Annotated in this window: 56 protein-coding genes; 24 read left to right on the forward strand and 32 right to left on the reverse strand. The window is 68.5% G+C overall.

Annotated elements, in window-relative coordinates; genetic code table 11:
* Positions 1–1,986 (reverse strand): ATP-binding protein (locus tag VFW69_RS01905; protein ID WP_526497602.1); only part of this gene is annotated, 1,986 nt, incomplete at its 3' end.
* A gap of 188 nt (positions 1,987–2,174) precedes the next feature.
* Here VFW69_RS01905 and VFW69_RS01910 point away from each other — a divergent pair.
* Positions 2,175–3,410, forward strand: a complete 1,236-nt coding sequence (locus VFW69_RS01910) for a cytochrome P450 (protein ID WP_526497604.1) — start codon at positions 2,175–2,177, stop codon at positions 3,408–3,410.
* A 15-nt stretch (positions 3,411–3,425) separates the two neighbouring features.
* On the opposite strand, the gene VFW69_RS01915 is transcribed toward VFW69_RS01910, so the two are convergent.
* Genes VFW69_RS01915 through VFW69_RS01940 form a run of 6 tightly spaced genes read right to left on the reverse strand, consistent with a single transcriptional unit; the run spans position 3,426 to position 10,258 of the window.
* Positions 3,426–4,580, reverse strand: a complete 1,155-nt coding sequence (locus VFW69_RS01915; RefSeq protein WP_526497606.1) for a glycosyltransferase family 4 protein — start codon at positions 4,578–4,580, stop codon at positions 3,426–3,428.
* Between the two features lie 51 nt (positions 4,581–4,631).
* On the reverse strand, positions 4,632–5,186 hold the full coding sequence (locus tag VFW69_RS01920; protein ID WP_526497712.1) for a DUF3592 domain-containing protein: 555 nt from the start codon (positions 5,184–5,186) through the stop codon (positions 4,632–4,634).
* 14 nt (positions 5,187–5,200) lie between these two features.
* On the reverse strand, positions 5,201–6,847 hold the full coding sequence (gene menD / locus VFW69_RS01925; protein WP_526497608.1) for a 2-succinyl-5-enolpyruvyl-6-hydroxy-3-cyclohexene-1-carboxylic-acid synthase: 1,647 nt from the start codon (positions 6,845–6,847) through the stop codon (positions 5,201–5,203).
* A gap of 44 nt (positions 6,848–6,891) precedes the next feature.
* A complete protein-coding gene (locus tag VFW69_RS01930; RefSeq protein WP_526497610.1) occupies positions 6,892–7,680 on the reverse strand; it encodes an alpha/beta fold hydrolase in 789 nt (262 codons plus the stop codon).
* Entirely contained in the window at positions 7,677–8,657 is a 981-nt protein-coding gene (locus tag VFW69_RS01935) for an o-succinylbenzoate synthase (protein WP_526497612.1), read from the reverse strand. Before VFW69_RS01935 ends, VFW69_RS01930 begins: the two co-directional genes overlap by 4 nt.
* Positions 8,654–10,258 carry an amidohydrolase gene (locus VFW69_RS01940; protein WP_526497614.1) on the reverse strand — a complete coding sequence of 535 codons (1,605 nt, stop codon included), beginning with the start codon at positions 10,256–10,258 and terminating at the stop codon, positions 8,654–8,656. The genes VFW69_RS01935 and VFW69_RS01940 overlap by 4 nt, the downstream gene beginning before the upstream one ends.
* Positions 10,259–10,335: 77 nt before the next feature.
* On the opposite strand from VFW69_RS01940, the gene fadD8 reads away from it, so the two are divergent.
* The 11 genes from fadD8 (at position 10,336) to VFW69_RS01995 (ending at position 19,991) form a co-directional block, all read left to right on the forward strand.
* Positions 10,336–11,946, forward strand: a complete 1,611-nt coding sequence (fadD8, locus tag VFW69_RS01945) for a fatty-acid--CoA ligase FadD8 (protein WP_526497616.1) — start codon at positions 10,336–10,338, stop codon at positions 11,944–11,946.
* A gap of 108 nt (positions 11,947–12,054) precedes the next feature.
* Positions 12,055–12,510 (forward strand): nitroreductase family deazaflavin-dependent oxidoreductase, encoded by a 456-nt coding sequence (locus VFW69_RS01950; RefSeq protein WP_526497618.1) that lies wholly within the window; start codon positions 12,055–12,057, stop codon positions 12,508–12,510.
* A gap of 13 nt (positions 12,511–12,523) precedes the next feature.
* Entirely contained in the window at positions 12,524–13,426 is a 903-nt protein-coding gene (locus tag VFW69_RS01955) for a 1,4-dihydroxy-2-naphthoyl-CoA synthase (RefSeq protein ID WP_526497620.1), read from the forward strand.
* 39 nt (positions 13,427–13,465) lie between these two features.
* On the forward strand, positions 13,466–14,356 hold the full coding sequence (locus tag VFW69_RS01960) for an SDR family oxidoreductase (protein ID WP_526497622.1): 891 nt from the start codon (positions 13,466–13,468) through the stop codon (positions 14,354–14,356).
* A gap of 31 nt (positions 14,357–14,387) precedes the next feature.
* The gene (locus VFW69_RS01965) at positions 14,388–15,020 is read left to right on the forward strand and encodes a maleylpyruvate isomerase family mycothiol-dependent enzyme (RefSeq protein ID WP_526497624.1); all 633 of its coding nucleotides are present in this window, start codon (positions 14,388–14,390) and stop codon (positions 15,018–15,020) included.
* A 21-nt stretch (positions 15,021–15,041) separates the two neighbouring features.
* Positions 15,042–15,449: a VOC family protein gene (locus tag VFW69_RS01970; protein ID WP_526497626.1), complete on the forward strand. Its 408-nt coding sequence runs from the start codon at positions 15,042–15,044 to the stop codon at positions 15,447–15,449.
* Between the two features lie 97 nt (positions 15,450–15,546).
* Entirely contained in the window at positions 15,547–16,788 is a 1,242-nt protein-coding gene (locus tag VFW69_RS01975; protein WP_526497628.1) for an inorganic phosphate transporter, read from the forward strand.
* On the forward strand, positions 16,788–17,087 hold the full coding sequence (locus VFW69_RS01980; protein ID WP_526497630.1) for a hypothetical protein: 300 nt from the start codon (positions 16,788–16,790) through the stop codon (positions 17,085–17,087). Before VFW69_RS01975 ends, VFW69_RS01980 begins: the two co-directional genes overlap by 1 nt.
* Before the next feature lie 53 nt (positions 17,088–17,140).
* Entirely contained in the window at positions 17,141–17,434 is a 294-nt protein-coding gene (locus VFW69_RS01985; RefSeq protein ID WP_526497632.1) for a DUF3349 domain-containing protein, read from the forward strand.
* A 68-nt stretch (positions 17,435–17,502) separates the two neighbouring features.
* Positions 17,503–18,594, forward strand: a complete 1,092-nt coding sequence (menE, locus tag VFW69_RS01990; RefSeq protein ID WP_526497714.1) for an o-succinylbenzoate--CoA ligase — start codon at positions 17,503–17,505, stop codon at positions 18,592–18,594.
* A gap of 11 nt (positions 18,595–18,605) precedes the next feature.
* The gene (locus VFW69_RS01995) at positions 18,606–19,991 is read left to right on the forward strand and encodes a hypothetical protein (protein ID WP_526497634.1); all 1,386 of its coding nucleotides are present in this window, start codon (positions 18,606–18,608) and stop codon (positions 19,989–19,991) included.
* Between the two features lie 12 nt (positions 19,992–20,003).
* On the opposite strand, the gene VFW69_RS02000 is transcribed toward VFW69_RS01995, so the two are convergent.
* Genes VFW69_RS02000 through VFW69_RS02010 form a run of 3 tightly spaced genes read right to left on the reverse strand, consistent with a single transcriptional unit; the run spans position 20,004 to position 23,016 of the window.
* Positions 20,004–20,666: a TIGR04282 family arsenosugar biosynthesis glycosyltransferase gene (locus tag VFW69_RS02000; protein WP_526497636.1), complete on the reverse strand. Its 663-nt coding sequence runs from the start codon at positions 20,664–20,666 to the stop codon at positions 20,004–20,006.
* Positions 20,663–21,325 (reverse strand): glycosyltransferase family 2 protein, encoded by a 663-nt coding sequence (locus VFW69_RS02005; protein ID WP_526497638.1) that lies wholly within the window; start codon positions 21,323–21,325, stop codon positions 20,663–20,665. Before VFW69_RS02005 ends, VFW69_RS02000 begins: the two co-directional genes overlap by 4 nt.
* Positions 21,326–21,327: 2 nt before the next feature.
* On the reverse strand, positions 21,328–23,016 hold the full coding sequence (locus VFW69_RS02010; protein WP_526497640.1) for a DUF7159 family protein: 1,689 nt from the start codon (positions 23,014–23,016) through the stop codon (positions 21,328–21,330).
* 307 nt (positions 23,017–23,323) lie between these two features.
* Here VFW69_RS02010 and VFW69_RS02015 point away from each other — a divergent pair, with 307 nt between their 5' ends.
* A complete protein-coding gene (locus tag VFW69_RS02015; protein WP_526497642.1) occupies positions 23,324–25,045 on the forward strand; it encodes a DUF7937 domain-containing protein in 1,722 nt (573 codons plus the stop codon).
* Between the two features lie 3 nt (positions 25,046–25,048).
* On the opposite strand, the gene VFW69_RS02020 is transcribed toward VFW69_RS02015, so the two are convergent.
* The gene (locus VFW69_RS02020) at positions 25,049–26,077 is read right to left on the reverse strand and encodes an NAD-dependent epimerase/dehydratase family protein (RefSeq protein ID WP_526497644.1); all 1,029 of its coding nucleotides are present in this window, start codon (positions 26,075–26,077) and stop codon (positions 25,049–25,051) included.
* Positions 26,074–26,850, reverse strand: a complete 777-nt coding sequence (locus tag VFW69_RS02025) for an S-methyl-5'-thioadenosine phosphorylase (RefSeq protein ID WP_526497646.1) — start codon at positions 26,848–26,850, stop codon at positions 26,074–26,076. The genes VFW69_RS02020 and VFW69_RS02025 overlap by 4 nt, the downstream gene beginning before the upstream one ends.
* Positions 26,851–26,935: 85 nt before the next feature.
* Here VFW69_RS02025 and VFW69_RS02030 point away from each other — a divergent pair, with 85 nt between their 5' ends.
* Together VFW69_RS02030 and fabH are read left to right on the forward strand one after the other, a co-directional pair.
* Positions 26,936–27,808: a 1,4-dihydroxy-2-naphthoate polyprenyltransferase gene (locus tag VFW69_RS02030; RefSeq protein ID WP_526497648.1), complete on the forward strand. Its 873-nt coding sequence runs from the start codon at positions 26,936–26,938 to the stop codon at positions 27,806–27,808.
* 96 nt (positions 27,809–27,904) lie between these two features.
* On the forward strand, positions 27,905–28,912 hold the full coding sequence (gene fabH / locus VFW69_RS02035; RefSeq protein ID WP_526497650.1) for a beta-ketoacyl-ACP synthase III: 1,008 nt from the start codon (positions 27,905–27,907) through the stop codon (positions 28,910–28,912).
* On the opposite strand, the gene VFW69_RS02040 is transcribed toward fabH, so the two are convergent.
* Positions 28,909–29,304 carry a DUF4229 domain-containing protein gene (locus VFW69_RS02040; RefSeq protein WP_526497652.1) on the reverse strand — a complete coding sequence of 132 codons (396 nt, stop codon included), beginning with the start codon at positions 29,302–29,304 and terminating at the stop codon, positions 28,909–28,911. The genes fabH and VFW69_RS02040 overlap by 4 nt on opposite strands.
* 46 nt (positions 29,305–29,350) lie before the next feature.
* On the opposite strand from VFW69_RS02040, the gene VFW69_RS02045 reads away from it, so the two are divergent.
* Positions 29,351–29,512: a hypothetical protein gene (locus VFW69_RS02045; protein ID WP_526497654.1), complete on the forward strand. Its 162-nt coding sequence runs from the start codon at positions 29,351–29,353 to the stop codon at positions 29,510–29,512.
* Positions 29,513–29,517: 5 nt separating this feature from the next.
* Here VFW69_RS02045 and VFW69_RS02050 read toward each other — a convergent pair whose 3' ends face one another.
* The 7 genes from VFW69_RS02050 to hemL form a co-directional block, all read right to left on the reverse strand.
* Complete coding sequence (locus VFW69_RS02050) at positions 29,518–30,834, reverse strand: MinD/ParA family ATP-binding protein (protein ID WP_526497656.1); 1,317 nt, start codon at positions 30,832–30,834, stop codon at positions 29,518–29,520.
* A gap of 63 nt (positions 30,835–30,897) precedes the next feature.
* On the reverse strand, positions 30,898–31,881 hold the full coding sequence (ccsB, locus tag VFW69_RS02055; protein ID WP_526497658.1) for a c-type cytochrome biogenesis protein CcsB: 984 nt from the start codon (positions 31,879–31,881) through the stop codon (positions 30,898–30,900).
* On the reverse strand, positions 31,878–33,509 hold the full coding sequence (gene resB, locus VFW69_RS02060) for a cytochrome c biogenesis protein ResB (protein ID WP_526497716.1): 1,632 nt from the start codon (positions 33,507–33,509) through the stop codon (positions 31,878–31,880). The genes ccsB and resB overlap by 4 nt, the downstream gene beginning before the upstream one ends.
* Positions 33,510–33,568: 59 nt before the next feature.
* On the reverse strand, positions 33,569–34,360 hold the full coding sequence (locus tag VFW69_RS02065; protein WP_526497660.1) for a cytochrome c biogenesis CcdA family protein: 792 nt from the start codon (positions 34,358–34,360) through the stop codon (positions 33,569–33,571).
* 16 nt (positions 34,361–34,376) lie between these two features.
* Positions 34,377–34,994, reverse strand: a complete 618-nt coding sequence (locus VFW69_RS02070; RefSeq protein ID WP_526497662.1) for a TlpA disulfide reductase family protein — start codon at positions 34,992–34,994, stop codon at positions 34,377–34,379.
* A 20-nt stretch (positions 34,995–35,014) separates the two neighbouring features.
* Entirely contained in the window at positions 35,015–35,623 is a 609-nt protein-coding gene (locus tag VFW69_RS02075; protein ID WP_526497664.1) for a histidine phosphatase family protein, read from the reverse strand.
* The gene (gene hemL / locus VFW69_RS02080; protein ID WP_526497666.1) at positions 35,623–36,972 is read right to left on the reverse strand and encodes a glutamate-1-semialdehyde 2,1-aminomutase; all 1,350 of its coding nucleotides are present in this window, start codon (positions 36,970–36,972) and stop codon (positions 35,623–35,625) included. The genes VFW69_RS02075 and hemL overlap by 1 nt, the downstream gene beginning before the upstream one ends.
* Positions 36,973–37,194: 222 nt before the next feature.
* On the opposite strand from hemL, the gene VFW69_RS02085 reads away from it, so the two are divergent.
* Genes VFW69_RS02085 through VFW69_RS02095 form a run of 3 tightly spaced genes read left to right on the forward strand, consistent with a single transcriptional unit; the run spans position 37,195 to position 39,702 of the window.
* Entirely contained in the window at positions 37,195–37,590 is a 396-nt protein-coding gene (locus tag VFW69_RS02085) for a nitroreductase family deazaflavin-dependent oxidoreductase (RefSeq protein WP_526497668.1), read from the forward strand.
* Positions 37,591–37,600: 10 nt separating this feature from the next.
* Positions 37,601–38,788 carry an enolase C-terminal domain-like protein gene (locus tag VFW69_RS02090; RefSeq protein ID WP_526497670.1) on the forward strand — a complete coding sequence of 396 codons (1,188 nt, stop codon included), beginning with the start codon at positions 37,601–37,603 and terminating at the stop codon, positions 38,786–38,788.
* A complete protein-coding gene (locus VFW69_RS02095; RefSeq protein ID WP_526497672.1) occupies positions 38,785–39,702 on the forward strand; it encodes a ketopantoate reductase family protein in 918 nt (305 codons plus the stop codon). Before VFW69_RS02090 ends, VFW69_RS02095 begins: the two co-directional genes overlap by 4 nt.
* A 129-nt stretch (positions 39,703–39,831) precedes the next feature.
* On the opposite strand, the gene VFW69_RS02100 is transcribed toward VFW69_RS02095, so the two are convergent.
* Genes VFW69_RS02100 through VFW69_RS02110 form a run of 3 tightly spaced genes read right to left on the reverse strand, consistent with a single transcriptional unit; the run spans position 39,832 to position 43,823 of the window.
* Positions 39,832–41,262 carry an amino acid permease gene (locus tag VFW69_RS02100; RefSeq protein WP_526497674.1) on the reverse strand — a complete coding sequence of 477 codons (1,431 nt, stop codon included), beginning with the start codon at positions 41,260–41,262 and terminating at the stop codon, positions 39,832–39,834.
* A 42-nt stretch (positions 41,263–41,304) separates the two neighbouring features.
* On the reverse strand, positions 41,305–42,663 hold the full coding sequence (locus VFW69_RS02105) for an MFS transporter (RefSeq protein ID WP_526497676.1): 1,359 nt from the start codon (positions 42,661–42,663) through the stop codon (positions 41,305–41,307).
* A 5-nt stretch (positions 42,664–42,668) separates the two neighbouring features.
* Complete coding sequence (locus VFW69_RS02110) at positions 42,669–43,823, reverse strand: LLM class flavin-dependent oxidoreductase (protein WP_526497678.1); 1,155 nt, start codon at positions 43,821–43,823, stop codon at positions 42,669–42,671.
* 437 nt (positions 43,824–44,260) lie between these two features.
* Here VFW69_RS02110 and VFW69_RS02115 point away from each other — a divergent pair, with 437 nt between their 5' ends.
* Positions 44,261–45,124: an alpha/beta hydrolase gene (locus VFW69_RS02115; RefSeq protein ID WP_526497680.1), complete on the forward strand. Its 864-nt coding sequence runs from the start codon at positions 44,261–44,263 to the stop codon at positions 45,122–45,124.
* 9 nt (positions 45,125–45,133) lie between these two features.
* Complete coding sequence (locus tag VFW69_RS02120) at positions 45,134–47,299, forward strand: SGNH hydrolase domain-containing protein (protein ID WP_526497682.1); 2,166 nt, start codon at positions 45,134–45,136, stop codon at positions 47,297–47,299.
* 255 nt (positions 47,300–47,554) lie between these two features.
* On the opposite strand, the gene VFW69_RS02125 is transcribed toward VFW69_RS02120, so the two are convergent.
* Entirely contained in the window at positions 47,555–48,241 is a 687-nt protein-coding gene (locus VFW69_RS02125) for an Rv0518 family GDSL lipase (protein WP_526497684.1), read from the reverse strand.
* Between the two features lie 90 nt (positions 48,242–48,331).
* Complete coding sequence (locus VFW69_RS02130) at positions 48,332–49,567, reverse strand: acyltransferase family protein (protein WP_526497686.1); 1,236 nt, start codon at positions 49,565–49,567, stop codon at positions 48,332–48,334.
* 364 nt (positions 49,568–49,931) lie between these two features.
* On the opposite strand from VFW69_RS02130, the gene VFW69_RS02135 reads away from it, so the two are divergent.
* A complete protein-coding gene (locus tag VFW69_RS02135) occupies positions 49,932–50,369 on the forward strand; it encodes an STAS domain-containing protein (protein WP_526497688.1) in 438 nt (145 codons plus the stop codon).
* On the opposite strand, the gene VFW69_RS02140 is transcribed toward VFW69_RS02135, so the two are convergent.
* From VFW69_RS02140 to VFW69_RS02170, 7 genes are all read right to left on the reverse strand, one after another.
* On the reverse strand, positions 50,353–50,613 hold the full coding sequence (locus VFW69_RS02140; protein WP_526497690.1) for a hypothetical protein: 261 nt from the start codon (positions 50,611–50,613) through the stop codon (positions 50,353–50,355). The genes VFW69_RS02135 and VFW69_RS02140 overlap by 17 nt on opposite strands.
* Complete coding sequence (gene mce1N, locus VFW69_RS02145) at positions 50,610–51,161, reverse strand: transport-regulating membrane protein Mce1N (RefSeq protein ID WP_526497692.1); 552 nt, start codon at positions 51,159–51,161, stop codon at positions 50,610–50,612. Before mce1N ends, VFW69_RS02140 begins: the two co-directional genes overlap by 4 nt.
* Positions 51,162–51,174: 13 nt before the next feature.
* Entirely contained in the window at positions 51,175–52,155 is a 981-nt protein-coding gene (gene hemB, locus VFW69_RS02150; protein ID WP_526497694.1) for a porphobilinogen synthase, read from the reverse strand.
* A gap of 2 nt (positions 52,156–52,157) precedes the next feature.
* Entirely contained in the window at positions 52,158–53,816 is a 1,659-nt protein-coding gene (locus VFW69_RS02155; protein ID WP_526497696.1) for a bifunctional uroporphyrinogen-III C-methyltransferase/uroporphyrinogen-III synthase, read from the reverse strand.
* Between the two features lie 23 nt (positions 53,817–53,839).
* The gene (hemC, locus tag VFW69_RS02160; protein ID WP_526497718.1) at positions 53,840–54,787 is read right to left on the reverse strand and encodes a hydroxymethylbilane synthase; all 948 of its coding nucleotides are present in this window, start codon (positions 54,785–54,787) and stop codon (positions 53,840–53,842) included.
* A gap of 13 nt (positions 54,788–54,800) precedes the next feature.
* On the reverse strand, positions 54,801–56,171 hold the full coding sequence (locus VFW69_RS02165; protein WP_526497698.1) for a glutamyl-tRNA reductase: 1,371 nt from the start codon (positions 56,169–56,171) through the stop codon (positions 54,801–54,803).
* A gap of 125 nt (positions 56,172–56,296) precedes the next feature.
* Positions 56,297–56,566, reverse strand: a complete 270-nt coding sequence (locus tag VFW69_RS02170; RefSeq protein ID WP_526497700.1) for a glutaredoxin family protein — start codon at positions 56,564–56,566, stop codon at positions 56,297–56,299.
* Between the two features lie 59 nt (positions 56,567–56,625).
* Here VFW69_RS02170 and VFW69_RS02175 point away from each other — a divergent pair, with 59 nt between their 5' ends.
* Together VFW69_RS02175 and VFW69_RS02180 are read left to right on the forward strand one after the other, a co-directional pair.
* On the forward strand, positions 56,626–56,934 hold the full coding sequence (locus VFW69_RS02175) for a WXG100 family type VII secretion target (protein ID WP_526497702.1): 309 nt from the start codon (positions 56,626–56,628) through the stop codon (positions 56,932–56,934).
* A complete protein-coding gene (locus VFW69_RS02180) occupies positions 56,927–57,217 on the forward strand; it encodes a WXG100 family type VII secretion target (protein ID WP_526497704.1) in 291 nt (96 codons plus the stop codon). Before VFW69_RS02175 ends, VFW69_RS02180 begins: the two co-directional genes overlap by 8 nt.
* Positions 57,218–57,269 lie beyond the last annotated feature (52 nt).

Here is a 57,269-nt window from a genome sequence, read left to right on the forward strand (position 1 = left end):
GGCGATCGTTCGGGCATGTTCCCAGCTCAGCCACGCCGCGGCGATGTCACGGTTGGTTGCCCATGCTGCGGCTCGCATGTGCCAGCCGTAAGCGCCGTGCTCATCGCCGGCGGCCTCCAAATGTCCGGCGATCAAGGCGGCGTCTTCATCGGCCGCCGCCGGGGCACGTGATTCGATCACAGCCGCAATGCGCCGGTGCAGTTCGGCGCGATCCGATCTGAGCTGCGATTCGTAGGCCACCGTCCGAATCAGCGGATGGTAGAACACATACTCGGGTTTCCGGCTGGGCCCGACCTGATTGATGAGCTGGGCTGACACCAGTTCCTCGAGCAGGGGCTCGATGCCCAACGATTCCAGGAGATCCCGGTCGAAGTTCGAGCCGATGACCGCCGCCGCGCTCAGGGTGCGTTTCGCCTTCGCGCCCAGCCGGTCGATGCGCGCTGCGATAGTGGCTTGCAGCGTGGCAGGCACGCGCACCGCAGCACCTGCTGTCGTCGAGATGTACGCTCCCGAATTGCCTTGCAGTACACCGCGATCAGCAAGATCCCGCACTATTTCTTCGGCGAAGAACGGGTTTCCGGCGGCCCGCTCGGTGATCATGGTGGCCAACTCACCGACTGACGGGTGTGCCCCGAGCAGCTGCGAGACCAGTCCTGCGGTCTCCGGATCACTCAGTGGCGAAAGGGTAATGGTTCCTGCACCGGCAACCCGGCTCAACGCACCTTGATATTCGGGGCGATAGGTGACCAGTGCCAGCGCGCGTGTCTTCGGGATTACGGTGATGAAATCGGCCAGCAGCGACTCGCTGACCTCATCGACCCAGTGGGCGTCTTCTATGACATAAAGCGCCGGGGTTTCGCGGGCGAGCGACGCGGCGTTGACCAGCGCCGTCAACCGCCGCCTGCGCGCTTCGGGATCGATCTTGGGTAGCTCCACATCGGGATCGGCGATGCCCAGCAGGTCGTTCAAGAGCAACAAGTCCTCCGGCTCCGCGTCGCGAGCCTGGGCCCGTATCCGTGCCCGGGCGTCGGGCGGGTCAAGGCCCTTGATGCCTGTGACCGCGCGTAGCAGCCGCCCCACGCCGTGAAACGGGATCTGGCTGGTGTGTGATTCGCAGGAGGCGGCGAACACGTCGATGCCCCGAACGGCAGCCATGGCAGAGACGTCGCGCACCAGACGGCTCTTGCCGATGCCCATTGGCCCCACCACGCCGACAATCACGCCGTGGCCATCGAGTGCGCGCTCCAGCGCGCCCTCGACTGCCGACATCTCGCCGCCCCTGCCGATCAGCTTCGACTCGGCATGCCAGGCACCGCGCTGTTCGTCGCCCATGCCCAGCAGCCGACGGGCCGGAACCGGCGCGTTTGAACCCTTGATCTGAACCAACTCGGATTCACCGAGATTCGCCGCGCCTTCGACGAGTCGCGCTGTCGACGCGCTGAGCATCACCCCGCCGGGCGGAGCCGCCGATTCCATCCGCTGAGCCATGCCGACTTGCTCACCTATGGCGGTGTAACCGAAAGGTCCCGAGCCGATTTCGCCCGCGATCACCTGACCGGAGTTGAGTCCCACCCGCAACTGCAGATCTACACCGTCGCGGGCGTCGACGTCGACGGCAAGCCGCTTCGTCTCCTCCTGAACCCCCAACGCCGCCAAGCAGGCGCGAACGGCGTGGTTCTCCAACGCAATCGGCGCGCCGAACACTGCCATGATGCCGTCGCCGGTGAACTTGTCCACGGTGCCGCCATACCGCTGCACCACCGCCGCGCAGACATCGGCGACGTCCGCCATGATCTCTCGGAGCCGTTCCGCACCCACCGACGCCGCGATGTCCATCGAGTGCACTACATCGGCGAACAGAACGGTGACCTGCTTGTATTCCGCGCGGGTATCGGGTTTTTTGACTGGTGAGCCGCAGCCGTGGCAAAACCGGGCGTTCTCCAGAGGCTCGGTGCCACAGGTTTGGCACGCCGCTATGGCCGTCATTCGACCCTCCGCCGATCGGGCCCCAAAGTTTGCAGAGTCCTCAAAGGATAGGCGGTGGGTCACCTGGTCGCGCACCGGGCGGCAAGTACTCGTGGGGCAAGACAGGTAGTCGTCTACGCATGTGCTGGGTGGCCAAGACCTCAAGGCTGGGGCATGAAGGTACTTCACCGCCGACTTCGGGGGCCACCATGACCATTACGACTGACGCGCCGATCCGCCCGAGCGTCTTTGATGCCGGACTTCCGACGATTGATTATGAGCATTGCCAGAGCCTGGAAGAGGCACACACGATCATTCGCCAGGCGCGACAACAGGCGCCTATTGCCATCGGCCCCCATGGGCCGGAGTTTTTGACCTATGAATTGGTTCGAACCGTCCTGCGTGACCCGCGATTTCGCGTGCCACAGGGCATGTTCCTGGCTTCACAAGGCATCACCAGTGGCCCGCTGTGGGAGCGGGTCGCGACGAACCTGATCAGCCTTGACGGCCCGGCGCACCAGCGGCTGCGCCGCCTCGTGTCCAAGGCCTTCACACCGCGAGCCACCGCGCGGCTGAGCACCACGATCGTCGAGGTGATCAACGAACTCGTGGACCATCACACCACCACCGGGCGCTGCGACGTCGTCAGCGACATTGCCCGTCAATATCCAATCCCGATCATCTGTGCGCTTCTGGGCGCCCCGGCGCAGGATTGGAAGCTGTTCTCGGAGTGGACAGACGACATCTTCAAGGCCTTCAGCTGGGAGGTCGCCGCCCACCAGCGGACCATCTTGGCGGCATGGGATGAGCTCGACGCCTACATCGACGACATGGTCGCCCAGCGGCGGCTCACGCTGACCGACGACCTGCTCTCGGATCTGATCCGCGCCGAGGACGACGGCGATCGCCTCAACGCCGAAGAGCTGCGGATGCTGGTGGCGGGGCTGTTGATGGCCGGCACGGACACGACGCGCAACCAGTTGGCCGCCTCAGTACACGTGCTGTGCGATCACCCCGACCAGTGGGCGCTGCTGGCCGAGCATCCCGAGCTCGCGGCAAACGCGGTCGAAGAGACGATGCGGCATTCACCGATCGCAGGCGCCACCCTCCGCGTTGCCCTCGAGGACGTCGAGGTCGCCGGGTTCATGATCCCGGCCGGCACACTGGTGATCGCCAACACTGCCGCAGCAAACCGCGACCCCGCCGTCTACGACGACCCCGACCGACTCGACATCACCCGCGTGGGAGCTGCGGCGATGCAGACTTTCGGCGCCGGCATGCACTATTGCCTGGGGGCCAACCTGGCCCGACTGGAGCTCGCCGAAGCCCTGACGGTCATGGCACGGCGCATGCCCAACGCCCATCGCACCGGCCCCGCCCCATGGAAACCCCTCACCGCTATCAGCGGACCGGCCACGCTGCCAATAGAATTCGACCCGTCATAGGGACTGACCGCTCGCTCACTCGCCCTGCGCGTACCGCTTGGCGAACAGCCGCCGGCGGGCAAACGGCGACAGGACCGCCTCGTAGTGGCCGAGCAGCTCGTCACAGATGACCGGCCAACTCCGGCCGAGCACGCTGCGCCGGGCGGCCAGCGCGTAGCGGTGGCGTTCGTCGATCAAATGGGTGACGGCCGCGGGCAGCCTCGCCTCGAACTCGTCGACGCCCAGCAACAAACCGGTACGCCACGGCGTGACGAGGTCACGTGGGCCGCCGGCGTCGGGGGCGATCACCGGCAACCCCGACGCCAGCGCTTCTTGCACGACCTGACAAAACGTCTCGTGCTCGCCGGGATGCACGAACACGTCCATGCTGGCGTACGCCGCGGCGAGCTCTTCGCCGTACAGCGCGCCGGTGAAAACCGCTGTCGGCATTGCCGATTGCAGCTTGATGCGGTCGACACCGTCACCCACGATGACGAGCTGAACCGCGTCGTTGGCGGCCAGCCCGATGAGACGCTCGACGTGTTTCTCGGGCGCGAGGCGACCCACGAACCCGACGATGGGCCTGCCCCGCGGCGACCACTGGCGTCGCAGCACCTCGTTGCGCGCGGACGGCGCGAACCGCAGCACGTCGACACCGCGTGCCCACCGGTGTACCCGCGGAAACCGATGAGCGACAAGCGATTCCATGGTCACACTGGATGGCGCCAGGGTGCGGTCGGCAAGGCCGTGCAGATGACGGAACCACGCCCAGGCGGCCCGCGCGGTCATCGGAATGCCGTAGCTGGCCGCGAAGCCCGGAACGTCGGTTTGATACACCGCGACCGTCGGCACCCCCAGCCAGCGGGCCGCCCGCACCCCGCCGTAGCCCAGGAGCGCCGGCGAAGCCAAATGCACCACGTGGGGATCGAATCCGCGCAACACCTTCACCAGCCGGGGCGTGGGCACACCGAGCGGCAGGGTGGTCACCTTGGGGAACATCCGCGACGGCACCCGGTGAACGCGGATCCCGTCGTAAATGCGATCTGCCCGGGGCTGGCCAGGAGGTGTGTCAGGGGCGATGACGAGGGCTTCGTGACCCGTCCGGCGCAGATGCTCGAGCACCCGGATCACCGAGTTGCTGACACCGTTGACTTCGGGGAGGAAGGATTCCGCGACGATGGCAACGCGCACCTCACTACCGTGTCAGCGTCGGCTGTCGATAAGGTTGCCTGCGGGCATACGTCATGCGAAATTTGCAGGTCCGGCGCTTTTGGCGGTCGGGTTCTCGGTTGCGTCCGGGGGGACGTCGCGCCGGTCGAGCCACTTGTCCAGCAGCGCCAGCGCGATCAGGATCGCCCCCGCGCCCAGCCAGCCGACCACCGCGATGGACCCGGCCGGGATGATCGCCAGCCCGGCATTGCGATGCTGCACGCGCACCAGGTTGGGATCGTTCTTGTTGTACTCGACGTAGATCCGCATCCCGGTGGCCAAATGGGACGGGTAGAGCACACCGAGCTCGGGACGATAGGTGACTCGCTCGGGGGTGACGAATTCGATGGTGGAACGGTGCGGTCCGGCACTGAGCACCTCCGCCTGCGCGACACCCATGTTGTGGGTGATCGCGAGGTCGTCGCGCCAGGCGCCGGCCACCAGCAGCATGGACTGCAACGTGACCAGGCCGGCGACGATCAGCACCGCAATTCTGGCCCACCGCAACGCAATCCTGGCACGCGTTTTCGGCGGTTCGTCACTACGTCCATGAATCAGTAAGCGCAGCAGAGTTTTTGGAGATGTCACCATCTATGTGCGCCTCATAGCGCGGCCTTGATCGCGGCGTGCAGCTGCCGCAGCGACGACCGGTCGGCCTTGACCTCCAGCACCCGCATTCCGGGTCCGGATTCGTCGAGCGCCGTGGGCAATTCGCCCACCTCGATCTGCCGGCTCTCGACGTGGTAGGCGCGGCACAGCGCGCCCACGTCGACGTCGTGCGGTGTGCCGAAAACCCGTGACGAGACGTCGGAGAACCGCGGGTCACCCTGTTCGAGCAATTCGAAGATGCCGCCGCCGTTGTCGTTGGAGACGACGATCGTCAGCCGGCGCGGGATGGGCTCGGTGGGGCCGATGAGCAACCCGGAACTGTCGTGTACGAACGTCAGGTCGCCGATCAGCGCGACGGTGCGCGCCGGGCTGTCCGGGCCGCCCTCGCGTTCGTGGGCGAGAGCCGCCCCGATGGCAGTGGAGACCGTCCCGTCGATCCCGGCGACGCCGCGGTTGGACCGCACCAGGATGTCACGGGTGTCCAGGCCGACCAGCGCCGCGTCGCGGACCGGGTTGGAGGCCCCGAGTACCAGCTGATCGCCGGGCGCAAGCGCGTCCGCCACGGCCGCCGCGACGTGCAGGCCGGTGGTCAGCGGGTGCGCGTCGAGTTGGCTGCGGACGGCGGCCAGCGCGTGCCGGTTGGACTCCGCACAGCGGTGCAGCCAAGCCGGGTTCGGCGCCCCGACGGTGACCGCCCGGGTCCCGGTGGCCTGGGAATTGCCCGAAACGTCCGGCCAGCGCGGCCCGGTGGTCAGCGCGAATACCGGCACCTGCGGGTCGGCGAGCAACGCCGACACCGGCCGGTGCAGCGTGGGGCGACCGAGCATGATCACCTGCTTGGGCCGCAGCAGGGGCAGCGCCAGCGGGTGCAGCGGGTTGGCCGGGGCGGGCGCCGTCGGCTCGGCGACGGTCGGCAGCTGCGCCAGGTTGGGCTGCACACCCGCGCCGTGCCCGGCGATGACGACCGTGTCGGGTGACAGGTCGATGTCCAGCGGCTGGTCGAAGCTGACCGGCGGGGCATAGGTCCACGGCCGCCCGCCCGGGCGGCCCTGCGGCGTCGCCGTTTGAGGGTCGGGACCGGGCACCAGGGGTTCGCGCAGGGGGATGTCGAACTGCACCGGGCCGGCGTTGGCGGTACGGGATCCGGTGGCGGCCACCAGCACCCGGCACGTGGCCGATCGCCAGGTGGCGTTGGCCGAATCCAGCCGCTCGGGGGCGTCCTCGGCCAGGCCCAGGCTGATGGTGGCCCGCACCTGCGTGCCGAAGTAGCCCAGCTGCTCCATGGTCTGGTTGGCCCCGGTGCCCAGCAGCTCGTAGGGCCGGTTGGCCGACAGCACGATCAGCGGCACCCGGGCGTAGTTGGCCTCGATCACCGCCGGGCCGAGGTTGGCGACGGCCGTGCCGGACGTCATGGCGACGCAGACCGGCGCGCCGGCGGCGATGGCCAGGCCAATGGCCAGATAGCCGGCGGTGCGCTCGTCGATGCGGACGTGCAGGCGGATGCGGCCGGACCGGTCGGCGTCCTGCAACGCGAAAGCCAGCGGGGCGTTCCGCGAACCCGGACAAAGCACCACGTCGCGGACACCGCCGCGAATCAGCTCGTCAACGACGACGCGAGCCTGTGTCGTCGAGGGGTTCATTCCTACAGAGTGTCACAGCCCGCTGACGATGCCCGCCGGGTCACTCAGCCCTCGGCGTCGCCGAAGAACTTGAGCATGGCGGCGTTGACGGCGTCCGGTCGCTCAAAGAAACCGAGATGACCTGCGTCGGGTATCTGCACGTAACTGCCATTGGGCAGCGCGTCCGCGACCTCGCGGCCCATATGCGGCGGGGTCAGCAAGTCGTCGGAGAAGCCGATCACCAGCACCGGGGTCGTGATGCTGCGGTAGGCGGTCAATCGGCTGGTGTACGGCGCGATATCGAGCTGCGCGCGCATGCCCGGGGTGGGCTTGATCGGCCAGGTGGAAAACATCGCGATCCAGTCGGCGACCGCGGTGTCATCATTGAGCGTCTTGCGGGAAAAGTTTTCCAGCAGGCGGATTTTGGCGTCGTACGCGGGCGGCAGCTCGACACCGGTGTCGGACAGCTCGGCCTCGGCGTCGCGGAAGAACTGCCGGGAGCGGTCCATGCGGCCCCGCGTGCCCATCAGCACCGCCGAGCTGACCAGCTCGGGCCGGGCCAGCATGAGCTCCTGCGCGATGAACGCGCCCATCGACATCCCGACGATGCGGGCCGGGGCCGCATTCAGGCCCTCGATCAGCGCCGCGGTGTCGGCGACCATGGTTTGCGTGGAGAAACCCTGCGCGTTCTCCGTGGCACCGATTCCGCGATTGTCGAAGGTGATGACGCGGTAACCGGCCGCCACAAAGGCGGGGACTTGATAAGGGTGCCAGGTTCGTCCGGCGCCGCCGTGGCCGGCGATAAATACCACGGGCTCACCGGAGCCGCGGTCGTCGTAAGCCAGGTTCATCACCCGGAAGACGGTACAAGCAACCGATGGCAGGCCTTGACCCGGTCGATCCACCACTGCCGCCGCTCCGGCGCCGCCCGCAGCGCCCGCAGCCGCTCCGGGTCGGGCGTAACCGGGCCCACCGCCAGGGCGCCGTCGACGGGCGCTGCGGTCTCGGCGACGTCGTCGACGAACAGCCCGCCGGTGCCCAGGCCGCAAGCGTGTCGAAGTTGCGGCAGGGCCGCCGCGGCGGTCAGGCCGGCGGCGATTCCCACCGCCGAATCCAGCGCGCTGGAGATCACGACCGGGATATCGATCTGCGCAGCGATCTCGAGCATGGCCGAAATCCCGCCCAGCGGAGCGACTTTGAGTACCGCGATGTCGACGGCGTGCGCGCGGACCACGGCCAGCGGGTCGTCGGCCTTGCGGATGCTCTCGTCGGCGGCGATCGGCACGTCTGGCATATCCGGGCGCCGGCGCAGCTCCGCGAGCTCGTTGACGCTCGCGCAAGGCTGTTCGAGGTATTCCAGCGGCCCGTCGGTGGTCAGCGCGGCCGCGGCCTGCACGGCCTCCTCGACGCTCCAGCCGCCGTTGGCGTCCACCCGCACCGTCGGGACCAGTTCGCGCACGGCATTGACCCGTGCGACGTCGTCGGCCAGCGTCTGCCCGGGCTCGGCCACCTTCACCTTGGCGGTGCCGGCCCCGGGGAAGCGAGCGAGCACCTCGCCCACCTGCGCGGCGGGCACGGCCGGCACGGTCGCGTTGATCGGGATGCGGTCGCGACGGGTCGGCGGCGGCTTTCGGTAGGCGGCTTCGATGCCCGACGCCAGCCAGTGCGCGGCCTCGCGCGGCTCGTATTCGACAAAGGCCCCGAATTCGCCCCACCCGGCCGGGCCGTCGATCAGCGCCACTTCGCGGGTGGTGATGCCGCGGAACCGCACCCGCATCGGAAGCGCCACCACGTGCAGGCGGTCGAGCAGGTCCTCGAGGGTCGGCGTCACGCGCTGTGGACCTGGCGGCCCGCCAGATAGGTCGCCCGCACCTTCAGGTCGGCGATCTGCTCGGGGGGCACCGTTCGCGGATCGGCAGAGAGCACCACCAGGTCCGCATACTTGCCGACCTCCAGCGACCCGATCACATCGTCGGAGAACAGCTGCCAGGCCGCGTCGATGGTCTGTGCGCGGATCGCCTGCTCCACGGTCAGCCGCTCTTCGGGTCCGAGCACCCGGCCGCTCGGCGCCGTGCGGGTCACCGCCACGCTGATGTTGCGCAGCGGTTCTTCGGGCGTAACCGGCGGGTCGTTGTGCAGGGAGATGCGCATCCCGGTGGCGACCGCGGATCCGGCTGGCATCCAACGGGTTCCGCGTTCCTCGCCGAAGAGGCCGTCGACAATGACGTCGCCCCAGTAGTGGATCTGGTCGACGAAGATGCTGCAGGTCACCCCGAGGTCGTGGGCGCGCTGCAGCTGCTCGGGCCGGATGGCGCCGACGTGCTCGAGCCGCAGCCGGTGGTCGTCGCGCGGATGGCGGCGCAACGCCTCTTCGTACACGTCGAGGATGGTGTCCACGCCCGCGTCGCCCTGCACGTGGCAGGCCATCGGCCAGCCCAGTGGGAAGTACGCGCCGACTATTTCGTGCAGCTGCTCGGCGGTGTAGTTGGCGCAGCCGCAGGATCCCGGCGTGACGCCGATGATCCGGGTGGCTTCGGTGTCCAGATACGGAAACGAGAGGTCGATGTTGCCGATCCAGGGCGAGCCGTCGACCCAGATCTTGATGCCGACCTGCCGCAGCATGTCGTCGCCCTGCCCGGGTGTGGCGGCGGTGGACATCTGCGGGTTGGAGATCTCGTAGGTGCGCAGCCGCACCGTGAGCCGCTCGCGCAGTTGCTCGACCACCGGCCGGAAGTTCGGGTCGAAGGCCATTTCCGAGCAGGTGGTCAGACCGGCGCGGTTGAGCCGGGCGCACTCGGCGAGCAGCATCTGCGGGTAGTCGGCGAAGTCGATGGCTCCGGCCAGCAGCTGGAACACCGCGCCGGTCTCCTCGGCGGTGCCGTCGAGTTCACCGTCGGCGTCGCGGCCGAACTTGGCGCCTTTGGGGTCCGGGGTCTCGCGGTCCAGCCCATGAAGCTTGGCGGCGCGCGAATTGAAGTAGGCCTTATGCCCGGAGTTGTGGATGATCACCAGTGGGCTGTCGGGCGCGATGTCGTCGAGCCAGCTCAGCGTCGGTTCCGGAAGGCCGCTCTGCAGCAGCGGATCCCAGCCGTTGAGGAAGGCGCCGTCGGATCCCCGCCGGGCGACCTCGGAGTGGATCGCGGCGACGACCTCGTCGGCGTTGCGCATCGTGACCGGCCGGATGTCGACGAGGCGGTCCGACAGGGCGACGGCCTCCATCAGCGGATGCCCGTGCGCCTCAACGAATCCCGGCATCACGCAGCCGTCACCGACATCAAGGGTCCGGGTGCCGGGGCCGGCGGATTCGGCGACCTCGGTCCGGGTGCCGACGGCGATGATCTTGCCGTCGGCCACGGCGAGCGCCTCGGCCGTGGGCCGCGCCTCGTCGACGGTCAGGATGGTTCCGGTAACGACGAGATCTGCATCGGCCATGGGGAGGAATCGTACTGATTGCCGGCGTCGAACAGGGTGCGGCTGACCCAAATTGCAACACGTTCTAGTCTGGCCACATGAGTGACGACCTGTTGCGCAACCCGACCCACAACGGCCACCTGCTAGTCGGCGCGCTCAAGCGCCACAAGACCAAGCCGGTGCTGTTCCTCGGCGACACCACGCTGACCGGTGGTCAGATGGCCGAGCGGATCAGCCAGTACATCCAGGCGTTCGAGGCGCTGGGCGCGGGCACCGGCGTCGCGGTCGGCCTGCTGTCACTCAACCGCCCCGAGGTGCTGTTGATCATCGGTGCCGGCCAGACCCGGGGCTACCGGCGCACCGCCCTGCATCCGCTGGGCTCGCTGGACGACCACGCCTACGTGCTCAACGACGCCGGCATTAGTTCGCTGATCATCGACCCCAACCCGATGTTCGTGGAGCGCGCGCTGGGTCTGCTGGAGAAGGTGCCCGGGCTCAAGCAGATCCTCACCATCGGCCCGGTGCCCGAGGCACTGAGCGGCCTGAAAGGACAAGTGGTCGACCTGGCGGCCGAGGCGGCCAAGTACGACCCGCAGCCGCTGACCGCCGCGGATCTGCCGCCGGATCAGGTCATCGGCCTCACCTACACCGGCGGCACCACCGGCAAGCCCAAGGGCGTGATGGGCACCGCGCAGTCGATCTCCTCGATGACCCAGATCCAGCTCTCGGAATGGGAGTGGCCGGAGGACCCGCGGTTCTTGATGATCACCCCGCTGTCGCACGCCGGGGCCGCGTATTTCCTGCCCACCCTGATCAAGGGCGGCGAGATGCATGTGCTGCCCAAGTTCGACCCCGCAGAGGTGCTGAAAGCCATTGAATCCAAGCGCATTACGGCCACATTCCTGGTGCCGTCGATGCTGTATGCGCTGATGGACCATCCGGATTCGCACACCCGCGACCTGTCGTCGCTGCAGACCGTTTATTACGGCGCGTCGGCGATCAACCCGGTGCGGCTGGCCGAGGCGATCCGCCGGTTCGGCCAGATCTTCGCCCAGAACTACGGGCAGTCCGAGGCGCCGATGGCCATCACCTATCTGGCCAAGGGCGAGCACGACGAGAAGCGGCTGACATCCTGCGGGCGCCCCACGTTATTCGCGCGGGTGGCGCTGCTCGGCGAGGATGGCAAGCCGGTCCCGCAGGGCGAGCCGGGCGAAATCTGTGTAAGCGGACCGCTGTTGGCGGGCGGTTACTGGAACCTGCCGGAGGCGACGGCCGAGACGTTCAAGGACGGCTGGCTGCACACCGGCGACATGGCCCGCGAGGACGAGGACGGCTTCTACTTCATCGTCGACCGGGTCAAGGACATGATCGTCACCGGCGGTTTCAACGTGTTCCCGCGCGAGGTCGAGGACGTCGTCGCCGAGCATCCGGCCATCGCCCAGGTGTGCGTGGTCGGCGCGCCGGACGAGAAGTGGGGCGAGGCCGTCACCGCGGTGGTCGTGCTGCGCTCCGATGCGCCCCGCGATGACGCGGCGATCGAGAAGATGACCGCCGAGATCCAGGCCGCGGTCAAGGACCGCAAGGGCTCGGTGCAGTCGCCCAAGCGCGTGGTGCTCGCCGAATCGCTGCCGTTGACCGGGCTGGGCAAGCCGGACAAGAAGGCCGTGCGTGCGCAGTTCTGGGAGGGCGCCGCGCGCTCCGTCGGCTGAGGTTTCCCTCGCGCCGAACGTGAAGCTGGCTTCACACTCGGGACCGAACGTGAAGCTGGTTTCACACTCGGCATCGGGGCGCGGCAGGCCTGAAGTAACGTCGCTGGTATGGCCAGTGGCAAATCGGTGAAGCCGCCCTGGTGGCTGAAGCCGGCGAACAAGGTCTTCATCCGGATGACGCGGCTCGGCTTGAGCTTCGGCGGTGAAAGCCCGGTCGTGTTGACCGTGCCCGGACGCAAGTCCGGAACGCCCCGGTCGACGCCGGTGACACCGATGACGGTGGACGGCAAAAGATATGTGGTGGCCGGGTTTCCGGGTGCGGATTGGATCCGCAACGTCCGCGCCGCCGGCTACGCGACGCTGGCGCGCGGCCGGCACTGCGAGCGAGTACGGATGGTGGAGTTGTCCGCCGACGCGGCCCGGCCGTTCTTGCGGGCGTTTCCCACCGAGGTGCCCACCGGCGTCGGCTTCATGAAACGCTCTGGATTGGTCAAGGACGGACGCCCCGAGGAGTTCGAGGCGCTGGCCGGCGTGTGCCCGGTATTCCGGCTGGACCCGGCGTAGGAGTTCAAACAGATTGAGTGACAACCCCTTTGATGCGCAGGCGTGGCGCCCCGTCGACGGGTTCGGCGACCTGAGCGACATCACCTATCACCGGCACGTCGATGACGCCACCGTGCGGGTGGCGTTCGATCGCCCCGAGGTGCGCAACGCGTTCCGGCCGCACACCGTCGACGAGCTCTACCGGGTGCTCGACCACGCCCGGATGTCTCCCGACGTCGGCGTGGTGTTGCTGACCGGCAACGGACCATCGCCCAAGGACGGCGGCTGGGCGTTCTGCTCCGGTGGCGATCAGCGCATCCGCGGGCGCAGCGGCTATCAGTACGCGAGCGGCGACACCGCCGACACAGTCGACACCGCCCGCGCCGGCCGATTGCACATCCTCGAAGTCCAGCGACTGATCCGGTTCATGCCCAAGGTGGTCATCTGTCTGGTCAACGGGTGGGCGGCCGGCGGGGGGCACAGCCTGCATGTGGTCTGCGACCTCACCCTGGCCAGCCGGGAGCACGCCCGCTTCAAGCAGACCGACGCCGACGTCGGCAGCTTCGACGGCGGCTACGGCAGCGCGTACCTGGCCCGCCAGGTCGGCCAGAAGTTCGCCCGGGAGATCTTCTTCCTTGGCCGCCCCTACACCGCCGAACAGATGCACCACATGGGCGCGGTGAACGCCGTCGTCGACCATGGGCAGCTGGAATCGGAGGCCATCGCGTGGGCGCGCGAGATCAACGCCAAATCGCCCCAGGCACAACGCATGCTGAAGTTCGCGTTCAACCTGCTCGACGACGGCCTGGTGGGCCAGCAGCTGTTCGCGGGCGAGGCCACCCGGCTGGCGTACATGACCGATGAGGCCGTCGAGGGCCGCGACGCCTTCCTGGAAAAGCGGGATCCGGACTGGAGCCGGTTCCCCCGCTACTTCTAGCGGCAGGCGCGCCGGGGGCACCGCCTAGACTCGCGTCCCGTGAGCAAGAGTCCCCTCCGCCGCATCGCCGACCAGCTGGTGCTGGCGACCATGCGACCCCCGATGGCGCCGCAAGTCCTGGTCAACCGTCCGCTGATCAAGCCAATCGAGCTGGCCGGCAAGCGCATCCTGCTCACCGGGGCTTCGTCCGGGATCGGTGAGGCCGCGGCCGAACAGTTCGCCCGGGCGGGCGCCACGGTGGTCGTCGTAGCCCGCCGCCAGGATTTGCTGGAGGTCCTGGCCGAGCGGATCACCACCGCCGGCGGTGAAGCGTTGTCGATCCCGTGCGACATCTCGGATATGGACGCCGTCGACGCGCTGGTCGCCGACGTCGATAATCGTCTCGGCGGAATCGACATTCTGATCAACAACGCCGGCCGGTCCATCCGCCGGCCGCTGGCAGAATCGCTGGAACGCTGGCATGACGTCGAGCGGACCATGGTGCTCAACTACTACGCGCCGCTACGGCTGATCCGCGGGCTGGCGCCCGGGATGATCGAGCGCGGCGACGGCCACATCATCAACGTCTCCACCTGGGGCGTGTTGTCGGAGGCCTCGCCACTGTTCGCGGTGTACAACGCCTCGAAGGCCGCGCTGTCGACGGTCAGCCGGGTGGTGGAAACCGAGTGGGGCAACAAAGGCGTGCACTCCACCACGCTGTACTACCCGCTGGTGGCCACCCCGATGATCGCGCCGACCAAGGCCTACGAGGGCATGCCCGCGCTGACGTCGGAAGAGGCCGGCGAGTGGATGATCACCGCCGCCCGCACCCGCCCGGTGCGCATCGCCCCGCGGATGGCGATCGCCGCCAAGGCGCTGGACACCTTCAGCCCCCGGTGGGTTAATACACTCATGCAGCGTCAACGCGTCCAGCCCAACCGCGATAGCTGACCTGCCACCCGCCAAACCTTCGGGAGTTGCCATGTCCGATCCGTGGGCCACCATCGCGGCCGAGCGTGGCGCGCTTGCCGACGACCTCGCCGACCTGACCCCGGGGCAATGGGATACGCCGTCGCTCTGTGCGGGCTGGACGGTCCGCGACATCGTCGCGCACCTGTCGGCGACCGCCTCGCTGAATCCGGCCACGTTTTTCCTCGGGATTGCCAAGGCCAAGTTCAAGTTCGACAAATTCGCCAACGACCAGATCGCCAAGCACCGGGGAGCCGACCCGGCCGCGACCTTGGCCGAGTTCCGGGGACTGCAGAATTCCACCTCCGCACCGCCGGGCCCCAAAACCTCCTGGTTGGGTGAGGTGGTGGTGCACGGCGCCGACGTTCGCCGTCCCTTGGGCATCTCCCACACCTACCCGCCCGACGCCGTCCGCCAGGCGATCGACTTCTACAAGGGCTCCAACATGTTGCTCGGCTCCAAGAACCGCGTCGCCGCTCTGGCGTTGTCCGCCACCGACGACGACTGGCGACACGGAGAGGGTGAAGCGGTCGAGGGCCCGCTGCTGTCGCTGTTGCTCGCCATGACCGGCCGGGCCGCAGCTTGCGACGACCTCGTCGGCCCCGGCGTGCCAACGCTGCGCAGCCGGTGCGCCCCGGCAGGCTAGAGACGTGATAGACACGACGCTATGGAGATCCTGGCCAGCCGGATGCTGCTCCGGCCGGCGGACTATCAGCAGTCGCTGACCTTCTACCGCGACCAGATCGGCCTGGCGATAGCTCGTGAATACGGCGGAGGCACAGTATTTTTCGCGGGGCAGTCGCTGCTGGAACTCGCCGGTTACGGCTCCCCGGACCACTCCCGCGGCCCATTCCCGGGCGCGCTGTGGCTGCAAGTCCGCGACATCGCGGCAACCCAGGCCGAGCTTCGCGGCCGCGGGGTGTCGATCGCGCGCGAGGCTCGCCAGGAGCCATGGGGTCTGCACGAAATGCATGTGATCGACCCGGACGGGATCACGCTGATCTTCCTTGAAATCCCCTCCGACCACCCGCTACGGCGTGACACCCGAGGTGAACGGCCGGGGAACGCCGGTTAACTGGAAGGTAACATCTGGCGACGGTTCAAGGTACACCCGCGTTTCGGCTCCCGCAGCATTCGACAATGGATTCCTCCTACCACCAGAATCAGGCGCTGTGAACATCCAATTGTTCCTCTTGATCATTGTCGTAATCACGGCACTGGCTTTCGATTTCACCAACGGCTTCCATGACACGGGCAACGCGATGGCGACCTCGATCGCCAGTGGTGCGCTCAAGCCCAAAGCGGCGGTCGCGCTGTCTGCGGTGCTGAACCTCGTGGGCGCGTTCATGTCCACCGCCGTCGCCGCGACGATCGCCAAAGGCTTGATCGACGGGCACATCGTGACGCTGGAGCTGGTTTTCGCCGGCCTCGTCGGCGGCATCGTGTGGAATCTGCTGACCTGGCTCCTCGGTATCCCCTCGAGTTCTTCGCACGCCCTGATCGGCGGCATCGTCGGCGCCACCATCGCGGCCGTCGGCACGCACGGGGTGCTCTGGAAGGGCGTGGTGTCCAAGGCGATCATTCCGGCCGTCGTGTCGGCGATCCTGGCCATCGTGATCGGCGCGGTAGCGACCTGGCTGGTCTACCGGATCACCCGCGGCATCCCGACCAAGCGCACCGAAGCCGGCTTCCGGTACGGCCAGTGGGGCTCGGCATCGCTGGTCTCGCTGGCGCACGGCACCAACGACGCGCAGAAGACGATGGGCATCATCTTCCTGGCGCTGATGTCCTACGGCTCGGTCAGCAAGACCGCCTCCATGCCGCCTCTGTGGGTCATAGTCGGTTGCGCGGTGTCGATGGCGCTCGGCACCTATCTGGGCGGCTGGCGGATCATCCGCACCCTGGGCAAGGGGCTGGTCGAGATCCAGTCGCCACAGGGCATGGCGGCCGAATCCTCTTCGGCCGCGGTGATTTTGCTGTCCGCCCACTTCGGCTACGCGCTGTCGACCACCCAGGTCTGCACCGGCTCGGTGCTGGGCAGCGGCCTGGGCAAGCCCGGCGGCGAGGTCCGCTGGGGCGTCGCAGGTCGCATGGGCGTCGCGTGGCTGGTCACGCTTCCGCTCGCCGGGCTGGTCGGTGCGGTCACGTACTGGATCGTGCACTTGATCGGCGGCTACCCGGGCGCCATCGTGGGCTTCGCGCTGCTGATCGCGGTTTCGGCCACGATCTACATCCGGTCGCGCAGGGTCAAGGTCGACCACCACAACGTCAACGCCGAATGGAAGGGCGACCTGACCAGCGGGCTCGACGAGTCCGACGATAAGCACCCGCCCTCGGACGCCGGACCCACGGCGGGCGGCGGTACGGCTCCCCGATTCGACTCCGACGACCCCACGATGAAGGCGAACGCTTGATGAGTCACTTTGGCGACTGGTTCAACTACCAGGCCTCCCTCAAGATCCTGCTGTTCGCCATGCTGGCCGGCGCCGCCTTACCGGGGCTGTTCGCCCTGGGGCTCCGATTCCAGGCGATCGGCGCCGGACAGGTCAGCACCGATGGCGGCTCGCCACGGAAGAACCCGGCGCTGCTGGCGGTCGCGTGGGCGATCTATGCACTGGTACTCCTGGTCATTGCCTTTGCATTGGCCTACATCTCCCGGGACTTCATCGCGCATCACACCGGCTACCCGTTCCTCGGAGCCAAAGCCAAGTAGCATCGATTGGTGCCCACCGATTTGCTAAGCCAGACACTCGGGGGTGTTGGAGCGTGAACGGATTTCTGAATTCGATCGTCTCGTGGCTCCGCGCGGGATACCCGGAAGGCGTGCCACCGACCGACACCTTCCCGGTGCTCGCGTTGCTGACGCGCCGGTTGTCCGGCGACGAAGCCAAGGCGGTGGCCTGTGAACTGGCCCGCCGCGGCGGGTTCGACGATGTCGACATCGGTGTGCTGATCACCCAGATCACCGACGAGCTGCCGTCACCCGCCGATGTCGAGCGGGTGCGGGTGCGGTTGGCAGCCCAGGGCTGGCCGTTCGACGATGCCGAGGACCCCGCATAGCCGTACTGCGCGCGCTGCACGTTCCGCCTGGGTCGGCGGTCTCGTCGCTGGTGCCCGCACTGGAACGCGTGCTGGACGGCCGCGACCCCGCACTGATCGCCTTGTCCGCAGGCGACGATCGTGAGTCGGCTGCGTTGCGGACGCGTCTGCGCGTCGGGGAGGCCATCGACGACGACGTGGCCCTGGTGGCGGCGACGTCGGGAACCACCGGAGTTCCCAAGGGCGCGTTGCTGACTGCCGACGCCCTGACCGCTAGCGCGACGGCCACCCATGACCGCCTCGGCGGGGCGGGTAGGTGGCTGCTCGCCTTGCCGCCCCACCACATCGCGGGGGTTCAGGTGCTGGTGCGCAGCGTGCTCGCCGGCTCGGTACCGGTCGAGATGGATGTCTCCGCAGGGTTCAATGTCGCCGAATTGCCCAGTGCCATAAGGGCGTTGGGGTCGGGACGGCGATACACCTCGCTGGTCGCCACGCAGTTGGCCAAGGCACTCGGCGACCCGGCGGCCGCGGCCGCCCTCGCCGAACTGGACGCCGTGTTGCTCGGCGGCGGACCGGCGCCGCGACCGGTTCTCTACGGAGCGGCCGCGGCGGGCATCACCGTGGTCCGCAGCTACGGGATGAGCGAGACCGCGGGAGGGTGCGTGTACGACGGTGTCCCGCTGGACGGGGTGCGGCTGCGCACGGTCGACGGGCGCATCGTCATCGGCGGCACGACGCTGGCCAAAGGCTACCGCAACCCGGTTGACCCGGATCCGTTCGCCGAGTCGGGCTGGTTTGCGACCGACGATCTCGGCGCCGTCAGCGACGCGGGCGAGCTGACCGTCCTGGGCCGCGCCGACGACGCGATCAGCACGGGCGGGTTGACGGTGCTGCCGCAGCCGGTCGAGGCGGCGCTGTGCAGTCATCCGGCCGTCAGCGATTGCGCGGTGTTCGGAGTGGCCGACGACCGGCTGGGCCAGCGGGTGGTTGCCGCGATCGTGGTGCGCGACGGGTCCGCCGCGCCGACCCTGGATGCGTTGCGCGCGCAGGTGACGCGCACCCTGGACGCCTCCGCCGCGCCGCGCGAGCTACACATCGTCGACGCACTGCCGCGCCGCGGCATCGGCAAGGTCGACCGAACGGCGTTGGTGCGCCGGTTCGCCGGCACGAGCGATCAATAGGCTGTTCGTCCGTGAGGATCGCTCGACGGGAGGCAGTGGCCGAAGCGGTAGCGGTCACGGTCGGCGTGGTGCTGGTGGCGGCGGCGTTCGTGCTGCCGCGGATGAAGCTGGGGGTGCGGCCGCGTCTTGATGTCGGCACCGAGAAGTTCGCCACCCACGCCGGCTCCGCGCCGATTTTCGGCGAATGGTTGATCCACGCCAGCTGGGGAACCGGGCCCGCGATTGCCATCGCGATCGCCATCGTGGCGTGGGGACCCATTTTGGCGCAACGCCTTTCGTGGCGGGCATTGACGCTTGGCAGCTGGGTCACCGCATGCGGGTGGGCGTTCGCGCTGGCGATGATCGACGGCTGGCAGCGCGGCTTCGCGGGCCGGTTGACCACCCGGGACGAATACCTGTCGCAGGTGCCGAGCATCACCGACATCGGTGCGACGCTGCGCACGTTCGCGACCCGGATTGTGGACTACCAGCCGAACTCGTGGACGACGCATGTGTCGGGGCATCCGCCCGGCGCGCTGCTGACGTTCGTCTGGCTGGACCGGATCGGCCTGCACGGCGGCGCCTGGGCCGGGCTGCTGTGCCTGCTGGCCGGCTCGAGCGCGGCGGCCGCGGTGGTGATCGCCGTGCGCGCGCTGGCCGACGAACAGACCGCGCGCCGCGCTGCCCCGTTTGTCGCCTTGGCGCCGACCGCGATCTGGGTGGCCGTCTCCGCGGACGGATACTTCGCCGGGGTGGCGGCGTGGGGCATCGCGTTGTTGGCCGTGGCGGTGCACCGTCCGGTCCGCTTCCCGGCGCTGACGGCTGCGGGCGCGGGCCTGCTGTTGGGCTGGGGTGTGTTCTGCAACTACGGCCTGATGTTGATGGGGTTGCCGGCGTTGGCGGTGCTGGCCTCTGCCCAGAAGCAGGACAACGGCTGGGCGCACTGGCGGGCGATCCTGCGGGCCCTGGGCCCGGCGGCGCTGGCCGCGATCGCGGTGGCGGTGGCCTTCGCGGTCGCGGGATTCTTCTGGTTCGACGGCTACGCCCTGGTGCAGCAACGCTATTGGCAGGGGATCGCCAAATTCCGGCCGTTCCAGTATTGGAGCTGGGCCAACCTGGCGAGCGTGGTGTGCGCGATCGGGTTGGGTGGCGTCGCCGGAATCAGCAGGGTGTTCGACTGGCCCGCCATCCGTCGCCGCTCCGGTTTCCCTTTGCTGTTGTTGGGCGTGCTGGCCGCAATCGTCGTCGCGGACCAGAGCATGCTCAGCAAGGCCGAGGTGGAACGCATCTGGCTGCCGTTCACCATCTGGCTCACCGCGGCGGCCGCTCTGCTGCCCGCGCGGTCACACCGGATCTGGTTGGCGCTCAACGCCCTCGGCGCGCTGGCGCTCAACACGATCATCCTGACGCACTGGTAGAAACCCGCTCGTCTAGAGGCCGGCGGCACGGGTGACGCGCGCGAACCGGCTGGTGGGTGGGCAGGCGTCGCGAACCACCTCGACGTCGTCGACGAAGTCCACGTCGGCCAGCGCCTCGATGGTCACCACGTCAATGCCGTTGTCGCGCAATGCCTTCAAGGTCAAATCCCCGGTGTCGGGCACGGACATCGGCACGGTGCGCAGGCACTGCGCCATCGCGGGCTCCGCGACGCCGAGCAGCCACCAGCCGCCGTCACGGGCCGGCCCGAGCACGGCCGGCGCCTCGAGCAGCCGGTGCGCGCAATCGGTCAACAGATCCGCACTCACCTGGGGGGTGTCCATCCCGATCTGCAGCACCGGGAGGCCGCCGGCCGCGTCGGCGTGCGCGTTGGCGAGCCGGGTCGCGAAATCCTCACCGCGCTGGGGGATCACCGTGAACGACGCCAGCCGCTGCCGGATTTCGGCGGCGTTCGCCGCGGCGTCCAGGTCGCCGGCCAGCGCCACTACCCGCGCCGCCACCGGCGCTGCGGCCACCGCATCGAGCGTGTCGAGCAGTGCGGCGGCCGCGATTTCGGCGGCGACCCGGTCGCCGACGGTCGCTGCGAGCCGCGTCTTGGCCCGGCCCGGCTCGGGCGCCTTCGCGACCACCAGCAGGGTGACCGGAAGCAGGCTCACGAAATCACCTTCCAGAAGTCCAAGATCGCGGTGATGCTGCCCCGCAGCGAACCGCTGACCTTCGACTTGCCGCCCGTCCGCGGGCCGTAGCTGACGTCGAGTTCGACGACGCGCCAGCCGGCGGCGGCGGCACGCACCAACAGTTCCAGTGGATAACCCGATCGCCGGTCGACGACGCCCAGGCGCAGCAGCGCCTCGCGCCGGGCAACTCGCATCGGCGCGATGTCGTGCACCGGCAGGCCGTGGCGGGTGCGCAGTCGCCAGCTCATGACCACGGTGCCCACCCTGGCCACCCACGGCCAGTGCAGGCCGGGCACCGGCCGGCGCCGGCCGGTCACCAAGTCGGCGCCGCGCTCGAGCTCGGCGACCAGCCGGGGCAGATCGGCGCCATCCATCGAACCGTCGGCGTCGATGACCGCGACGATCGGGGTCATCGCCGCCAGCACGCCCGCGTGGACGGCCGAGCCATACCCGGCCCGCGGCTCGGCGATGACTTGGGCGCCGTGGCGGCTTGCGACCCCGGCGGTGTCATCGGTGCTGTTGTTGTCCACCACCAACGCCCGGTATGCCGCGGGAATGGCGGCCAGCACCGCCGGCAGCGACTCCTCTTCGTTGAGGCAGGGCAGGACCACCGTGACCAGGCCGTCGGCTTCGGGCACGCTCAGAATCCGTGGTGGGTATGGGGCTCCTGCGGGAACACCGGCTGCGAATGCGTCGGTGGCGGCACGGTCTGCTGGGGTTGCGTCGGAATCGGCGCCTGGGTGGCCTTGGTGCTCGGCGGCGAATACGTGCTCGGCGGCGGCGCCTGGGTCGTTGCCTTGGTGCTCGGCGGCGAATACGTCGTCGTCGGCGGCGAATACGTGGTGGTCGGCGGCGAATACGTCGTGGTCGGCGGCGTGAATGGCGTAGTCGTCGGCGGCGTAAATGGCGTAGTCGTCGGCGGCGTGTAAGGCGGGTAGTTCGGCCCCCACCCCGGGATCCAGATGGGAATCGGAATAGGAACGGGCACAATGGGATTCGGGCGAGGCGCCCAACCCGGATCGGGATTCGGGACGGCACCGGGGTTGACCGGCGCCTCGGGAACGGGGCCGGTTGGCACCCCGCCTCCCGACGGGGGCCCGACCTGCTGTGGAGCCGGGACGTAGTTGGGAGCCTCGACGGTGCCGCCCTGGAATCCGGCGTTGGGCTGATCGGCCGGGGGCGGGGGCAGCGGGGCCTGCTGCTGGCTCGGCAGGATCGGCATGAACTTGCCCGGGGTGCCGTTTTGGACCCCCACCACCGGCTGCTGGCTGGCGGTCGGCCGAACGGCGACCGCGATCGCGGTGGCCAGCGACGCCAATCCGACGACCGCGAAGACGATGACGGCGTTGCCGATCACCAACGATCGTCGCGACAGCTTCGTCGGCGCGTCCTCGTCGGCGTCGCCGTACTCGTAGTCGTCTAATTCGGGGTCGTACTCATCGAATTCACCCGGGTAGTGCTCACCCTCATCAGCCATCGAATAGGCCAGCTGCTGGTCTTCCGCGTTCGAATCCGCGAACTCCGATGCCGGCACGACGGTCGTCTCATCACCGATCGGCCCCGTCGACGGCACCGCCGTGGTGGCATCCCCGAACGCCGGCGCCATCGCGGTCTCATCGCCCGTCAGGCCGGCCGCCGCCACCATGGCCGTCGCGCCCCCCGCCTGCAGCGCCGCCGCGGTTGCGGCGGCTATCGCGGCGCCGCGGGCGAGCGCAAAGGTGGGGTCATCGGCGACCTGCACCCGCATGGTCGACGAGTCGCGAAGCTCATCGGCGACCCGGTTCAGATCGGGCGACGCACCGAGCAGATACACATCCTGCGGGGCGCCGGGGTGATCGCGCAGGTTTGCCATCATCGTGTGGAACGCGGCCGTCGCATCGCCGCCCGATGCACCCGCCAGCGGCTGGCTGCCCAGCACGGTCGGCGGCGCGTCCGGATCGGCGTCGCCCGAATCCACCATCGACAGCGTCGCGGTCGCGTCGTCCATCACCAGCGCGGCGCCGGGCCGGCCGGCCGCGCGCATCAGGGCGGCCACCGCCTGCGACTCCGAGAGCACCGCGACGTTGTGGACACCAGAATCCTCCAGCGCCCGCCGCAGCTGGTCGGCGGCGGGGTGATCGGTCCAGCACACGCGGGTACCGACCAGTTGGTGGTTCTCGCCGGCGAGCAACCGATTTGTGCCGACCACGGTCTCGGTCAGCGTCCCGATCGGATTGTCAGCGAGGTCGACGACGGATTGGTCGATCACGTCGGCCCCCTGCGCGCCCGACCCGACCAGGGCCAAGCGCGCGACGGGTCCGGTGACCGCAACCCCCAAAACGACGTCCATCCCGGTTCTCCTTCACGCCGGCTACCCCGCGACCAGCAATGTCCCGGCATCATTACACTTGCGATACCGTTGGAATCAATCATTCAGGCGACAAGCTTCGTCTACTAGCGCAGCGTAACCAGCTTTTCGAACGACAGGACGATTGCCGCAAGATCATCTCCGCCTTAGCAGCCGGTCTCGGCCACTGCCACGGCATCCGAACGGAGAATATGTTCGCAAGCGAGCAGTGCATTTCGCTCGGCGGGATAATCTCTCGCAGAACACCCGAAACTGCGCCAAGAACATCGGTCCCTGCATCCCGGGAGGCATGGTGAGCCAGAGCAGCGACGACACGCCTACCGGCCCCATCCGCGGTCAGACCCAGGAGGCACCGGCGCCGCGCATCATCCGCCCCCACGCCACGGGGGGCTCCGCGCCGACCGCCGCGGGAACAAAGCGGTACCCGCACGTCGCCGTCGACGTGACCGCGGTGGCACTGCTGATCCTCGCGGTGTTCTTGCCGTGGAACCTCTACTTCGGACTCGGAATCCCGGACAGCAGCACAACCCTTTTCGGGGTGCTGATCGCGGTGACGGTGCTGGCCGTCGTCGCCGTCGCGGTCGCCGGTTCCTGGCGGTCGCCCGGCGCGCGTTTCAACCCCGGCCGGGCCGCCCGGCTTCGCCTGGCGCTCAACGTCCCCTACCTGCTGCTGGTGCTCGCCTTCGTCGTGTTCGACGCGTACGAGACCGTCCGATTCGGTGGCACGGTCAACGTGCCGGGCGGTGTCGGGCCAGGGGCATGGGTCGGAGTCGCCGGCTCCCTGTTGAGCGCCCAGGCCGTGCCCACCGGCGCACTCGCCGGACCCGTTCCGGCGGGCGACGAGTCCACCGGCTGGCACAGGTCGGCACGGGTCATCGGCTCGCTGTCGATGCTCGCGGCGGTGCTCAGCTTCGGTTTCAACCTGTACTGGCGAATTCGGTACGCGCTGCAAAGCACCGGCGGCGCCGACCAATTCGGCAAACAGAACATCGCCGTGATCGCGACCGCGGTGGTGTACGGCGTGGTGGCCCTGGTCGCGGTGCTGGTCGCCTCCAGGTGGTTGCTGCGCAACACCCGGGCGACCCGGCTCACGACCGTCGCGCTCGGCGCGTCGACGCTGGCCGCCGGGATCCTGGTGTGGCTCTTGCCCGCCGGTCGTGACATCGACGCGTTCCACGGCATCGCGCAGAACACGTCCACCGCCGGCGTCGGGTTCGAGGGCTACCTGGCGTGGGCGGCCGGCGCGGCGCTGTTCGCGCCGCGGACGCTGTTCGGTCACCGGAACGCCTCGCCGACGGAGGAGTCAGCGTGGCGCGCGACGGCCCGAAATGGCTTACTGCTCATCGCCGTTTGGTGTGTGGGGTCGATGGCGATGCGGATCACCGACCTAATCGTCGGCGTGATCCTGAACTACCCGTTCTCCCGGTACGACAGCATCGTGCTGGCCGCGTTCGATCTGGCCACCGCGGTCCTGACGATCTGGCTGCGCCACAGGCTGGCCACCCTCTCGGCGAGAATGGTCACGTCGCTGTGCGGGCTCGTCGCCACGCTCAGCGTTGCCCGTGTCGTCGTCGGCGTCGTGCTGGCGCCGCGGTTCGCGGACTCAGCCAATTCGCCTGCGCTGCACCCGGTCTACGGCAACAACCTGGCCCAGCAGATCACCAGCGTTTTCGACGTGACGTTGTGCGGCCTGGCCCTGGGCATCCTGGTGGCGGCGATCGTCACCGGGCAGCTGAGCAGTCGGCGGCGGGCTAATCGCGCCGCTCGCAGGCGCGCGGCCGCCGCGAATGCGGCGGCACCGACCACCCGGGTCCCGGTGGGCCAGGGCGCCGGGCCGTCGGCCGCGGCGACCACCCGCATCCCCGCCGGCGTTCCCGGCGCGGACAACGATCCGGCGACCACGGAGATACCGCCGCTGGCCAATGCGCCCCGGATTTTCCGTGGCGACGACTCCGGAACGCGTCAGATACCCGTGCCGAAGCCGCAGATCTATCGGCCCCCGCAGGGTTGACCCTCAGCGCAGGGGCGCGAACGCGAATTCGCGCAGCCCGTCACCGGGTGACACGGCCGCACGGAAACCCAGCACCTCGGCGGCCCGGGACGAGTCGGCGACGATGTGGCGCACGTCGCCGCTGCGATACTGCCCGGTGACCACCGGCGACTGCGAGCCGCCGCGGGCGTCGCACAGTGCTTCTGCCACTTTCAAGATCGAAATGGGTTGTCCCGAGCAGACATTGACTGCGGCGAAACCCTCGCGCCGCTGTGTCGCCGCGACGTTGGCCGCGGCTACATCGTCGACGTGGACGAAATCGCGCATCTGGCCGCCGTCCTCGAAAACCATTGGTGCTTCGCCTTTTTCCAGCGCCGACCGGAAGATCGCCGCCACCCCGGAGTAGGGGGTGTCGCGCGGCATGCCGGGGCCGTAGACATTGTGGTAGCGCAGCGCCACCACCGAACCACCCGTGGCCTCCGCCCACGCCAGCGCGTAATGCTCCTGGGCGGTCTTACTGGCGGCGTACAGGCTTCGTGGCCGCAGGCAGGCGTCCTCGTCGACCAGGCGCCAGTGCAGTTCCTCCCCGCCGACCGGGCAGCGGTGCTCGAAGATTCCGGCGTCGAGGTCGGCGCGGCTCCGCGGCAGCGGATCCACGGCTCCGTGTTGTTCGCAGTGATAACGCCCCTGGCCGTACACCACCATCGACGAGGCCAGCACCAGGTGCCGCACCCCGGCGGCGAACATCTGCGCCAGCACGACGGTGGTGGCCAAATCGTTGTGGCCGCCGTAGGCCGGGGCGTCGGCGGCGTCCACGCCGGCGCCCACCATCGCCGCCTGATGGCACACCATGTCCACGCCGGCCAATAGCGGGGCCAGTGCGTCGGCATCGCGCACGTCGACGCGGTGACATCCCTGCGGCAGCACCGGGTTTGGGCCGTGCGCGGCGGCAAGCAACGCGTCGACGGCGACGACCTCGTGACCCGCGGCCCGCAGCGCGGCGTCCACCCGCGCACCGATGAAGCCGGCCGCCCCGGTCAGCAGGACCCTCACGGCAGCTCGATGGGCAGGGTGACCCCGCCGTGCGGCAGGCAATGCGTACAGGTGCGGTCGGCGTCCACCCGGCCGATCGCCTGGTGGACCAGCGTCTTGAACATTTCGATGTTCTTCGCGAATTCGGCGAACACGTCGACGGTCTTCACTCCTTCGCCGGCGCTCACACCGGCATCCAGATCGGTCACCAAAGCAATTGCGGCATAACATATTTCGAGCTCACGAGCGAGCACCGCCTCCGGATAACCGGTCATGTTGACCAGCGAGAACCCGGCTGAGGCGAACCACTGGCTTTCGGCGCGGGTGGAAAAGCGCGGGCCCTGGATCACCACCATGGTGCCGCCATCGGTCACGTGGGGCAGGACGGTCACCGCGTCGCGCAGCGTCGGGCAGTACGGGTCGGCGAAGTCGACGTGGATGCCGCCGGAGTCGAAATAGGTGTCGGCGCGGCCCCGGGTGCGGTCGACCAGCTGGTCGGGCACCACGACGGTGCCCGGGCCGAGTTCGGGTCTGAGGCTGCCCACCGCGCACGGCGCGAGCACCCGCCGCACGCCGAGCTTGCGCAGGGCCCACATGTTGGCCCGGTATGGCACGGTGTGCGCGGAGAATTCGTGCTTGGCGCCATGGCGCGGCAGGAACGCCACCTCCTGGCCGCCGATGGCGCCGACGGTGACCGGGGCGCTGGGCGGCCCGTACGGAGTGTCGACCGTGAAGTCGTGGGAGTCGGATCCGAAGAAGGTGTAGAAGCCGCTGCCGCCGATGACTCCGAGCATCCGACCATTGTGGTGCATGACGCCGAAGTGATCGCGGGGTGCGGGGCCGGGGGATTGACGGCCCGCATCCTGGCAGGATGTTCGTGTGGCCAATTTCGGGCAGTGGATTTCCGGTGCGCGGCCGCGGACGTTGCCCAACGCGGTGGCGCCGGTTGTCGCGGGAACCGGTGCCGCGGCATGGCTGCACTCCGCGGTGTGGTGGAAGGCGCTGCTGGCGCTGGCCGTCGCGCTCGCGCTGACCATCGGCGTCAACTACGCCAACGACTACTCCGACGGCATCCGCGGCACCGACGACGACCGGGCCGGCCCGGTGCGCCTGGTCGGATCGCGGCTGGCGGCGCCGCGGGCGGTGCTGGCCGCCGCGGTCGCCAGCCTGACCATCGGCGCGCTCGCCGGGCTCGCGCTGGCGCTGTTCAGCGCGCCGTGGCTGATCGCGGTGGGAGCGGCCTGCATCGCGGGGGCGTGGCTGTACACCGGTGGGTCAAAGCCTTACGGCTACGCCGGTTTTGGTGAGATCGCAGTATTCGTGTTCTTCGGGCTCGTCGCCGTGCTGGGCACCCAGTACACCCAGGCGCTGCGCGTGGACTGGGTGGGCCTGCTACTGGCGGTGTCGATCGGGGCGTTGTCCTCCTCGGTGCTGGTGGCCAACAACCTGCGAGACATCCCGACCGATGCGCGCTCAAAAAAGATCACCCTGGCGGTGCGGCTGGGCGATGCCCGCACCCGGGTCCTGTACCAGGCGCTGTTGGGGACCGCCGGGGTGTTGACCCTGGTGCTCATGTTGGCGACACCGTGGTGCGCCGTCGGATTGGTGGCCACACCGCTGGCCCTGCGCGCGGCCGCCCCGGTGCGGTCCGGCCGCGGCGGTCAGGAGCTCATCCCGGTGCTGCGCGATACCGGGCTGGCGATGGTGGTCTGGGCGATCGCGGTGGCCGCGGCGCTGGCGCTGGCTACCTAAGCGCCTGGCGAGGGTATCTATAGTGCAGACAAAGCCCCCGAGGGCGGCCCCGCTGGGGTACTTTGGCGACTGCTGGGGCGATAGCGAAGGACCGCGATGAAGCAGATTGCCGCGACCAGCGGGCCCAAGAACGTCGGCTTACTCAGCGTCGGGTCGTACCGGCCGGAGCGGGTGGTGACCAACGACGAGCTCTGCGAGAACATCGACTCGTCCGATGAATGGATCTATTCCCGGACCGGCATCAAGACGCGCCGGTTCGCCGCCCGCGAGGAATCCGCCGCATCCATGGCGACCGAGGCCGGACAGGAGGCGATCGGCAAGGCCTCGCTCACCGCGGCCGACATCGACTGCGTGATCATCGCCACCAGCACACATTTTCTGCAGACGCCCGCCAGTGCCCCATCGGTAGCGGCTGCGTTGGGCGCCGTCGGCGTGCCCGCGTTCGATATCTCAGCCGGCTGTGCCGGCTTCGGCTACGCGCTCGGTGTGGCGGCCGACATGATTCGGGGCGGGACCGCAGCCAAGGTGCTGGTGGTCGGTTCGGAGAAGCTGTCCCCGACCGTGGACATGCAGGACCGCACCAACTGCTTCATTTTCGCCGACGGCGCCGCCGGGGTGGTGGTGGGCGAGACTCCGGACCAGGGCATCGGCCCGACCGTCTGGGGCAGTGACGGCGCGCAGGCCACGGCCATCCGCCAGGACATCGATTGGATCGACTACATGGACCGCCCCACGGGCCCCCGGCCGTTCCTGCGGCTCGAAGGCAGCGCGGTGTTCCGGTGGGCTGCATTCGAGATGGGCAAGGTCGGCCGCCAGGCCATGGACGCGGCGGGCGTTCGGTCCGACGAGATCGACGTGTTCCTGCCGCATCAGGCCAACAGCCGGATCAACGAGGTGCTGGCCAAGGGCCTCGAGCTGCGTCCGGATGCGGTCGTCGCCAACGACATCGAGCACACCGGGAACACCTCCGCGGCGTCCATCCCTCTGGCGATGGCCGAAGTGCTTGCGACCGGCGCGGCCAAGGCCGGCGACCTGGCCCTGCTGCTCGGCTATGGTGCCGGCCTGAGCTATGCCGCGCAGGTCGTGCGGCTGCCGAGCGGCTAACCGCGCCCGGTTACTGGGCCGCCACCCTCGTCGGGCGCGGCCTCCCCGTGCAGTCGGGCTTGCAGCAGTTCACGCTCGCGGCGGCGTCGTTCCCCGGCGATCGCGAGCGCGGCGGTGGCGCGGTGGCGCAGTGGGGCGAACACCAACATGCCGAGCGGCATCGCGATGATCAGGGCGAACAGCACCGCTACCACGATCGGGAACTGCGTGATGCCCGCCAAGCGTGCGACACCGTAGATCACGCCGGTGAGCACGGCCGCCAGCAGCACCCGCGCCGTCAGGTACGCCACCACGTGGACGGCGACGCGGCTTCCGTCGTGTTGCACCGTGCCCTCGTTCGCGGCGTGGTTCTCCGTGCTGCCGGTGCTGTCGTCGCTGGCTTCTTGTGACACAGGGTGAGCCTACGGCGCGGGTATATTCGCCCCAAGGAGGTGTTGTGTGCTCTACCTGCTGCTCGTCGTGATTCTGGGGACGCTGATCTACGTTGGCTGGCGCGCGGCACGGTCGCAGACCCACCGGCCGAAGACGCGCGTCATCGGACCCGACGACGATCCAGATTTCTTGCGGCGGTTGGGCCCTGGCGACAACAACCCGCGCTAACCGTGCTACCCCAGCACTCCCGGGTTGTGCTGGTCACCGGGGAACCCGTCGGCAACGATGGCGGCCAGCTCGGTGAGCGCTTCGCGCGTCCCGCGCCGTAGCCGGTCCAGGTCGATCTCGGCGCCCTCTTCCAGGTGCGGGTCGAAGGGCACCAGCTGCACCGCGCGGCAGCGCCGGGAGAAGTGCTCGATCACCTTGTTCATGTCGACCTTGCCCGGGCGAGGCTTGACCCCGTTGATGACCGCGATCGAATTGCGGACCAGGTCCTCGTGGCCGTGGGCGTCCAGCCAGTCCAGCGTCGCCGAGGCGCTGCGCGCGCCGTCGATGGACGCCGAACTGACCACGACGAGGGCGTCGGCCTTCTCCAGCACCGAACTCATCACCGAGTGCAGCAGTCCGGGTCCGCAGTCGGTGAGCACCAGGCCGTAGAACCGTTCCAGGATGTCCAGGATCCGCACGTAGTCGGCGGCCTCGAACGCGTCCGATATGGCCGGGTCCGTTTCGGATGCCAGCACCTCCAGGCCGCTCGGCCCCTTGGAGGTGTAGCGGCGTACGTCGCTGTAGCGCTCGATGGTTCCGGCGTCGTGCAGCAGCTGGCGCACCGTCGCGGCCGTCTCCAGCGGGATCTTCTGGCTCAACGTGCCGCGGTCGGGGTTGGCGTCCACGGCGACCACCCGGTCACCCCGGATGGAGGCGAAGGTGGCGCCCAGCGTCGCGGCCATCGTGGTCTTGCCGACGCCGCCCTTCAACGACAGGAAGGCCACCCGGTAGGACCCGCGCAGCGGCCGGTTCACCTGGGCGACCAGGTTGTTGTACCGGGTGGCCCGAGGGCTCTCGCCCAGGTTGATCAGCCCACCGGACAGCTTGAACAGCAGCAGCCGCCATCCGTCCGACGGCGGTGGCGCGACCGGCCGCAGCAACATGCCGGTGGACAGCTCCGGATACGGCGTGTGCGGCAGAGGCTCGGGCCGCTGCGGCGCTCCCTGAAACTGCGTGGGCGGCGCGTCCGGACCGGTGTAGTACGCGCCATACGCTGTCGGATCGACCCGCGGGATGCCGGTCACCGGCGTGGAATCCCAGGGCGGCATCCCACCCGGCCTGGGCGCCGTGGGCGGTGCGGCCTGCTGGCGTTCGGGACCGGGGACGCGGCGTTCGGTGCGGAACCCGGCGAAGGCGCGAGTCGGGGCTTCAGCACCCGAGCCACCCGGCTCGGCCTGGGGTTCGACGCCCTCCTGCTGGTTCGCCGCCGACGCTGTCTGTGGGGGTATCTGCGTGGTCGGTTGTTCGGGCGCCCCCACGCCCGCCGTTGGATGCTCGGTCACTGCACTCCCCTTTGTTGTGCGTTTTTCGGCGTGTTGTGCGTTATTCGGGCCGGTTGCCCGCCATCACCCGACGCCCGCATAAGAATGCAGGCCCACAGTGACCAGGTTAACGAAGAACAAATTGAAGACCATGGCCACAAACCCCGCGACATTGATCCAGGCGGCTTTCCTGTCCCGCCATCCCGCCGTCGACCTGGCGTGCAGGTACGCGGCGTAAATCACCCAGGCGACAAAGGACACAGTCTCTTTGGGATCCCAGCCCCAATATCTGCCCCAGGCCTCTTCGGCCCAGATGGCACCGAAGATGACGCCGAAACCGAACACCGGAAAAGCGAAAATCGTCGTTCGATAAGCGATGCGGTCCAGGGTCTGCGCGTCGGGTAACCGCTGTACCAGCCGGCTCAGCGCGCTGCGCTCGGTATGGTCGGGTTCTGCCAGCCCCGACGTGCGCAGCAGGAACAGGATGCTGGCGATGCCGGCGACCAGAAACACCCCCGAGCCCAGGCTGACCACCGACACATGGATGGGCAGCCAGTAGGACTGCAGTGCGGGCATCACCGGCGCGGCGTTGGTGTAGAGCCAGCGACCAGACACGGTGAGCAGGATCAACACCGGCAAGAGCAGAAATACCCACAGCGGGCGGTATTGCGGGCGGCGCAGCACGACCGCACCGGCGATCAAGCCGCACAGGCAGGTCAGGTTGATGAACTCGTACATGTTGCCCCACGGCACCCGCAGGGTGGCCAGGCCCCGCAGCACCAGGCAGGCGAGCAGCAGTCCGATGCCCAGGTACACGACGGACAGCCCGGCCCGGCCGGCGCGCTCGTCGATCGGGCGTTGGGCCGCCTCGTCCACCACGCCGGGGGTGACCGAGTCGGCGCTGACGGCACCGGCCAGCACCCGGGCGCGCTGATCCGCGCGACGCCCGCCGGCGTAGGCCAGCTCGAAAGCCAGCAACAGCAGCGCGATCACCAGGGCCACCACCGCCGACGTGAACGCCCAGTCGGAGTAGCGCGCCAGCTCGATGTTGACATGCACCGTATTCATTTGACGTCCACCTCAGAACTCCTCTTGGACGCTGCGGGTGTCGCGTCGCCGTCCGACGCGGTGGGTGGCCCGGCGCGAGCGACGCCGGAGTCGCCGAGGACCAGCCGCTCGGCCAGTCGCTCGAACTCGTCGCCCCAACCGGAATTGTCGGTGCGCGCGAGGCCGCCCAGTTCGACGTTCACCGTACCGGGGGACCCGCCGGCGTCGGGAGTCAGACGGACCCACACCCGGCGGCGGCGCACCAGCAGCGACACCACCAGACCGCCCATCATCGTGATCGCGAAGACCAGCACCCAGGTCTGGCCCGGGTCGTGCGAGACCTGCAGGTTGACGAAGGGGACGGCGCCGTCGAAGCGGATCACGGTGCCGGCGGCCGGGCCCTGGTCGATCCGGACCGATTGGCCCGCACGCAAATTGACCCGCTTCTCCTTCGTCAACCGGTGCTGCTCGATCAGGCGGGGATCCAGGGTGAACAGCGACTGGGGCCGCCCGGTGTCCAGTCCGGTGTCACCGCGATAGATGTCGACGGCCACCGCCGGGGCGTCCAACGCCGGGAACCGCGACGACAACAGCGTGCCCTCCAGCTGCTCTGTCGGTGCCAGCAGGCCCTGGATGGCGATCTCGTGGTTGCGGCGCTCCGCGGAGCTGGGGTAGCTGCCGGCGGGCGGATCGACGCGCACCACGCCCGACGACAGCAGGGTTTGCGGATTGTCGGGCCGCCACTGCACCGTCGCCGTGCGGATCTGTCCGTTCGGGAAGGTGACGCTGAAGGTGGGCGCGTAGCCGTGTCCCTGCAGGTAGACCCGGTCACCGCCGAGCCGCAGCGGGTGGTTGACCTCCAGCTGGTAGTGCCGCCAGCTGTTCGCGGTCAGATCCTGGCCGGACTGGTAGTCGATGTTCGCCGCGAACGACGTGGCCTGCCCCGACGGCAGATAGTGCGCCGCGAAGTCATCGACGCGGATGCACAGCGGGTGCAGCGCGGTGCCGTCGACGGTGTTGCCGGCCCGGAACGAGTCGAATGCGGCCGGCGAGGCCGAACAGAAGCCGGGGCCGCCGTCGGCGATGACGATGACGTTGCCCTCGTAGCCGAACAGCTTGCCGACGGCCACCGCGACCAGCAGGCCCAGCAGCGAGAAGTGGAAGACGATGTTGCCGAACTCGCGCAGGTAGCCCTTCTCGGCGGACACCTCCACCGCTTCGGGATCGGCGGACTCGGTGCCGTCCTGGTGTCGGATGGCGGTGCGCCACCCGCGCAGCCGTGCGGCAAGCGTGTTCGCCAGGGCGTTCAGCTCGTCGGTGCCGGCCTGGATCTGGTGACTGGCGTACTTGGGCAGCCGAGCCAGGTTGCGCGGCGCGGCCACCGGGGTGGACCGCAGGCTGCGGACGTGCTCGATCATCCGCGGGGTGAGGCAGCCGACCAGCGATACGAACAGCAGCACGTAGATGGCCGTGAACCAGAAGCTGGAGAACACGTTGAAGGCCTGCAACCGATCCAGCCACGGCCCGATCACCGGGTGTGCCTTCAGGTAGTCGTCGACCTTGCCGGCGTTGAGGCTGCGCTGCGGCAGCAACGCCCCAGGTATCGCCCCGAGCGCGAGCAGGAACAACAGCACCAGCGCGGTGCCCATCGAGGTCAGCGCGCGCCAGGTGTTTCGGCCCTTCTGCACAAGCCCTGCAAGGAGTTGCCTCAAATCGGCAACCTCACGTCGGACACGAACGCGTCGCGCAGCCACGAGATGAAGTCGTTCCACACCCCGGTGACCAGCAGCGCGCCGACCGTGACCAGCAGGATGCCGCCGAAGATCTGAATGGCCCGCGTGTGCCGGCGCAGCCAGCCCAGGCCCCCCACCGCGCCCGCCGAGCCGAACGCCAGCAGCACGAACGGGATGCCCAGGCCCAGGCAGTAAGCGATCACCAACACGGTTCCACGCGCCACGCTGGCGCCGTCGGTGGCCGAGGCGACGGTGATCACGCCGGCCAGCGTCGGCCCCAGACAGGGCGTCCAGCCCAAGGCGAACACCGCGCCCAGCACCGGCGCCCCGGCGACCGTGGTCAGCTGCCGTGGACTGAACCGGGCCTGGCGCTGCAGGGCGGGGATGAGGCCGACGAACACCAGACCCATGACGATGGTCAGCACTCCCCCGGCCCGTTGCAGCAGCAGCTGGTTGGTGATCAATGTCGTCGTCATGCCGAGGACGGCGACGGTGCCGAGCACGAACACGGTGGTGAACCCGGCGACGAACAACGCCGCCGATCCCGCGACGCGCCAGCGGGCGGACCTCGCGGGGCGCGCAAAGGCACGGTTCGCGCCTTCCGGCGGCTGCTCGTCGACGCCCACGACCGCGGCCAGATACGACAGGTAGCCGGGCACCAACGGCACCACGCACGGCGAGGCGAACGACACCAGTCCCGCGAGCAGGCACGCACCGAGGGCCACCAGAAGCGGTCCGGCGGCGGCTATCTGGGTGAATCCGGTCATCGCTGTCTCGAGCCCGTCACGGCGTTGCCTTGCCGGCCGGGGTCGGCGACGCCTCGCCGGCCAAGCGCTGCACCACTGGCTGCAGGTCGGTCGCCAGCAATTCGCGCAGGAAGACCGCCGCGACGCGGTGCTGGCGGTCCAGGACCAGCGTGGACGGGATCACGGTGGTGGGGTATTTGCCGCCGAGTGCGATCAGGGTGCGCATCGCCGGGTCGTAGATCGACGGGAATGTCACCTGGCGGTCGTTGACGAAGTCCAGCGCCGCCTGCCGGTTGTTGTCCCGGACGTCGATGCCGAGGAAGGACACCCCGGCGCCGCGGGTGGCGTCATACACCTGCTGCAGCTGGGTGACCTCGGCGCGGCACGGCCCACACCACTGCCCCCAGATGTTGATGACCACGACGCGGCCGGCGAAGATCGGGTCGTCCAGCGACAACGTGTGCGCGGCGTCAGCAAGGTCGGGTCCGGCCAGCGGGCCGGGGTGGCCGCGGCTGGACGGCGGGTCGTAGTAGATGTCGGTCTTGCCGCCGGGCGAGACGAATTCAAAGGTGCCACCCTGGGCGACGGCGTCGCGCCCCGACGAGCAGCCGGCGACCAGGCCGGGAAGCAGCGCCGCCAGCACGGCCCCGGCCATTGCCTGTCGTCCCCAGGTGCTCAACGCGCCGCCGGTTCGCAGTACTCGACGTCGACCAGCCGGTCGCCGTCGTAGACGAGGGTCGTCACCGACGCGAGCCCGCACTGCCGCCGCCGCGGGTCGTGCCACAGTCGCCGGCCGGTCACGTGCAGCCGCAGCGTCCACACCGGCAGTTGGTGGCTGACGCACACCACCTCGCGGCCGGCGCCGCGGGCGCGGGCCTTGTCTACCGCCGTCTGCATCCGGGCCGCGATCTCGGCGTACGGCTCACCCCAGGACGGCCGGAAAGGGTTGCGCAGCTGCCACCACACCCGCGGGTCGCGCCAGGCGCCGTCGCCCGGGCCGACCCGTTTGCCCTGGAAGAAGTTGGCCGATTCGATCAGATCCGGGTCGGTGTCCACGGCCAGGCCGTGCTTGGCGGCAATCGGCGCGGCGGTCTCCTGGGCCCGTTGCAGCGGCGAGGCGATCACCGCGACGATGTCACGGCCCGCCAGCGCCTCGGCCACCGCGGCCGCTTGCGCGCGGCCGTTGTCGGAGAGGTGAAATCCGGGCAGCCGCCCGTAGAGGATGCCGCTCGGGTTGTACACCTCGCCGTGCCGCACGACGTGCACCCGGGTGTGCTCGGCCATCAGGACTTCCCTTCCTCGGCTTGCGCGGCGGCTCTGGCCGCGGTGGGCAGGGCGTCGGCGATCCGGCCGAACGCGCCGTCGTCCAGCGCCGTCGAGACGAACCACGCCTCGAAGGCGCTGCACGGCGGGTAGACGCCCGCGTCCAGCAGCGCATGGAAGAACGGTGGGTAACGCCACGTCTGGGTGGCCCGCGCGGACGCGAAGTCGCTCACCGGGGTTTCGGAGAAGAACACGCTGAGCATATTCCCGGCGCGTGGAATCTGGTGCGCCACACCGGCATTCGTGAGCGCCTCGGAGAACAGACCGGCCAGGCGATCGGCGTTGGCGTCCAAAGTGGCGTAGGCGGCGGCGTCGGCGTTGCGCAGGGTGGCCAGCCCGGCGGCCATCGCCACCGGGTTACCCGACAGCGTGCCGGCCTGATACACCGGGCCCAGCGGCGCCAGCCGCTCCATCACGTCGGCCCGACCGCCGAACGCGGCGGCCGGCAGGCCGCCGCTCATCACCTTGCCGAAGGTGAACAGGTCGGCCTCGACGGGATCGATTCCGTACCAACCACTTCGGCTGACCCGGAAGCCGGTCATCACCTCGTCGATGATCAGCAGCGCGCCGTGCTCGGCGCTGATCGCGCGCAGCGCCGCGTTGTAGCCGGGCGCGGGCGGGACCACACCCATGTTGCCCGGGCTGGCCTCGGTGATCACCGCCGCGATCTGGTCGCCGAACCGGGCGAAGCTCTGTCGCACGGCGTCGATGTCGTTGTAGGGCAACACGATTGTGTCGGCGGCCGTCGCGCCGGTGACTCCCGGCGAGGACGGCAGGCCCAGGGTCGCCACCCCGGAGCCCGCGTCGGCGAGCAGCGCGTCGACATGACCGTGGTAGCAACCGGAGAACTTGATGACCTTGGCCCGACCGGTGAAGCCGCGGGCCAGCCGGACCGCGCTCATGGTGGCCTCGGTGCCGGAGTTGACCAGCCGGATCCGCTTGACTGGCGCGACCCGTCCGATCATCTCGGCGGCCAGCTCGCTCTCGGCCGGCGTGGGCGCCCCGAACGACAGGCCCGAAGCGGCGGCCTTTGCGACGGCCTCGACGACGGCAGGGTGCGCATGACCCAGGATCATCGGGCCCCACGAGCAGACCAGGTCCACGTAGCGGTTGCCGTCGGCGTCGGTCAGGCGGCATCCGCGCGCCTCGGTGATGAACGGCGGCGTCCCGCCCACCGCGCTGAAAGCGCGGACCGGAGAGTTCACGCCACCGGGAATGACGGCGCAGGCATCCTCGAACAACCGAGCCGACGCCGCCGTGGCCCGGGGCGCCCCGGTGGCGTGCGCGGTCGCCTGATCACTGCTTCCCATGACGACCAGTGTCCCAGCCCTCGCGGGCCATTCCACTACAGGGTGTAGCAGAACGTGCTATGAGGGGGCGGCGCGGTACCGGTGGCCGGGTTAACCGGCGTCGCCTCCTCGGCGCGCCGGGCGGCCTCGTCACCCGCTGCCTTCCCCATGAGACGACGGTAAACCGATTATTGCGGCGAAGCCGGGTTGTCCTTGCCCGGCGCCTGCGAGTTGGATAGCGGTATGCAACTCCCAGAAGGACTTGCCCGGTTCAACCGTCACGTCACCAACCCGATTCAGCGGATGTGGGCCGGTTGGCTCCCGCCGTTCGGGATCGTCGAGCATGTCGGGCGGCGCTCGGGCAAGCCGTACCGGACACCGGTGAGTGTGTTCAACATCGAAGTCGACGGCAAACCCGGGGTGGCCATCTTGCTGACCTATGGCCCCGACCGGGATTGGCTGAAGAACCTGAAGGCGGCGGGAGGTGGCCGGCTGCGCAGCAAGGGCAAGAGCTTCGGCATCGCCGATCCGCGCGTGGTCACCAAGGACGAGGCCGCGGCGCGCGTAACACGCAGGGTGCGAACGATTTTCGCGAGGTTGCCGTTCGAGCAAGCGGTAGTGCTCACGCGGACTTCCTGACGACCGGGTGATGCGGATCACGGCGATCGTCGAGCGGGCGGTCGCCCTGGCCGGCGGACGACGCGGCGGGCCCGCCAATGCGGTGGTCGATTTCTCCCACCACACGGTCTCGCTGGTCGCGGTGATCACCGACGTGATCCGGCACGGACGGCCCGTGGTGGGCGTGGCTTTCGATTCGATCGGGCGCTTCGCCCAGAGTGGAATCCTGCGCGACCGGATGATCCCACGGTTGCTGGCCACGTCCCCCGACGAACTGCTCGATCCGTCCGGATACATCGATCCCGCCGCGGTGTTGGCGTGTGCACTCATCGATGAGAAACCCGGCGGCCATGGCGACCGGGCCGCGGCGGCGGCCGCGCTGGAACTGGCCTGCTGGGACCTGAACGCGAAGCTGCGCGACGAGCCGGCCTGCGTGACCATCGCCCGCCACGCCGGACGAGACCCCGCACCGTCGGTGCCGGTGTACGCCGCCGGCGGCTACTACTACGCCGACGGCGGAGTCGATCGGCTGCGCGCGGAAATGCAGGGATATCTCGACGCGGGCTATGACGCGGTCAAGATGAAGATCGGCGGTGCCGTGCTGCGCGAGGACCTCGCGCGGATCGAGGCCGTTGTCGACATCGTCGGCGACGCGGGACGGGTCGCCGTCGACGCGAACGGCCGGTTCGACCGGTCCGAGGCCACCCACTGGGCGAGCGCGCTGGCCCCCTACGGCCTGCGCTGGTACGAAGAGCCGGGCGATCCCCTCGATTACGCGCTGAACCGGGCGGTGACCCAGTGCTACGACGGTGCTGTGGCCGCCGGGGAGAACCTGTTCTCGGTGCCGGACGTGACCAATCTGCTGCGCTACGGCGGAATGCGGCCCAATCATGATGTCTTCCAAATGGATCCGGGCCTGAGCTACGGGTTGAGCGAATACATCCGGATGCTCGACGTCATGGCGACGCATGGCTTTGATCGCCGCTTCGCCTTCCCACACGGCGGTCATCTGATCAACCTGCACGTCGCGGCTGGGCTGGGCCTGGGCGGATGCGAGGCTTATCCCGGCGTGTTCGCGCCGTTCGGCGGCTATTCCGACGCCTGCGCGCTCTCGGCTGGCCGGATCTCGCCGACCGACGCCGCGGGCTTCGGGCTCGAGCAGAAGGCCGGTCTGACCGAACTGATTGCCGAGATGACCGACGGGAGAGTGCGCGGATGAAGGTCGCCGTAATCGGTTGCGGTGCTATGGGTTCCATATATGCGGCCAGACTGGGCGCCGCGGGTAATGATGTGCTGGCCGTCGACCGCTACCAGGCCGGCATCGATCAGATCGCCCAACACGGGCTGCGGGTCACCGGTCCGGGCTACGACCAGGTGGTGCCGCTGCGGGCGAGCACCACCGCACCGAACGAGGCGATGGATCTGATCGTGCTCGCGGTGAAGGCGGCCGACGTGACAACCGGTGCGCAACAAGCTCTTTCGATGCTCGGTCCGGCCACACCGGTGCTGACCATCCAGAACGGCCTGGGATCGGCGGAGACGGTGGCCGGCATCGTCGGCGACGGGCGGGTCGCGGTCGGAATCGCCAGCGGATTCGGCGCCGCAACAGTGGCTCCCGGGCATGTCCGGCACAACGCCATGAAGGCGATGCGGTTCGGCGCCTACTCGTCGCTGCCGCTCGCCACGGTCGAATCGATCGCGCGGGCGTGGACAGCTGCCGGATTCGATGCGGCCGCGGTCACCGACATCGCCGCCATGCAGTGGGAGAAGCTCATCTGCAACGCCGCCTACAGCGCACCGTGCGCGCTGACCGGCATGACCGTCGGGCAGGTGATGGACGATCCGGAGATGGGGCCGGTCAGCCGGGCGGCCGCGACGGAGGCCTGGACCGTCGCGCGGGCGTCGGGCATCGCGGTTGCCGTCACCGATGCGGTCGAACACGTTCGCGCCTTCGGCGCGCAGATGCCCGACGCCAAACCGTCGGCGCTACTGGACCACGAGGCGCACCGGGTCAGCGAGGTCGACGTCATCAACGGCGCGGTCCCGCGTCAGGGCGCCCGGGTAGGTGTTGCGGCGCCGGTGAACGCGACCCTGACCGCGCTGATCAAGTCGATCGAACGGCGATGGAGCTGACCTGGGCGCAGCTTGATGGGTTCAGGGCGCTGGCGTGCCCCAAAAGTTCCGTGGCGCAGCGCAATCCGCGGCTTCTGCTGAGCGCTGGATCTTGCGTCACGCCTCAACCAACGACGCTGCGCGGTACCGCTAGCGCGTTTGAGAGGGACTCAGTCCTCCGACGCGGCCGCGCAATCGCGCGAAGAAGTAGAGGCCAATCACCACCGCCCAGGACAGCAGGCTGAGCCATAGTTGGCTGCGTGCCGTGTGGTCGAACGCCATTTGCACCAGCACGGCGGTGATTCCGGTCAGTGTGAGGATGGACAGCACCGGATAGAACCACATCTTCACCGTCAGCTTTTCCGCGGGTGTCCGGCGCCGCAAGATGATCTGCGACAGGGCGATCAACCAGTAGACGAACAGGATGATGGCGCCAGACGAGTTGAGCAGGAAGAGAAACACCGTGTTGGGAGCGACCCGGGCCATGATGACGCATCCGAACCCGACAGCCGACGAACACAAGATCGCGATGTGGGGAACGCCGCGCCCGCTCAGCTTGACCAACCGCGTTGGGGCCTCGCCGCGCTCGGCGAGCACGAACAACATGCGCGACGCGGTGTAGAGACCGGAGTTCAGGCAGGACAGCACCGCGGTCAGCACGACGGCGTTCATCACCTGGTCCGCACCGGAAAGCCCCATGTGTTTGAGCGCGGCCACGTACGGCGAGGCACCGAGGTCCACGGAATCCCAGGGCAACAGCACCACGAGCAGGAAGACGGAACCGACGAAGAAGATTGCGATGCGTGCCACGACCGATCGGGTGGCCTTTCGGACCGCGAGCTCGGGGTCGCGACTTTCCGCGGCGGCGACGGTGACGATCTCGGCGCCGACCATGGAGAAGATCACCACCACGATGGCGGCGAACACCGCACCCACGCCGTGGGGAAAGAACCCGCCGTGTGTGTACAGATTGGCCAGACCTCCGTGATGGCCCGGCACCAATCCCATGACGTACACCGTGCCCACGACCAGAAAGATCACGATCGTCGCGACTTTGATTCCGGCGAACCAGAATTCGAATTCGCCGAAGGACGACACCGAGAACAAGTTGGTCGCGGTCATCAACACCATCAGGCATAGCGACAGCAGCCATAGCGGCGCATGGAACCAGTAGTTGAGCACCTTCCCGCCGGCGACCGCCTCGAAGCCCACCACGATCACCCAGAAATACCAATACAGCCACGCGACCGAGAATCCCGCCCAGCCGCCCAGGGCCTTGGCCGCGTAGTCGGCGAACGATCCGGTCGACGGGTTCGCGGCGGCCATCTCGCCCAGCATCCGCATCACCAGGACGATGAGCAGACCGCAAAGGGCGTAGGTGAGGAACGCGGCCGGGCCGGTGTCTTTGATCACCACACCGGACCCGACGAACAGGCCGGCGCCGATCACGCCGCCGAGGGCGATCATGCTGAGCTGCCGCTGCGACAGTCCTTGGCGCAGTTGCCGATTGACACCGCCCTCCGGCGCGCGGGGACCGTCACCCGCAGAACCGGAACTCACCTGGCGTTGCGTGCGCCGCATGCCCGGACGCTATCGGGCTTCGCGGCGCGCAGCAACAACGACTTACAGGTAGAGGTCTCGATCGCGAATCAGCGCCGTGGCGATCACACTGATCACCGCAGTCGCAACCAGATACCCGCACGCCAGCCACGGCGCGCCGCCGAGTGCCGCGATCAGCGCGGTCAGGATCATCGGGGTGACCCCGGAGGCGTAGATACCCGAGACCTGGTAGACGAACGACAATCCTGTGTAGCGCGTGTTCGTGGGGTACAGCGCGGAGTACAGCGTGCCCTGTGCGCCGTAAAGCAGCGCATGCACCGCGCCGAACACGATGATCATCGCCAGCCCGAACCACACCAGATTCTTGGTGCCGAACAGGGCGAACGCCGGAAAGGTCGCCAGGCCGTAGCAGGCGATGCCGGCCAGGTACACCCGCCGCGCACCGAAGCGTTCGGTCAATCGTCCCGAAATCGGCAGCAGCACCGCCATCACCAGGGCGGCGATGGTCACCACCACCAAGACCGAAACCCGATTCAATCCCAGGGCGCCGGTGGCGTAGCTGATGGCGAAAACACCCCAGGTGTTGAACGCCGAGCCTTCGGCCCACCGCGACAGCAGGCCCAGCACGGTGTTGCGCCGGGAACGCGTCTCGCGGACGATGTCGCGGATCGGCACGATCGATGCGGCCTGCAGGCCTTGCAATTCGCGGAACGCCGGTGTCTCGTCGACCCGCAACCGGACCACGATGCCGATCACGACCAGCAGCAGGCTCAGCAGGAATCCGATGCGCCAGCCGTAGGAGAGGAACCGCGCCGGCCCCAGCACGACTTGCAGGAAGGCGAATATGCCGGTACCCAAGGCCAGTCCGAGCGCCAGACCGATCTGCGGAATCGCCCCGAAGCGGCCGCGCCGGTCGCCGGGGCTGTGTTCGACGGCCAGCAGCACCGCCCCGCCCCACTCACCGCCGAGCGCGAAACCCTGCAGCACGCGCAAGACCAGCAGCAGCACCGGCGCCCACGCCCCGATCTGCGCCGCCGTCGGCAACGTCCCGATCAGTGCCGTCGCGGCGCCCATGATGAGCATGGTCAACGCGAGGCTGCGTTTGCGACCGATCCGGTCGCCGATGTGGCCGAACACCAGGCCCCCGATGGGCCGCATGACAAACCCGACGGCGAAGGTCGCGAACGCCAATAGTGTTCCCACCAACGAACTCTCGTTGGGAAAGAACAGCTTGTTGAACACCAGGCCGGCCGCGGTGGCGTACAGGAAAAAGTCGTACCACTCGACCGTAGTGCCCAGCAGGCTCGCCGCGACGACAATGCGCAGCCGCCGGCGCTGCTGCTCGGTGGATTCGTCGACCGCGGCGGTTGCTCCGGTGGCGATCGCGGCGTCGGGCGCGGTCGCCGGAAAGGTTGCCGCCATGGCCGTCAGTGCGCCGAGGCGACCGCGAACGGCGTCGCCGCTGCCGGGTGCGACTGGCGATTGGGGTGTCGCCACAAACCCATCCGTTCGAGCAGCGGCAGGACGCCCTCACCAAACCAATAGGCCTCTTCCAGATGCGGATATCCCGACAGGATGAAGTGGCTGATGCCCAAATCGGCGTATTCGGCCAGCCGCTCGGCGACTTCGGCATGCGACCCGACCAGGGCGGTGCCGGCTCCCCCGCGCACCAGGCCCACCCCGGCCCACAGGTTGGGCGCGACCAGCAATTTGCTGCTGTTGCCGCCGTGCAGGTCCAGCATGCGGCGCTGGCCTTCGGATTCGCTGCGCGCCAGGCTGGCCTGCACTCGTTCGACGTCCGCCGGGTCGATCGCGGCCAGCAATCTGTCTGCCTCGGCCCACGCCTCGGCGGCCGTCTCGCGGCTGATGACGTGAATGCGCAAGCCGTACTGCAGGATACGGCCGGCAGGACTAGCTTGGCCGGCCAGCCCACGAATCCAGTCGAGCTTCTTGGCCACTGCAGTCAGCGGCTCGCCCCACGTGAGATACACATCGGAGTGCCTGGCCGCCACCGGTCCGGCGGATGCCGAGGACCCGCCGAAGAACACCGCCGGTATAGGGTCGGGTGGGTTGTTCAGCTGTGCGTCCTGCACCTGAATGTGTTCTCCGGCAAAGGTTACCGGCTCCTTGGAAGTCCACAGTTGGCGCACCACATGCAAGAACTCCGCGGTGCGCGCGTACCGCGCCTCCTTGTCCAGGAAATCCCCGTATGCGCGTTGCTCGTGCGGTTCGCCGCCGGTGACGACGTTGAGCAGCAGCCGCCCCTCCGAGTGCCGCTGGAAGGTGCCGGCCATCTGCGCGGCCAGGGTCGGACTCAGCATCCCGGGACGGAACGCGACCAAGAATTTCAGCGTCTCGGTCGATTCGACCAGCATCGCCGTCGTCAGCCACGCATCCTCACACCACAGTCCAGTGGGAGTGAGGACGGCGTCGAAACCGTTGTCCTCGGCGGCCGTGCAGATCTGGTGCAGATACTTCAGCGTGGCCGGCCGGTCACCGGACATCGCCGTGCCGTGCCCGCCCGCGACCAGATTCCGCGAATCGCCGTAGGTCGGCAGAAACCAATGAAACGCGAGACTCAATTCACAATCCTCTTTCGCTCCGCCTTCGCCTCCGTGTACAGACGCTCCATCCTTAACAAGTCGGCGTCGGCGAGCGAGGGTTGAAACCTGCGAGATTGCATCCCCCGGCGCAGCACCGGCATCGCCGCAGCACCCGGGGGCCGGGCGCGTCGAACCGCAACATCGAGGCATCGACTGGACGTCCGGCATGACCGCGTCTCCCGCTGTCCCAGAACGCAATACGATCGCAATGATTTGGGCGGCGGCAACCAGCGGAATTGGCGCTACGATGACCACGATCTGGTGCGATACCGCAACTCGGCGCCGGCATCGCCCGCGCCGGCGATGGATTGAAGGATCACCGCTTCGTGACCGAAAGGTCACGCCACATCACACAATGCTTCCAATACGGCGTGGCTCGGCGGGTAATCCCCGCTGCGCGCGGCATTATTGCGATCATGCCTGACCTCACACGCCGAGCGGTGCTCCGGATGGGCGCCGGTGCCAGCCTCGGAGCCGCCGGCGTGCTCACCTTCGGCTCGCTGCTGGCTCCGGCCGCTTCGCGCGCCGCGACTTTGCCGCAGGCTCCCGCGCCGTTCGAGCCGCCGACGGCGGGCAAGTCCCTGCCGACCCGGCTCACCGGCTCGTTCGTGTCGGCGGCGCGCGGGGGGATCAAGACCAACTATGTGATCGCCATGCCGCCGGGCCAGACCGGCGCGCTGCGCCCCGTGGTCGCACTGCACGGGGTGGACGGCGATGCCAACCAGATGCTCGACATGGGCGTCCCGGATGGGCTGGCCCAGCTGGTCAAGGAGGGCAAGCCACCGTTCGCGGTCGTCGGCGTCGACGGCGGCAACACCTATTGGCACAAAAGGACTTCCGGCGAGGACTCCGGTGCCATGGTGCTCGACGAGCTGCTGCCGATACTGTCCACCATGGGTTTCGACACCTCCCGGGTCGGTTTCATGGGGTGGTCGATGGGCGGATACGGCGCGCTTCGTCTGGGTGCCAAGCTGGGGCCGGCACGAACGGCCGGCATCTGCGCGATCAGCCCGGCGTTGTACACCTCGTATCCGCTGAGTGCGCCGGGGGCGTTCGACAGTAACGACGACTTCGTGCAGAACAGTGTACTGGGCCTGCCGGCGCTGAATTCTATTCCGCTGCGCGTGGATTGCGGCAACTTCGACCGCTTCTATTTCGCCACAAAGCAATTCGTCTATCAGTTGAAGACCCAGCCGGCGGGCAGCTTCTCCCTCGGCGGACACGACGTCGCCTACTGGCGCAGCCAACTGCCCGGTGAGCTTGCCTGGATGGCGACGTAGCCCACGCAGATGACACTTCGGGAGGAATCAGTCGCCAGCAGCCCACACCCACCTGGGCGGCGAACTTCCCGAAGGGGCTTCCGGCCCGACATCGAGGGACTGCGCGCCGTCGCGGTGATCGCGGTCGTGCTCTATCACGCGGGCATCCCGGGAATCACCGGCGGCTACATCGGTGTGGACGTCTTCTTCGTCATTTCCGGCTTCCTGATCACCGGGCTGCTCGTTCGCGAGGCGAGCACCACGAATACCGTTCGGCTGGGCCGGTTTTACGGAGCGCGCGCCCGCCGGCTGCTGCCGGCCGCGGCCATCGTCGGCACCATCACCGCGATCGGGGCGGCGGCGGTGCTGCCCCCGCTGCAGGCGCGCAGCGTTTTTCTCGACGGCTTCGCCAGCGCACTGTATGTCGGCAACTACCGGTTTGCGGTGCGCGGCACCGACTACCTGGCCTCCGACGCCCCGTCGCCCTTCCAGCACTACTGGTCGTTGGGCGTGGAAGAGCAGTTCTACCTGGTGTGGCCGGTGCTGATCATCGCCGTCGCCTGGTCGGTCCGCCGAGTGCAGCTGCTTCGCGGGGCCGCGACCCGCGCGACCCCGTACGCAGTGATTCTTGCGGTGGTCGCAGCCGCGTCGTTGACGGCGGGCGCCGTGTGGACCCGCACCTCGCCGTCGTGGGCGTTCTTCTCGCTGCCCACCCGCGCCTGGGAGCTGGCCGCCGGAGGGCTGGTGGCCCTGTCGCTCCAGCAGTGGCGCCGGCTGTCGTCGCGGACCGCGTCCATCGCCGGGTGGGGCGGTCTGGGCCTGATCCTGCTGACCTGCACCCAACTCGACTCCCACACTCCGTATCCCGGCACCGAGGCGCTGCTGCCGGTGCTGGGCACCGCGCTCATCATCGGCGGCGGCGCCGTCACCGGCGGGCTGGGGCCCGGTCGCCTGCTGTGTCGCCCGGCGACGCGCGCGATCGGCCGGATCTCCTACTCGTGGTACCTGTGGCACTGGCCGGTGCTGCTGCTGATGCCCGCGCTGCTCGGCGAGCCCGCAGGACTGCCGGCCAGTCTGAGCGCGACGGCCGTCTCCGCCGGCCTTGCGGTCATCACCCTGCATCTGGTGGAGAACCCGGGCCGCTTCGCCGCGGCGCTGCGCCGGTCGGCGAAAGTCAGCCTGGTCGTGGCGGGCGGCGCCAGTGCCGCCACCGCGTGCGCATGCATGTTGCTGCTCAACGTGATCCCGGCGCCGGTGGGCCATGGGGTGGCGGCTCCGCGCGCCAATATCATTGCGGCGTCCCCGACCAGCGTCCCCGCCGTCAGTCCCCAGGAAGCGGCGATTCGTCAGGCGTTCGATCAAGCGCGCGAGGCACTCGCGGTGGCGGTCCGGCTGCGAGCCGTCCCGTCGAACCTGGACCCGCCGCTGGCCAAGGCGCCCGCCGATAAGGCCGCCGTGTTCGTCAACGGCTGCGTACGCTCCTGGCGCGATGTCGGACAAAGCGAGTGCGCGACGGGCGACACCGCCTCGCCGACCACCGTCGCGCTGATCGGCGACTCGCACGCCGCCATGTGGAGCCCCGCCTTCGAGCAGCTCGCCGAGCAGCGGCACTGGCGACTGGAGACGCTGGCCAAGGTGACCTGCCCGCTGCAGGACCTGCACATCGTGAGCCCGTATCTGGGCCGCGAATACACCGAATGCGAACAGTGGCGCGCGCAGATCATGGGCCGGATGAACGCCGAACACCCACGCCTGATCGTGCTGGACATGAGCCGGCGCTACGGCGGAGACTTCGGCTTCACCTCCTACGACCCGGCATGGATCGACACCGTGGGCCGCACCGTGGCGCAGTTGCGCGGCACCGGCGCGAGCGTCCTCGTGCTGGGACCCGCTCCCGACCCGCATTCGTCCGCGCCGACCTGCCTGTCCGCCCACCTCGACGACGTAAGCGCCTGTACGCCAACGAAATCCGCGGCGGTGGACGGCGACGGGATCGCCGCTGAACAGGCGGCGACCCTCCGCAGCGGCGGCCACTACGCCGACCTCACCGACATGTTCTGCACCCCGGACCGCTGCCCGATCATCGTCGGCAACACCCTGGTGTTCCGCGACGACAACCATGTGACAACCGAGTACGCGCAGTTGGTGGCACCGCTGATGGGTGCGCTCGCGGACCGCGCCCTGGCAAACGGGTGACCGGCAATGAACTTCTCATGGCTGACCAACGTCAGATCAGTGAAGGGTTTTTGGAGGTTTTAGGTCATGTCCCCGCTGTTGTTGTTCTGCGTTGCAGTAGCCGCGCCGCTCGCCGGAATCGGCTTGCTCCACATGCAAGACCGCTTGGAGCGCTGGGACTACGAGCGACACGCGGACGACTGAGCCCGCAGGGTTTTCGCCAAATTCGCTGTGTCGCCGCGGGTTCAGCTTGCCCGGGAAGCCGCCCCTCCTGAATCAGGTCGACAGCTGCGTACGGATGAGCGGCGCGATCTTGTCCGCCATGTATTGATGCCCCGCGTCATTCGGATGCACCCCATCGGCACCGATCAGGTCGGGTCGGCCGACGAACCAGTGTTCGGTGATCGGGTCGATGAACGTTGCCCCTGCCGCCCCGGCCGCGCCGCCGAGGATGTCGCGAATCAACAACATCGACGGCGGCACATCGGCGGTCGGCCATGGCGGTCCGATCACCAGCAACCGCGCCGCGGGCGCAAGCCGGCGCGCCAGATCCAGAGCGGCGTGGGTCTTTACGGTCAGCGTCCCGGGATCGACACCCTGATCGTTGCGGGAGCCGAAGAACACCACGAGCGCATCGTCGGGCTGGACCGCCCTGCCGGTCAGATCCTCGAAGATACTGCCGTGATCACCAGGCGTGGCATAACCGGCTTTGCCTTCGGCCGCCACACTGCCCGAGATTCGCGAACCCCGCGACCCGAGCACCTGCCAGGCGCGCGACGGCCACGATCTCGATCCCAGCCCACCCTCGCTGGTTCCGGTGGTATACGAATCCCCCACCACGGCCACATGATTAAGCCGGAAGTCGAGCGTCAGAGTCGCGTAGGTGCGCACCTGCGCCGGGTATGCGATGCCTACGCCCGCCAGAAAACTCAACCCAATGAGAAAGGTGGCCAGACGACTCACTCTCACCTCCACTGTCAACGGCATCGTTGGGTGCCGCCGCGTCTTCATCAAGTATTCCCCGTGAGTCGCGGTCGGCCGCTGAGGCGGCCATCACACCGCGCGGGCCGAAACCGCTTCTAGCGGACGGTCGATCGGATGCAGCTTACTGGTCGACTCGCCGGGATCGCTTGTCGCGCTGACGGCTCTGACATCGACCATCTTGCGCATCCAACGGCGGGCGGGCTCTTCGACGCCGTGATACAGCAGCACCGAGACGACCACGGCAATCACGAGCAGGCCGATGACGTTCCATTTCCACGGGTTATCCAGGGTGGGGAGCTCGAATTGCTCCACGGCCCAGCCCCAGGCGGTGTGCACCAGCTCATGCACCATGTACAGGCAGAACGAGATCTTGCCGCCGTACACCATCACCCGGGTCGACAGGACCCGCGGCAGGCTCCCGAGCCCGATGGCCAGCGAAATCACCAGCGGAACGAACAACATGTCGACGACCCCGCCACTGTCGTTCTCCACCACTCCGGATATCGGGTGCGCGCCAAACCAATACAGCACGCCCACCATGGCGGCCAGGAGAAGCAGGGAGATGTATCCGGCGACGCGGCGGCCACGATCGCTCAGCCGCAGCCTGCGTACCGCGGCACAGGCCAGCGCACCCGCCGTGAACTGCGTGACGATTCGCGGCAGCCAACTCCACGGTGTATAGAAGTGGCCACTGGCGAGCAACATCACCACCGGCGGCAGCGATGCCGCGAATGCCAGGACCATCAGGCTGCGCGCCCTGGTCGCCTGTTTCATCCGTAACAGGACCAGCACCAGGACGGCGAAGAGCACATAGGCCAGCCATTCCGCGCTGATCGACCAGGCCGGCCCGTCCCAACTCGAGTCATCGAAGAAGGGCACGAACCACAACTGCATTAACAGGATTTGGCGCACGTAGCTGATCGCGGTGAGCTCGGCGGCATCCGGCGACGGCACATGACCGACGTGCAGGGTGAAGATCACCCACAGGGCGGCGAGGTGCAAGGTGACCAGGTACACCGGCCACACCCGGGCCAGCCGCAGCCACAGGAAATGCAGGGTCGCGCGGGTCGACCAGGACCGGCCCATGCGATCGAGATAGTTGTACGTCAGCACGAACCCGCTGAGGATGAAGAAGAGGTCGACGCCTTGGGCGCCGCAATTGAGCACCGGCGCCAGGGCGTCGCGGAAATCGGTCGACACATCGCCGAGCATCGGCCGGAAGTGAAACAGCACCACCCAGAGCGCGGCGACGATACGGAGTCCCGTCAGGGCCGTGATCTCGCCCCTGATCTCTCCGCCCCGCACGCTGCTCTTCCCGTCGAATCCTGCTGTTTGGTTCTCCCGCTACTGCGACTGAGTGGGAAATCTCGCCAATTCCAAGCGCCACGACCAGCAACCGGCAGCCTTGGCAGCCTAGCAGCGCAATCACCGGCATGCGGGGACGGTCGTGGTGTGGCACACGGGGTTCCCGGGTAATCCCATTGCTCGATATCCCGCTGGGCATTTGCTCAGCGGGGTATCCCGGTGGGCTCACAAGTGTTTCTTAGCAAAGCGTTAGACGCGGCTTCCGGTCCCCTTATGCTTGGGGCCTAGCGTCGTAGACGATCTTTGGTGAGCGTTCGAGCGTCACCGAGGATAGCGCGAGCGCCACGGAGAGTGAGGGGTCTGCATGACGATCGCAGGCAGCCAGACTGGCCACGACAACTGCGTGTTTGACTGCGAGGGCGCACAGGTCCGGGCGCACCACCGCCACCTGGCGACGGTCGTGCACATCCGCGGCGAAATAAATGACGTGAATGTCGACCGCGTTAGCGATCACATTGCGCGTTTCACGCTCGGAGAAAACCCTGTGGTGCTCGACGTGGCGGACGTCAGCGGCTTTGCTGAGACCGGTATTTCGCTCCTGTACGCGTTCGACGCCGATTGTCGCGCCGCGGGGGTGGATTGGACCCTGGTCGCCAGCTCAGCACTGACCCAGGTGCTGGATGACACCGGTCATGACAGCTTTCCGATCATGCGCTCGGTCCACGAGGCTCTGCAGGATCGGGCGGATGCCATCATGCTCCGCCGCCGGATGGCGCTGCCGCTGGTCAGGAAGACGTTGTAGCTCGCGTGCGCGCGCGCCGCAGCCTGGCAATCCCGGTGACGGCCAGCACCCCGGCGCTCGTCAACAACACCAGCGTAAGCAGTAACAGCTGCGGGTCGTAAGTCAGCGATGTGGTGGAAGGCTGACCGTTCGCGATGGGTGCCACGGTCACCGTGTGATGCGAGTGCCACCAGCTCGGTCCCGAACAGATGAGCGCGGCGCAGGCCAGGCCGAGCTCGAGCATCGCGCGGTAGCGGGCGTTCATTGGGCCGCCCCGGTGTCGTCGTCCAGGTCTCCGTCGATGACGTCGGATCGGGTGGGCTCCACCCGCTCCTGGACCAGTGGGGTCAGCGCCGCCCGCAGCTGACGATGACGACGCGCCCAGGCCTGGGCCGTACGCTGGCCGGTGAGTTTGAGACCGATGCCGACGCGCCCGCGCGGCACGCCGACCAGTTCGCCCAGCGCTCGGGACGACTGCCACCTCGCCAGGTCTTTGCCGGAGGCTTCGTGGTTGTCGGGCTCGGGATACACCCCGACGATTTCGCGGACCAGAATCGTCTCGGTGCCCTGGCGCAGGGCGTCTTCGGTGAGCTCGACAGAGACGTGGATCCGCGCGGCCTTCACCTGTATCCCCAGGAACGTCGATACGAGCACCAGGAAGATCGCGGGCACCACCAGCGACACCGGGGCACCGCTCCAAATTTCGATCAAGACCATGGCCACCGCCGCGGCCGGGCCGCACGCCAACCACCACCAGCTGGCGCCGGGTTCGTAGAACAACGGCTTGGGCGCAGTGTCGCTGTCGGTAGTCATCGCAAGCCCCATCTCACGAGAGCCACCCTGCCGCATCCGCGGCCCAATAGGTGAGAACGATATCGGCTCCGGCGCGCCGGATGCTGGTCAGCGACTCCAACGCCGCGGCGCGCTCGTCGATCCAATTGTTCGCGGCCGCAGCGCATATCATCGCGTACTCCCCCGACACTTGATAGGCGGCAACGGGAACAGGCGAAACGTTTGCCGCGGCCGCGACCACGTCGAGATAACTCATGGCCGGCTTGATCATCACGATGTCGGCACCCTCGTCAAGATCGAGCTCGATCTCGCGCAGCGCCTCCCGGGCGTTGCCCGCCTCCTGCTGATAGGTGCGCCGGTCGCCGGAAAGGCTGGAACCGACCGCCTCACGAAACGGGCCGTAGAACACCGAGGCGAACTTGGCCGCGTAGGCCAGAATCGCCACGTCGGTGAAGCCTGCGGCGTCCAATCCGTCGCGAATCGCGCCCACCTGTCCATCCATCATGCCGCTCGGCCCCACCACGTGAGCGCCCGATTCAGCTTGCGCCACAGCGAGTTCCACGTAGCGCGCCACGGTGGCGTCGTTGTCGACCCGGCCCCGGTCGTCGAGGACGCCGCAGTGTCCGTGGTCGGTGAACTCGTCCAGGCAGGTGTCGGCCATCAATACGGTGGCCTCGCCTAGGTCCTTGGCCAAGTCCCGCAGGGCGACATTGAGGATGCCATCGGGATCGGTCCCGGTCGACCCGATCGAATCCTTGTCCTCATCACGGGGCACGCCGAACAGCATCAGCCCGCCCACCCCCGCGGCGAGGGCACTGGCGGCCGCGCTGCGCAACGAATCGCGGGTGTGCTGCACCACGCCCGGCATGGAAGTGATCGGCCTTGGTTCGTCGATGCCGTCGGCGACGAACATCGGCAGCACCAAATGCCTTGGTTCCAAAGATGTTTGCGCCACCAGACGGCGCAATGCCGGGGTGGCGCGAAGCCGACGCGGGCGCTGCCGCGGGTAGGCCACAGCTAGCGCCTGCGGCTCTTTTTGCGCGGCGGTGGCAGCGCACCCTCGGCGCGCAACCGCGCGGCGTGTTCGGCCAGCGCGTCGACCAGCGGTCCAACCGCGGCGGTCTCGGGCTGGACATCCACCCGCAGACCGAATTCGGCTGCGGTCTCAGCGGTCTTGGGACCGATGCAGGCGATGATCGTCCGTGCGTGCGGCTTGCCGGCGATGCCGACCAGGTTTCGCACCGTGGAGCTGGAGGTGAAGCACACCGCGTCGAATCCACCGGTCTTGATCATTTCCCGGGTTTCCGCCGGCGGCGGTGCGGCCCGCACCGTCCGGTATGCGGTGACATCCTCGATCTCCCAGCCACGTTCGCGCAGACCCTCGGCCAGCGTCTCGGTGGCAATGTCGGCGCGCGGCAACAAGACCCGGTTGACCGGGTCGAAAATGCTGTCGTAGGGCGGAAAGTCGTCAAGCAGACCCAATGAGGACTGTTCGCCGGCCGGCACCAGTTCGGGGCTGATCCCGAACGCCCGGACCCGGTCGGCGGTCGACTCGCCCACACACGCGATCTTCACTCCGGAGAACGCGCGCGCGTCCAAACCGAACTCGCCGAACTTCTCCCACACCGCACGCACCGCGTTGGTAGAGGTGAACACCACCCATTGGAAGCGGCCGTCGACCAATCCCTTGACGGCCCTTTCCATCTGAGCCGGGCTGCGCGGCGGCTCGACGGCAATGGTCGGCACCTCGATCGGCAGCGCGCCGTAGGACGTCAGGCGCTCGCTCATCTCGCCGGCCTGATCCTTGGTGCGCGGCACCAGGACCGTCCAGCCGTACAGCGCACGGCTCTCCCACCAGTTCAGCTTCGCCCGGCTGGCCACCGTCTTGCCGATGGTCACCACCAGCGGGCCGGTCAACGGACCGGCGGGGTCGGTACCGCCCAGCACCGCCGAGTCGGTCAGGCCGTGCAGCGTGGTTTCGATGGAACGCTGCTGACAGGTGGTGCCGTGCGCAGTCACCACGCACGGGGTGTTCTCGGCCAGCTCGTGCTCGATCAGGGTGCGCGCGGCGTCAGCCAGATGGGACGAGGTGGCCTGCAGGATCAGCGGACCGGGCGCCGCGGCCAGCGCCTCCCAGTCCACGTCGCCGCGCACGTCGGCGACCGTGTGCGAGGAACCCAACGGCAACCCCGCGTACGTCGGGACAGCATCGCTGGGGGCCAGTCCGGGCACGATCTCGATGTGCAGGTGGCTGCGCGCGATGGCGTTGACCTCGGTGATGACCGCGTCGACCGTCAGCGGGTCGCCGGCCACCAGTCGCACCACGTCGACGCCCGTCCGCGCCTCGGTGGTCAGCGTCTTGGCCACCTCGACGGGGTCGCCCAGCGCCGGGCGGACATCGGGACCGCCGGATATCACCGCCGGCTGCGCCTTGCCTTGGCCGGCACCGCCGTCGCCATTTGTGGCGGCCGTCTCGGCCGGGGCCGGGCCGGAAACCGGTGGCAGGTCTTTACCGATCAGGGCCAGCACCGGCTCGGGCACGTCAGGGTCGGTGAACACCAAAGCGGCGTTCGCCAGCACCGTGGCGGCCCGGGTCGTCAGCAATCCCGGGTCACCCGGGCCGGAGCCCACGTAGGTGATGCGGCCCGGTGTCGGCTTACGCCCTCGCGTCGTCATTGTCGCTCCCACGTAACTCGCAATTAATTTCCTCGCGCCGGGTCTTGCCGCGCTTCGCTCATCAGCTCTCGTGCGCCCAGCTCGAACAGCTCTGCGGCCACCGAAAGCCCAAGCTCTCGTGCCCGACCGGGTCTGCCGATACCGGACGCGCGGATCACGTCGGACCCGTCGAGCGCCGCCACGCAACCGCGCAGCGACAGCTCTTCGAAGATCCGGCCTTCCTCATCGATGGACTCGACCACTTCGGCGATCGCGCCCACCGGTGCGGAGCAACCGGCCTCCAGTTCGGCCAACAGGGCTCGCTCCGCGGTGACCGACGCACGCGTGTCGGCGTCGTCCAGTTCCGCCAGCACTGCCGCCAACCGGCTATCACCGGCACGGCATTCGACGGCGAGCGCGCCCTGAGCCGGTGCTGGCAACATCTGCACCGGCTCTAGCGTCTCGGTGACATCGTCGAGGCGACCGATCCGGGCGAGTCCCGCCCGGGCTACCACGATCGCGTCGAGATCACCACTGCTTACCTTGTTCAACCTGGTATCCAGGTTGCCTCGTAGGGGGCGGATTTCCAAACCGAGACCCAATGCTCTAAGCTGCGCGGCCCGCCGCGGCGACGAGGTACCCACCAGCGAACCGGTCGGCAACTCCGCGAGCACCAGTCCATCCCGCGCTACCACCGCGTCGCGCGGGTCGTTGCGCACGGGTATGGCCGCAACAGCAAATCTAGGGTCGTCGGCGGTAGGCAGGTCCTTGTGTGAGTGCACCGCGGCGTCGACACGGCCCTCCTCCATGGCCTCGCGCAGTGCGGTGGTGAAGACACCGACCCCGAGGGACTCGATGGGCGCCGACGAGCGGTCGCCGGCCGTGCTGATCGTCACCAGCTCCGCCGGGTGTCCCAGCGCGATCAAAGCGTCTCTGACGACCCCAGCCTGGGTGGTGGCCAACAGGCTGCCCCGGGTGCCTATCCGGATCACGTTCGCCAATCGCCTACTCGGCGGTTTGCTGCGGGGTACCCGCGTCGAATCCATTTGCAATGACTGGCAATTCGCCCGCAGCCACGGCATCGACGGCGGTCTGGTCGAGTTCGAAGAGTTCGCGCAGCGCCTCGGCGTAGCTGTCACCGCCGGGCGCGCTGGCGAGCTGTTTGATCCGCACTGTCGGCGCGTGGAGCAACTTGTCCACCACCCGTCGCACGGTGCGCGCCACCTCTTCGCGCTGGGCGCTCTCGAGCCCGGGCAGCCGGTTGTCGAGGCGCAGCAGTTCCGCCTCGACCACATCGGCGGCGCGCTGGCGCAACGCCGTGACCGTCGGCGTGACCTCGGCCATCCGCTGTCCGGCCAGATAGGCGGCAACTTCGGTGGCGACGATGGTGCGGGCGGCGTCGACGTCCGCGGCCGCGGCGTGCGCCGAGGGCTCATGCTGCACGCGGTCCACATCGACGACCCAGACGCCGGGCAGCCCGGCCACCGCCGGGTCGACGTCACGCGGCATGCCCAGGTCGCAGATCACCAGTGGGTCCGTCTCTTCGTCTCGGTGCGCGGCGGCCAGCGCGTGGTGCACGTCGGCCAGCGAGACCACCGGCGTCACCGCCCCGGTACAGCTGACGACGATGTCCGCACCCGCCAAGGTGTCGGCCAGGCGCTCCAAGGGCACGGCGTCGGACCGCACCCCGGCATCGCGGATCTTGCGGACCAGACGCTGGCCCCGAGACAACGAACGGTTGACTACGTGCACGTGTCCAATGCCGGCACGTGAAAGGTGTCCCGCGGCCAGCGCGCCCATCGCTCCGGCGCCGACCAGGACCGCGGTCTTGCCCGACAGTCCGCCCAGGCGGCGTTCGGCCATGCTGAGTGCGACGGACACCACCGAGGCGCCCGCCGCGTCGATGGCGGTTTCGGAATGCACCCGCTTGCCCACCGACAGGGCCCGCTGGGCCAGCTCATGCAGTATTCGCCCGACGGTGCGGTTGGTCTCGGCGTTGGCGTAGGCGCGACGGACCTGGCCGAGCACCTGCTGTTCGCCGATCACGGCGGAATCCAGGCCGCTGGCGACCGCGAACAGGTGCTCGACGGCGGCCTCGCTGTATCGGACGTACGCGTATTTGGTGAGGTCGGTCATCGACATCCCGGACTGCTCCGACAGCACCTGCCCGATCACCGCCAACCCGCCGTGGAACGCGTCCACCACCGCGTAGACCTCGACCCGGTTGCATGTCGACAGCACCATCGCCTCGGTCACCAGTGGCGACTGCAGCACCCGGTCGACGATCTTGCCCTGATCGGACTCGTCGATGCTGAGTTGTTCCAGGACGGAGACCGGCGCACTGCGGTGCGAAACCCCGAAGAGCAAGACGCTCACGGCAGCATCACCTGGCCAGCTCCCTTGCTTCCTCCAGTAACTGAACTGCTGTCCACGGTAAACGTTTATCAGCTGGGCTACCAAATAATCGCCCGGCGCTGGCCGGCCGCGCAGCGCCAGGCGGGTCAGCGGCCGAGATCGGCCCGCAGCCGGGGCTCATCGATCTCCCAGTAGCTGTGTTCACGCCCGTCGAGCAGGATCACCGGCAGCCGATCGCCGAACTCGGCCCGCAGCGCAGTGTTGCCCGCCGCGGCGGCGGCGTCGATGTCGGTCATCGACAACTCGAAACCCAACTCACCGGCCAGTTCGACCAACCGGGCGTGTACGCCCTCGCAGATGCTGCACCCGTCGCGGGTCAGCAGTTCCACCTGCGGCCGGCCGGGAGCTTTGGTCATGGGCACCAGTGTGGCATCGGTGACTTGTGGGGCCATCTACCAGGCGTTACGTTCCGACAATGGCCAACGAGACGCTGCGGGTCGATCCCGTCGTGATGCAGGGCTTTGCCGCCTCGCTCGGCGGTGCGGCGGAGCATCTTTCGGCTCAGCTGGCCCAGCTGGACGATCAGGTCGGTCAGATGTTGGGCGGCTGGCAGGGCGCTTCGGGGACCGCGTATGCGTCTGCGTGGGAACTGTGGCATCGGGGCGCCTCCGAGGTGCAGCTCGGGTTGGCGATGCTGGCGCATCTGGTGGGCCAGGCCGGCGGGGCGTATCAGAGCACCGAGGCCGGGTCCGCCCGGGCGGAGCGGGCGGTGCGTGGTGACTGAGGCGTTTCGGGTGGATCCGCAAGCGCTGGCCGATGCGGTGCAACGGATGGCGGCGTTTCAACGTTATGCCGAGGACATGATCACCGAAATCGATTCGTGCGTAACGCGTTTGCACGCATCGTGGACGGGTGAAGCCGCCGCGGCGCATGCCGAGGCGCATCAGCACTGGGTTCGCGGCGAGGCGATGATGCGTCAAGCGCTGGCGCAACTGGAGAAGATAGCCACGACCGCAAACGGCAACTACACGGGCGCGATGTCGACGAATCTCGGCATGTGGTCGTGAGCGAATGGCGCCGCTGGCGTGTGACCCGACTGCCCTAGACCGCGCCGGTGCC

This window comes from Mycobacterium sp. (genome assembly GCF_036273375.1).
In the GTDB taxonomy this organism is placed as follows: Bacteria; Actinomycetota; Actinomycetes; order Mycobacteriales; family Mycobacteriaceae; genus Mycobacterium.

Excerpts from the sequence above, each read along its gene's own strand:
- VFW69_RS01910 (WP_526497604.1), top strand. The coding sequence starts at position 2,175 with ATGACCATTACGACTGACGCGCCGATCCGCCCGAGCGTCTTTGATGCC.
- menD (WP_526497608.1), bottom strand. The coding sequence starts at position 6,847 with ATGAACCCCTCGACGACACAGGCTCGCGTCGTCGTTGACGAGCTGATT.
- VFW69_RS01940 (WP_526497614.1), bottom strand. The coding sequence starts at position 10,258 with ATGGCCGATGCAGATCTCGTCGTTACCGGAACCATCCTGACCGTCGAC.
- fadD8 (WP_526497616.1), top strand. The coding sequence starts at position 10,336 with ATGAGTGACGACCTGTTGCGCAACCCGACCCACAACGGCCACCTGCTA.
- VFW69_RS01950 (WP_526497618.1), top strand. The coding sequence starts at position 12,055 with ATGGCCAGTGGCAAATCGGTGAAGCCGCCCTGGTGGCTGAAGCCGGCG.
- VFW69_RS01965 (WP_526497624.1), top strand. The coding sequence starts at position 14,388 with ATGTCCGATCCGTGGGCCACCATCGCGGCCGAGCGTGGCGCGCTTGCC.
- VFW69_RS01970 (WP_526497626.1), top strand. The coding sequence starts at position 15,042 with ATGGAGATCCTGGCCAGCCGGATGCTGCTCCGGCCGGCGGACTATCAG.
- VFW69_RS01980 (WP_526497630.1), top strand. The coding sequence starts at position 16,788 with ATGAGTCACTTTGGCGACTGGTTCAACTACCAGGCCTCCCTCAAGATC.
- VFW69_RS02010 (WP_526497640.1), bottom strand. The coding sequence starts at position 23,016 with ATGGACGTCGTTTTGGGGGTTGCGGTCACCGGACCCGTCGCGCGCTTG.
- VFW69_RS02015 (WP_526497642.1), top strand. The coding sequence starts at position 23,324 with ATGGTGAGCCAGAGCAGCGACGACACGCCTACCGGCCCCATCCGCGGT.
- VFW69_RS02025 (WP_526497646.1), bottom strand. The coding sequence starts at position 26,850 with ATGCTCGGAGTCATCGGCGGCAGCGGCTTCTACACCTTCTTCGGATCC.
- fabH (WP_526497650.1), top strand. The coding sequence starts at position 27,905 with ATGAAGCAGATTGCCGCGACCAGCGGGCCCAAGAACGTCGGCTTACTC.
- ccsB (WP_526497658.1), bottom strand. The coding sequence starts at position 31,881 with ATGAATACGGTGCATGTCAACATCGAGCTGGCGCGCTACTCCGACTGG.
- resB (WP_526497716.1), bottom strand. The coding sequence starts at position 33,509 with ATGGGCACCGCGCTGGTGCTGTTGTTCCTGCTCGCGCTCGGGGCGATA.
- VFW69_RS02065 (WP_526497660.1), bottom strand. The coding sequence starts at position 34,360 with ATGACCGGATTCACCCAGATAGCCGCCGCCGGACCGCTTCTGGTGGCC.
- VFW69_RS02070 (WP_526497662.1), bottom strand. The coding sequence starts at position 34,994 with ATGGCCGGGGCCGTGCTGGCGGCGCTGCTTCCCGGCCTGGTCGCCGGC.
- VFW69_RS02075 (WP_526497664.1), bottom strand. The coding sequence starts at position 35,623 with ATGGCCGAGCACACCCGGGTGCACGTCGTGCGGCACGGCGAGGTGTAC.
- hemL (WP_526497666.1), bottom strand. The coding sequence starts at position 36,972 with ATGGGAAGCAGTGATCAGGCGACCGCGCACGCCACCGGGGCGCCCCGG.
- VFW69_RS02085 (WP_526497668.1), top strand. The coding sequence starts at position 37,195 with ATGCAACTCCCAGAAGGACTTGCCCGGTTCAACCGTCACGTCACCAAC.
- VFW69_RS02090 (WP_526497670.1), top strand. The coding sequence starts at position 37,601 with ATGCGGATCACGGCGATCGTCGAGCGGGCGGTCGCCCTGGCCGGCGGA.
- VFW69_RS02095 (WP_526497672.1), top strand. The coding sequence starts at position 38,785 with ATGAAGGTCGCCGTAATCGGTTGCGGTGCTATGGGTTCCATATATGCG.
- VFW69_RS02100 (WP_526497674.1), bottom strand. The coding sequence starts at position 41,262 with ATGCGGCGCACGCAACGCCAGGTGAGTTCCGGTTCTGCGGGTGACGGT.
- VFW69_RS02105 (WP_526497676.1), bottom strand. The coding sequence starts at position 42,663 with ATGGCGGCAACCTTTCCGGCGACCGCGCCCGACGCCGCGATCGCCACC.
- VFW69_RS02115 (WP_526497680.1), top strand. The coding sequence starts at position 44,261 with ATGCCTGACCTCACACGCCGAGCGGTGCTCCGGATGGGCGCCGGTGCC.
- VFW69_RS02120 (WP_526497682.1), top strand. The coding sequence starts at position 45,134 with ATGACACTTCGGGAGGAATCAGTCGCCAGCAGCCCACACCCACCTGGG.
- VFW69_RS02135 (WP_526497688.1), top strand. The coding sequence starts at position 49,932 with ATGACGATCGCAGGCAGCCAGACTGGCCACGACAACTGCGTGTTTGAC.
- VFW69_RS02140 (WP_526497690.1), bottom strand. The coding sequence starts at position 50,613 with ATGAACGCCCGCTACCGCGCGATGCTCGAGCTCGGCCTGGCCTGCGCC.
- mce1N (WP_526497692.1), bottom strand. The coding sequence starts at position 51,161 with ATGACTACCGACAGCGACACTGCGCCCAAGCCGTTGTTCTACGAACCC.
- VFW69_RS02155 (WP_526497696.1), bottom strand. The coding sequence starts at position 53,816 with ATGACGACGCGAGGGCGTAAGCCGACACCGGGCCGCATCACCTACGTG.
- VFW69_RS02170 (WP_526497700.1), bottom strand. The coding sequence starts at position 56,566 with ATGACCAAAGCTCCCGGCCGGCCGCAGGTGGAACTGCTGACCCGCGAC.
- VFW69_RS02175 (WP_526497702.1), top strand. The coding sequence starts at position 56,626 with ATGGCCAACGAGACGCTGCGGGTCGATCCCGTCGTGATGCAGGGCTTT.